Origin of the sequence: Rhodohalobacter sp. SW132 (genome assembly GCF_003390325.1) — a bacterium.
In the GTDB taxonomy this organism is placed as follows: Bacteria; Bacteroidota; Rhodothermia; order Balneolales; family Balneolaceae; genus SW132.
Genome location: NZ_QUOK01000015.1, coordinates 1 through 57,671 on the forward strand (window position 1 = coordinate 1; position 57,671 = coordinate 57,671).

The 57,671-nt window shown below is 44.3% G+C and carries 48 protein-coding genes (1 of these 48 running past the window's edge); 21 read left to right on the forward strand and 27 right to left on the reverse strand.

Translation table 11 applies throughout. The features are described from left to right. Positions 1–929: 929 nt before the first annotated feature. Complete coding sequence (locus tag DYD21_RS19725) at positions 930–1,889, forward strand: integron integrase (protein WP_116038744.1); 960 nt, start codon at positions 930–932, stop codon at positions 1,887–1,889. Positions 1,890–1,947: 58 nt separating this feature from the next. Here the strand turns inward: DYD21_RS19725 and udk are convergent, their stop codons facing one another. Together udk and DYD21_RS19735 are read right to left on the reverse strand one after the other, a co-directional pair. Then, positions 1,948–2,601 carry a uridine kinase gene (udk, locus tag DYD21_RS19730; protein WP_348636201.1) on the reverse strand — a complete coding sequence of 218 codons (654 nt, stop codon included), beginning with the start codon at positions 2,599–2,601 and terminating at the stop codon, positions 1,948–1,950. A gap of 7 nt (positions 2,602–2,608) precedes the next feature. Next, on the reverse strand, positions 2,609–3,880 hold the full coding sequence (locus DYD21_RS19735) for an N-acetylmuramoyl-L-alanine amidase (RefSeq protein ID WP_116038746.1): 1,272 nt from the start codon (positions 3,878–3,880) through the stop codon (positions 2,609–2,611). A 481-nt stretch (positions 3,881–4,361) separates the two neighbouring features. Here DYD21_RS19735 and DYD21_RS19740 point away from each other — a divergent pair, with 481 nt between their 5' ends. Both DYD21_RS19740 and DYD21_RS19745 read left to right on the forward strand, forming a co-directional pair. Continuing rightward, complete coding sequence (locus DYD21_RS19740) at positions 4,362–7,331, forward strand: ATP-binding protein (RefSeq protein ID WP_116038747.1); 2,970 nt, start codon at positions 4,362–4,364, stop codon at positions 7,329–7,331. Positions 7,332–7,344: 13 nt separating this feature from the next. Beyond that, positions 7,345–8,418, forward strand: coding sequence for a mechanosensitive ion channel family protein (locus DYD21_RS19745; RefSeq protein ID WP_233505594.1), 1,074 nt, complete (start codon positions 7,345–7,347; stop codon positions 8,416–8,418). Between the two features lie 90 nt (positions 8,419–8,508). Here DYD21_RS19745 and DYD21_RS19750 read toward each other — a convergent pair whose 3' ends face one another. After that, positions 8,509–9,573: an iron-containing alcohol dehydrogenase gene (locus tag DYD21_RS19750; protein ID WP_116038748.1), complete on the reverse strand. Its 1,065-nt coding sequence runs from the start codon at positions 9,571–9,573 to the stop codon at positions 8,509–8,511. A gap of 304 nt (positions 9,574–9,877) precedes the next feature. Then, positions 9,878–10,087, reverse strand: coding sequence for a cold-shock protein (locus DYD21_RS19755; RefSeq protein WP_116038749.1), 210 nt, complete (start codon positions 10,085–10,087; stop codon positions 9,878–9,880). 772 nt (positions 10,088–10,859) lie between these two features. Here DYD21_RS19755 and DYD21_RS19765 point away from each other — a divergent pair. Then, positions 10,860–12,713 (forward strand): hypothetical protein, encoded by a 1,854-nt coding sequence (locus DYD21_RS19765; RefSeq protein ID WP_147303657.1) that lies wholly within the window; start codon positions 10,860–10,862, stop codon positions 12,711–12,713. After that, positions 12,710–13,189: an SgcJ/EcaC family oxidoreductase gene (locus tag DYD21_RS19770; RefSeq protein ID WP_233505595.1), complete on the forward strand. Its 480-nt coding sequence runs from the start codon at positions 12,710–12,712 to the stop codon at positions 13,187–13,189. The genes DYD21_RS19765 and DYD21_RS19770 overlap by 4 nt, the downstream gene beginning before the upstream one ends. A gap of 102 nt (positions 13,190–13,291) precedes the next feature. On the opposite strand, the gene DYD21_RS19775 is transcribed toward DYD21_RS19770, so the two are convergent. The 8 genes from DYD21_RS19775 to DYD21_RS19810 all read right to left on the reverse strand — a co-directional run bounded on the left by DYD21_RS19775 (position 13,292) and on the right by DYD21_RS19810 (position 23,113). Beyond that, positions 13,292–14,533 carry a PLP-dependent aspartate aminotransferase family protein gene (locus DYD21_RS19775; protein ID WP_116038752.1) on the reverse strand — a complete coding sequence of 414 codons (1,242 nt, stop codon included), beginning with the start codon at positions 14,531–14,533 and terminating at the stop codon, positions 13,292–13,294. After that, the gene (locus tag DYD21_RS19780; protein WP_116038753.1) at positions 14,526–15,011 is read right to left on the reverse strand and encodes an Lrp/AsnC family transcriptional regulator; all 486 of its coding nucleotides are present in this window, start codon (positions 15,009–15,011) and stop codon (positions 14,526–14,528) included. The genes DYD21_RS19775 and DYD21_RS19780 overlap by 8 nt, the downstream gene beginning before the upstream one ends. Positions 15,012–15,140: 129 nt before the next feature. Then, a complete protein-coding gene (locus DYD21_RS19785) occupies positions 15,141–15,974 on the reverse strand; it encodes a universal stress protein (RefSeq protein WP_116038754.1) in 834 nt (277 codons plus the stop codon). Then, entirely contained in the window at positions 15,958–16,983 is a 1,026-nt protein-coding gene (locus tag DYD21_RS19790) for a universal stress protein (protein WP_116038755.1), read from the reverse strand. The genes DYD21_RS19785 and DYD21_RS19790 overlap by 17 nt, the downstream gene beginning before the upstream one ends. Before the next feature lie 223 nt (positions 16,984–17,206). Continuing rightward, positions 17,207–17,449, reverse strand: a complete 243-nt coding sequence (locus DYD21_RS19795) for a hypothetical protein (protein WP_116038756.1) — start codon at positions 17,447–17,449, stop codon at positions 17,207–17,209. Positions 17,450–17,784: 335 nt separating this feature from the next. Further along, on the reverse strand, positions 17,785–18,954 hold the full coding sequence (locus DYD21_RS19800) for a hypothetical protein (RefSeq protein ID WP_147303658.1): 1,170 nt from the start codon (positions 18,952–18,954) through the stop codon (positions 17,785–17,787). A 198-nt stretch (positions 18,955–19,152) separates the two neighbouring features. Beyond that, positions 19,153–20,310 carry a ribonuclease D gene (locus DYD21_RS19805; RefSeq protein WP_116038758.1) on the reverse strand — a complete coding sequence of 386 codons (1,158 nt, stop codon included), beginning with the start codon at positions 20,308–20,310 and terminating at the stop codon, positions 19,153–19,155. Between the two features lie 82 nt (positions 20,311–20,392). Continuing rightward, positions 20,393–23,113, reverse strand: coding sequence for a cation-transporting P-type ATPase (locus DYD21_RS19810; protein ID WP_116038759.1), 2,721 nt, complete (start codon positions 23,111–23,113; stop codon positions 20,393–20,395). A gap of 211 nt (positions 23,114–23,324) precedes the next feature. Between DYD21_RS19810 and DYD21_RS19815 the strand changes: the two genes are divergently transcribed. From DYD21_RS19815 to DYD21_RS19825, 3 genes are all read left to right on the forward strand, one after another. Beyond that, complete coding sequence (locus DYD21_RS19815) at positions 23,325–24,368, forward strand: serine protease (RefSeq protein ID WP_116038760.1); 1,044 nt, start codon at positions 23,325–23,327, stop codon at positions 24,366–24,368. 128 nt (positions 24,369–24,496) lie between these two features. Continuing rightward, the gene (locus DYD21_RS21560) at positions 24,497–24,712 is read left to right on the forward strand and encodes a DUF433 domain-containing protein (RefSeq protein ID WP_116038761.1); all 216 of its coding nucleotides are present in this window, start codon (positions 24,497–24,499) and stop codon (positions 24,710–24,712) included. Between the two features lie 112 nt (positions 24,713–24,824). Further along, positions 24,825–25,061, forward strand: coding sequence for a hypothetical protein (locus DYD21_RS19825; protein ID WP_116038762.1), 237 nt, complete (start codon positions 24,825–24,827; stop codon positions 25,059–25,061). 154 nt (positions 25,062–25,215) lie between these two features. Here DYD21_RS19825 and DYD21_RS19830 read toward each other — a convergent pair whose 3' ends face one another. Further along, positions 25,216–25,629 (reverse strand): gamma-glutamylcyclotransferase, encoded by a 414-nt coding sequence (locus DYD21_RS19830; RefSeq protein ID WP_116038763.1) that lies wholly within the window; start codon positions 25,627–25,629, stop codon positions 25,216–25,218. A gap of 314 nt (positions 25,630–25,943) precedes the next feature. Between DYD21_RS19830 and DYD21_RS19835 the strand changes: the two genes are divergently transcribed. After that, entirely contained in the window at positions 25,944–27,152 is a 1,209-nt protein-coding gene (locus tag DYD21_RS19835; protein ID WP_147303659.1) for a hypothetical protein, read from the forward strand. Here the strand turns inward: DYD21_RS19835 and DYD21_RS19840 are convergent. From DYD21_RS19840 to DYD21_RS19850, 3 genes are all read right to left on the reverse strand, one after another. Next, positions 27,149–27,856, reverse strand: coding sequence for an SIMPL domain-containing protein (locus DYD21_RS19840; protein ID WP_116038827.1), 708 nt, complete (start codon positions 27,854–27,856; stop codon positions 27,149–27,151). The two genes, DYD21_RS19835 and DYD21_RS19840, sit on opposite strands and share 4 nt — an antisense overlap. A 182-nt stretch (positions 27,857–28,038) precedes the next feature. After that, entirely contained in the window at positions 28,039–29,241 is a 1,203-nt protein-coding gene (locus DYD21_RS19845; protein ID WP_116038765.1) for an acyl-CoA dehydrogenase, read from the reverse strand. A gap of 159 nt (positions 29,242–29,400) precedes the next feature. Then, a complete protein-coding gene (locus DYD21_RS19850) occupies positions 29,401–30,216 on the reverse strand; it encodes a DUF1206 domain-containing protein (protein ID WP_116038766.1) in 816 nt (271 codons plus the stop codon). Between the two features lie 451 nt (positions 30,217–30,667). Between DYD21_RS19850 and DYD21_RS19855 the strand changes: the two genes are divergently transcribed. Continuing rightward, a complete protein-coding gene (locus tag DYD21_RS19855) occupies positions 30,668–31,294 on the forward strand; it encodes a hypothetical protein (protein WP_116038767.1) in 627 nt (208 codons plus the stop codon). 2 nt (positions 31,295–31,296) lie between these two features. Continuing rightward, positions 31,297–32,409 carry a hypothetical protein gene (locus DYD21_RS19860; protein ID WP_116038768.1) on the forward strand — a complete coding sequence of 371 codons (1,113 nt, stop codon included), beginning with the start codon at positions 31,297–31,299 and terminating at the stop codon, positions 32,407–32,409. Positions 32,410–32,470: 61 nt separating this feature from the next. Here DYD21_RS19860 and DYD21_RS19865 read toward each other — a convergent pair whose 3' ends face one another. Then, a complete protein-coding gene (locus DYD21_RS19865) occupies positions 32,471–33,661 on the reverse strand; it encodes an acyl-CoA dehydrogenase family protein (RefSeq protein WP_116038769.1) in 1,191 nt (396 codons plus the stop codon). A 367-nt stretch (positions 33,662–34,028) separates the two neighbouring features. Between DYD21_RS19865 and DYD21_RS19870 the strand changes: the two genes are divergently transcribed. From DYD21_RS19870 to DYD21_RS19880, 3 genes are all read left to right on the forward strand, one after another. Further along, entirely contained in the window at positions 34,029–34,448 is a 420-nt protein-coding gene (locus DYD21_RS19870; RefSeq protein WP_116038770.1) for a beta-sandwich domain-containing protein, read from the forward strand. Between the two features lie 250 nt (positions 34,449–34,698). After that, the gene (locus DYD21_RS19875; RefSeq protein ID WP_116038771.1) at positions 34,699–35,028 is read left to right on the forward strand and encodes a carboxypeptidase regulatory-like domain-containing protein; all 330 of its coding nucleotides are present in this window, start codon (positions 34,699–34,701) and stop codon (positions 35,026–35,028) included. A gap of 780 nt (positions 35,029–35,808) precedes the next feature. Continuing rightward, complete coding sequence (locus tag DYD21_RS19880; protein WP_116038772.1) at positions 35,809–36,165, forward strand: beta-sandwich domain-containing protein; 357 nt, start codon at positions 35,809–35,811, stop codon at positions 36,163–36,165. Between the two features lie 56 nt (positions 36,166–36,221). Here the strand turns inward: DYD21_RS19880 and DYD21_RS19885 are convergent, their stop codons facing one another. The 4 genes from DYD21_RS19885 to DYD21_RS19900 form a co-directional block, all read right to left on the reverse strand. After that, a complete protein-coding gene (locus DYD21_RS19885; protein ID WP_199535617.1) occupies positions 36,222–36,524 on the reverse strand; it encodes a ferredoxin family protein in 303 nt (100 codons plus the stop codon). 252 nt (positions 36,525–36,776) lie between these two features. Further along, the gene (locus DYD21_RS19890; RefSeq protein WP_116038773.1) at positions 36,777–38,099 is read right to left on the reverse strand and encodes an FAD-dependent oxidoreductase; all 1,323 of its coding nucleotides are present in this window, start codon (positions 38,097–38,099) and stop codon (positions 36,777–36,779) included. Between the two features lie 139 nt (positions 38,100–38,238). Then, on the reverse strand, positions 38,239–39,216 hold the full coding sequence (locus DYD21_RS19895; RefSeq protein ID WP_116038774.1) for an electron transfer flavoprotein subunit alpha/FixB family protein: 978 nt from the start codon (positions 39,214–39,216) through the stop codon (positions 38,239–38,241). Between the two features lie 42 nt (positions 39,217–39,258). After that, on the reverse strand, positions 39,259–40,026 hold the full coding sequence (locus DYD21_RS19900; protein WP_116038775.1) for an electron transfer flavoprotein subunit beta/FixA family protein: 768 nt from the start codon (positions 40,024–40,026) through the stop codon (positions 39,259–39,261). 360 nt (positions 40,027–40,386) lie between these two features. Here DYD21_RS19900 and DYD21_RS19905 point away from each other — a divergent pair, with 360 nt between their 5' ends. The 3 genes from DYD21_RS19905 to DYD21_RS19915 all read left to right on the forward strand — a co-directional run bounded on the left by DYD21_RS19905 (position 40,387) and on the right by DYD21_RS19915 (position 43,357). Then, a complete protein-coding gene (locus DYD21_RS19905; protein ID WP_147303660.1) occupies positions 40,387–41,607 on the forward strand; it encodes a hypothetical protein in 1,221 nt (406 codons plus the stop codon). 8 nt (positions 41,608–41,615) lie between these two features. Further along, positions 41,616–42,251, forward strand: a complete 636-nt coding sequence (locus tag DYD21_RS19910; RefSeq protein WP_116038777.1) for an ABC transporter ATP-binding protein — start codon at positions 41,616–41,618, stop codon at positions 42,249–42,251. A 185-nt stretch (positions 42,252–42,436) separates the two neighbouring features. Then, positions 42,437–43,357 carry an FAD-binding oxidoreductase gene (locus DYD21_RS19915; RefSeq protein ID WP_116038778.1) on the forward strand — a complete coding sequence of 307 codons (921 nt, stop codon included), beginning with the start codon at positions 42,437–42,439 and terminating at the stop codon, positions 43,355–43,357. Positions 43,358–43,527: 170 nt separating this feature from the next. Here the strand turns inward: DYD21_RS19915 and DYD21_RS19920 are convergent, their stop codons facing one another. Genes DYD21_RS19920 through DYD21_RS19930 form a run of 3 tightly spaced genes read right to left on the reverse strand, consistent with a single transcriptional unit; the run spans position 43,528 to position 46,234 of the window. Then, positions 43,528–44,475, reverse strand: a complete 948-nt coding sequence (locus DYD21_RS19920) for a YihY/virulence factor BrkB family protein (RefSeq protein WP_116038779.1) — start codon at positions 44,473–44,475, stop codon at positions 43,528–43,530. After that, entirely contained in the window at positions 44,472–45,644 is a 1,173-nt protein-coding gene (locus tag DYD21_RS19925; RefSeq protein ID WP_116038780.1) for an aminotransferase class V-fold PLP-dependent enzyme, read from the reverse strand. The genes DYD21_RS19920 and DYD21_RS19925 overlap by 4 nt, the downstream gene beginning before the upstream one ends. Further along, positions 45,641–46,234, reverse strand: a complete 594-nt coding sequence (locus DYD21_RS19930; protein ID WP_116038781.1) for a DUF502 domain-containing protein — start codon at positions 46,232–46,234, stop codon at positions 45,641–45,643. Before DYD21_RS19930 ends, DYD21_RS19925 begins: the two co-directional genes overlap by 4 nt. Before the next feature lie 160 nt (positions 46,235–46,394). On the opposite strand from DYD21_RS19930, the gene alaS reads away from it, so the two are divergent. From alaS to DYD21_RS19950, 4 genes are all read left to right on the forward strand, one after another. After that, complete coding sequence (gene alaS / locus DYD21_RS19935; protein WP_116038782.1) at positions 46,395–49,049, forward strand: alanine--tRNA ligase; 2,655 nt, start codon at positions 46,395–46,397, stop codon at positions 49,047–49,049. Between the two features lie 75 nt (positions 49,050–49,124). Next, a complete protein-coding gene (gene pdhA, locus DYD21_RS19940) occupies positions 49,125–50,219 on the forward strand; it encodes a pyruvate dehydrogenase (acetyl-transferring) E1 component subunit alpha (RefSeq protein WP_233505596.1) in 1,095 nt (364 codons plus the stop codon). Positions 50,220–50,270: 51 nt separating this feature from the next. Next, a complete protein-coding gene (locus tag DYD21_RS19945; protein ID WP_116038784.1) occupies positions 50,271–51,254 on the forward strand; it encodes a pyruvate dehydrogenase complex E1 component subunit beta in 984 nt (327 codons plus the stop codon). Positions 51,255–51,395: 141 nt separating this feature from the next. Continuing rightward, complete coding sequence (locus DYD21_RS19950) at positions 51,396–52,697, forward strand: pyruvate dehydrogenase complex dihydrolipoamide acetyltransferase (RefSeq protein WP_116038785.1); 1,302 nt, start codon at positions 51,396–51,398, stop codon at positions 52,695–52,697. Positions 52,698–52,941: 244 nt separating this feature from the next. Here DYD21_RS19950 and DYD21_RS19955 read toward each other — a convergent pair whose 3' ends face one another. The 3 genes in view from DYD21_RS19955 to DYD21_RS19965 are tightly spaced (at most 58 nt apart) and all read right to left on the reverse strand, a layout consistent with a single transcriptional unit that may run on beyond the window. Further along, complete coding sequence (locus tag DYD21_RS19955; protein ID WP_116038786.1) at positions 52,942–56,334, reverse strand: hypothetical protein; 3,393 nt, start codon at positions 56,332–56,334, stop codon at positions 52,942–52,944. A gap of 41 nt (positions 56,335–56,375) precedes the next feature. After that, on the reverse strand, positions 56,376–57,203 hold the full coding sequence (locus DYD21_RS19960) for a hypothetical protein (RefSeq protein ID WP_116038787.1): 828 nt from the start codon (positions 57,201–57,203) through the stop codon (positions 56,376–56,378). Positions 57,204–57,261: 58 nt separating this feature from the next. Beyond that, positions 57,262–57,671, reverse strand: the 3' portion of a protein-coding gene (locus DYD21_RS19965) for a hypothetical protein (RefSeq protein ID WP_116038788.1). The gene runs 145 nt beyond the window's last position; 410 of the gene's 555 nt are visible here — the last part of the coding sequence; the start codon falls outside the window, past its right edge — the gene reads right to left on this strand; the stop codon is at positions 57,262–57,264.

The following is a 57,671-nucleotide window of genomic DNA, read 5'->3' on the forward strand; positions in this document are numbered from 1 at the left end:
CTCAGCAAATAACCGGCACCGGGATTTGATTTGTTGATAAATGTTGATTCCACAATCTACCAGAAACTCCCGAAAAAGCAAGTCGATGTCCGGTTAATTTGCCTTGTTAAGGCTGGGATGGACTTGCGACCTCTTCACCTAAACCAAATCGAAACCAATTATTTGCACCGTCCCTCGCCATGACCCCGGCAGGTGTTGGAAAGATTCTGCCCAGGCGACCCGGGGCCAACGTTTCCCGGCTGATTTACTGAAACGATTTATCGGGATGTATTAACCAACCACGCCCAAGGCGCCGCAGGAAAACCCTGGAGAAGGCAAAGCAGGTCCAATGAATCCAGCCCGATTTTACAAGTGTCCGCTCTTGGGAAAAGTGACGATTGCCGCGCTGAATGGAGTTTGAACAACGAGCTGGCGGCCTTTTTTTACCAGAAAAATTTTCGTAGCGACGAGCCGCCCCCGGAATCTGTCACAGGGCCAACAAACGCCCATTTTCCCTAAAAAAATCTCGTGCTTCGCACTACCTGCCAAACTAACCCAACGCGAGGCCTGCCAAACGTACTTGGACATTATTTTTTGAAGCCGTTGGCGCCCGTTTTTCTTGGGAAAATTTTTAAAGAAGCAGCCCACAAAACAAGCTGGACATGACGGGCGAATTGGGAACCAGGCAAAACCTAAAACCCCGCACCCCCACTTCCACATTTTTGCGAGCCTGCCGGGCCTTAACATGTATTTCTCTTTTGGGCTTTCAGCACCAAGTTATGCCGAATAGTAATCCAATTATCTTAATCGTGCAAGGGTGGACCAAATAATGTCCGATGAATGTTTATCGGCAGTTTTTTTATGTCCGAATAAAACGCCGATAAAAAATTTGAAAATATTTGTAAGTAAATCTCATTTTTTGGCTCATACAATATAAATGGTATGATGACATGAAAGAGAAAAAAATACTCACTCAGTTAAAAGAAGAGATTCGTCGACGCAATTATAGCTTTAGTACCGAGAAAACGTACTCGCAATGGATTGTTAGATTTGTTCGGTATCACAATTTAACACATCCAAAGTTCCTGAAAGAAGAAGATGTGGTAAAGTACCTGAATTACCTTGCCAATGACCTCAATGTAGCAGCTTCAACACAAAATCAGGCGTTATCGGCTATTGTTTTTCTCTATACACACATACTGAAACAACCGCTTCACCATCTCGATAAACTTAAAAGAGCAAAGAAACCAAAGCATTTACCTGTTGTATTGACCGAAAAAGAAGCCATGGCTGTTATCAAATCCATTCATGGTATTCCGCGCTTGGTTGTTGGATTATTGTATGGTTCAGGTTTGCGCATTTCTGAAGCACTAAGACTTCGAATTCATGATCTTGATCTCGACTATAAACAAATTATCGTACGAAATGGTAAAGGATTGCGGGACAGAGTGACCATGATACCCGAATCCTTAATTGATGGAATTGAACTGCAAATCCAAAAAGTGAAAAACCTCCACAAATTAGACCTTGAGAAAGGATTTGGTGAAACGATTCTCCCAATGGCTCTTGCCAGAAAATACCCGGCAGCTTCTAAGAATGTTCGGTGGCAATATCTTTTTCCGTCAAAAAAACGGGCAGTAGATCCCCGATCAGGTGTCCGGCACCGGTATCATATTTCACAACGAGATATCAGGAGGGCTGTACGCAAGAGCGCTGAGAATCAGAATATCCAAAAACACGTGACCCCTCATACATTCCGGCACTCATTTGCGACACATTTATTGAGCAGCGGATATGATATTCGAACTGTTCAGGAATTACTGGGTCATAAAAGTGTAAAAACTACAATGATATATACGCACGTTCTGAACAGGGGAGGCCGCGGCGTCAAAAGCCCGATCGATTTTTAACGGATCTCGAAAATAACAGCCCAAAACCATTCCGTTTACAAAACTAAAAACTCACAACTCAACCTTCACTGGCCAAATTATTTTTCTTAATCTGGGCCAGTTTTTCACGGATCATAGCAATTACCATCTCAAGAGCTACATGGTTTTCACCACCCCTGGGAATGATGATATCCGCGTATCGCTTGCTCGGTTCCACAAATTCCAGGTGCATCGGACGCACAAAATTTTCATATTGCCTCATTACACCTTCCAGGTCCCGGCCGCGTTCCATGATGTCCCGCTTGATGCGCCGAAGCAGCCGTACATCATCGTCGGTATCCACAAACAGTTTAATATCCATCTGTTCCCGAAGAGCCGGTTCCGTAAAGATCAGGATTCCATCGAGCAGAATAATCTCCTTCGGCGTTACTTTTTCGGTTTTTTCATCACGCGTATGAGCTGCAAAATCATATACAGGAACATCCACCTGGTAGCCGTTTTTTAGCGCCTCCACGTGGCGGATCATCAGTTCAGTTTCAAGAGAGGAGGGGTGATCGAAATTTTGTTTTTTTCGTTCTGAAAGAGGCAGGTGCCCCAGGTCGCGGTAGTACGAATCGTGCTGGATCAGCTGGATATTATTTCTGCCGATACCGGATAAAATATGTTTAACTACTGTTGTTTTTCCGGAGCCTGATCCGCCTCCAACACCAATAATGAGCGGTTTTTTCGACACGATACTTCTATCTGGCTGAGGTTTGGCGGTTGTAACTGCGGTCATATTCGATCTTAAAATCACGAATAGACCTGAATATTGCAGATGCAACGATTGCCTGGCCGTATTCACTATTTAAATAATTTGCTTCTGCAGGGTTTGAGATGAACCCGAGTTCAATGAGAACCCCGGGCATCGATGCTTCATATAAAACCTGGAAACCGGCCTGCTTTACGCCGCGGGATCGGCGCTGTGCCCGCTCCCTGAACTGGTACTCCATCTTTTCCGCAATCCGCTGACTGGTAGACATGTTTCCTGCATTCATCAGCTCATAAATCAGCAGATCTTCCTCAGTAAGCTCCTCAATTTCCCCGGTTTCATATTGTACAACACTGTTTTCCCGCTTCATGACCTCAAGCGCTGATTGACTGCGAGCCATCCCCAGAAAGTAAACTTCTGCTCCATGCACGCTTCTCTGGCGTGCTTTATTTGCATGTGAAAAAGAGTTTGCGTGAATGGATACAAACAGATCGCCATTGTTTTCATTCGCAATTTTGCCCCGGTCCACAAGGCTCACATACTCATCTTCTGTGCGGGTATATACAACTTTTAAATCAGGAATATTCTGTTCGATGTATTCACCTACTTTAAGTGCAACGGCAAGAGTTACATCCTTTTCATGAACTCCGTTTACTCCCCCGGCTCCGGGTTCCCAGCCGCCATGCCCGGCATCTATCACCACAACTTCAAAGCGGGATCCATTCCTGCGTTCATCAGCAGGTTCATCAAATAAAAACTCTTCGGATGTCTCAGTTTGTGCATCATGCGTGAATAAATTCCAGTCGATCGGGGATTGATCATCAGAAAGCGCAGTTAGATCTTCAGGGGCGGATTGTGCGAGTGCGAGCAGCAGATCACGACCGTTTTGATCGTTATAGGCTGAAAAATTGAAGTAATGACCTTCGTGCAGTTTTATGTCAAATGCGATGCCAGAGGGGAGTTCATACAGTATAAAATCTTTAAATACATTGCCGGTTACAGGCGGATTAAAGTTTACCGTATCAAGATTTTCGGAGTAGAGTTTTACCTGCAAAAGATCAGTAGACGGCTGCAGAACTTTAGAAGAATCAATAGTTTCGCTCAGGTGAAAACGAACTACGTAGCCCAGGCCGTCACTGCGTTCAACAGCTGAAACACGTTGTAATTCGGTCTGAGCCGATGCCTGGGGCAGTGCCAGAAATCCGGAAAAAAGTATCAATATGCAAAACAGTTTGAAAACGTAACTGTATAGGTGTTGCATTACTGGTTGAATATAAAGTACGAAAGTTAGTTCTAATCAGAATTTAACGAATAATTGATCTATACATAAACAGATTTTTTCAATTTATCGTATGACTGACATGCCAATTTTTTTAAAAAGATTCGATGTACAAATAGAATACTATTATTACTGTTTTTCTGATAGCTACTTCGGCTGAATTCAGATCCGGCATTTAAATTTATACTGTAGTGGTGCCGGGGTAATTGGGGATAATCAGTACCAAGTTCTCGATGAATCATCAGGGAATTTCAAACTGGACTTACAACAGCTGTTTTCTTTTTAATAGTCATCATTCAAGACACTCCTCCTGCGATGTCTCATGAAAATAGAGGATTCTGAATTTTCCGGTAGAACCTTAATGTTTTATACTGTATTTATATGGAATTGAATACTGTCTGATCGGTGCGGAACCCCAGGCGGTTGAAAACAGATCAGGTTAATTTGGCGGCGACAGAACAGTATGCATAAAAAGGAACAGCCCGGCAGCCCCGGTTCGGCAGAAAAAAAGATACAGGCGTTTATATCTGATGAACTCTGTGATCAGATTTGTAGGCTGCGATCCTCATTTCGAAAACCGCTTCAGGAATGGTTTGCAGGTACAAGAGATGAAATTCAGCGGATTCGTAAAGATGATGAGTTTCGATACCGGCAGATTATTGATCTGATCAGCCGGAAAATTCCCGATCTGCAGTCAGCACTCCTGCAACTTAAAAATCCCGGATGGCACTCGCTTTATCGGGAGGCGATTAACACCGCGGCATCATCAATTCCTGAAACGGTTGCAGAAATTCAGCACGAGAATCGTTTTCAGGTTCTTGAAGGGGATTCACTTCGAATTAAAACCGGCAAACATGTGAAGCGGGTCGCCAGATCGGTTTTTCGAAAAAAATTTGAGCGCAGGATTTATCTTCGCCAGCTTTTTTTGAACCGATTTCTGCACAATACGGATGCAGTGATGGATTTCGCTGCACGCGAGTATGATGAATGCGCTATGCTGCTCGATCTTCTGCTGGAAAAACGCACAGAAATTGAGAAACAAAAAAAGAAAACCGGACCTGAATCGCATTCCACTTTCCAGGTGAAAATTCTGGATGAGATTGAAGAGCAGCTGCAGGTTGCGGTTCAGCACCTGAAACAGTTTGAAGAGAACAACAAACCCCAGGTTATTCAGTGGCTGGATAATATTACGCCCGATTTGCTTGAGAAAACATCCAAAGCGGGTACAATTGAGCATCGGCAAAAGGTAGTGACCGAAAGTGAATTTGGAAATTTTAAACCATCCGCATCGGAAAAACTGATTAAACAGTGTGATGCGTGGGCTGATTATCTGCACTCCCAGCTGAATGACCTCCGGGTTCAAACCGAAATTGCACGCTATGGCTCTATTGCATCTGAAATTAAAGAGGAACTTCTAAACCGGTCGCATATTTTCTTTCGGGATACATTCTATCTGCCGATCGAAGAAGGTGTGGAATCGGTGAAAACTGCTATCGAAAAAATTCGAAGTCTGAATTCATCTGAAAATAAAAAAGAAACCGGTGAACTCGACCGGATCCGGCTGGATTTACTGAAGAAACTGGAACATTCGCTGCTTGAGCCGATGAGGGAACAGGACCGCTTGCTTGAACCGGTGGATATGATTCGGAATAAAATCAGTGATTTGCAGGTTGAATCCCGGCGATTTACGGATGAATTAACACTTGCACAGAAACGGGTGGTGAAATACCCCATCCCGGATCTCACGCCGGATACCATTCGATGGCAATCACTTGCGGCCAGGTATTTGAAAGAGCAGGCCCTGAAAAAACTGGATCCAACGGACCAGAACCTCGATCTGCTGATACGTGAAATCCTTACGGAAGTTGAAGAAGCGGTGCAGGTAACCGACGTTAATATTCTGGCAGCTATTGAATCGAATGAAGAAGGCGGCGAAGAGAAACCGTTACAAATTGCACTTGATGGTCTTGAACGGGCTGTAATAACACTTGAAAAATCGATTAAGCAAGTGCGTGAAAAACAGAACACGTACGATACCATCTTGCGGGAAACACTGCCAACCGCCCTGCATGAACTCGCCCGCACCATGCTCAATAAAGAGTTCGACCGTTTTGAAATGCGTGATAAAGCCCTGATGGTTAAAGAACAGGCCATTAACTGGCAGCAGAAATTAACGGCCTGGTGGGCTGCAACAAGTGAAAGGGCTGAAATCAGCTGGAGGTTTATCGGGCTGAAAATCCGGACTGGCTTTAAGATTCTGGCACCGTACCTGGGGTTCAGGGCCGAAAGTATCATCACGATCAAGGAAAAACGAAACCTGGCGGAATACCTGGCCAGGCCGGGAGTGGAAAGTGATTTGCCTTTCATCTATAAACGTCTGTTTAATCGCGATTTTCCAATAGACGAGCGGTTTTATGTTCCGCCCAAAAAGAGTCAGCAAACGATTAATGGGGCATTCGGGCAGTGGAACCGGGGTTTAAGCGCAAATGTGGCAATTATTGGTGAAAAGGGGAGTGGTAAAAGCACCATGCTAAGGTTTGCACAGAAGGATATATTAGAGGGTGCAGATACGGTAACTGTGCATTTTGAAAAGACGTTTACGGACGAAAAAGAACTTCTGAAGCAGCTTTGCAGCGCACTTGGTTTTAAGCAAACCGAAAGCCGTGACGAGTTTCTCGAAAAAGTGGATAGGAAGCGATCGTCGTCGGTTGTAGTGGTTGAAAATCTGCAGAATATTTTTATTCGGAATATAAACGGCTATGAGGCACTCGAAGCATTTTGGGTGATTATGTCTTCTACCATGGAAAAACTCTTCTGGGTTGTAACCACATCGCGTTACTCGTGGAATTTCTTTATGAAAATGTCGGATGCTGACCAGTATTTTTCTCATGTAGTATTTGCCGATCAGCTCAATGAAACAGAGATCCGTGAGGTGATTTTGGCCCGGCACCGGTCAACCGGCTACGAACTCTATTTTGAACCGGGTGAATCACTGAAAAAAAGCCGGGCATATAAAAAACTGGCTGGCAACCCAAAAGAGGCACAAAAGCTGGTGAGAGATCACTATTTTTCAAAATTATCAAGGGTCAGTGAGGGAAACCCCTCCATTGCTATGATTTTTTGGGTGCAGTCTGTAAAAGAGTTTGATACCCAGCGTTTTGTTTTCAAACCGCTTGAAATTACCGAAGTTGATAAACTTGAAGTTCCTTCCCGCGATGTATTATTTACGCTGGCCGCACTCGTGATTCATGATACACTGACCAAAGAGGAGGTAGCCCTTGCGCTTCATCAGGATACGTCTCAAAGTAGTCTCATGCTGGCGAGATTAAAAACCAAAGGAATTGTATATACAAGTAAGAGCGGTTATAATCTCAATCACCTGGTATACAGGCAGGTGGTTCGGCTGCTGAAACGCAGAAATTTTATCCATTAACGGCAGGAGAATCATGAAAGGAATTAAAATTTTTGCAGCTCTAATTCTACTCTTTTTCATGGCAGGACATTTCGGCCTGGTCTCGGCCCAGGTTCCGGCTACTTCACCGGATACGGTAATTACAGACACTTTAGAGGTGGATACTCTGCAAATTGAAGATACAGAGCAGGCAGAAGAGGAGGAGCCTGCTGCTGAGGATGAACAAGAGACGGAAGAAGCCGATTCAGCAGCAGAATTTGAAGGTGAAATGGAACAGGAGCTGGTACAGCTGAGGGAGCTCATATCATTCACAAAGCTGTTTAACGCAATTATTTTGCTGATTATCACCTATTTTATCAATAAATACTTCACGCTGATTCTGGACAATCTTGCGGAAAAAGCTACCAATTACAGGCTTTTCATAAAACGGTTGTCACCTATCAGCCGGATCGCCATCTGGTCTGTTGCCATTTATATTGTCATTGCCGGGGTTCTGGCTCCGCCATTTGAAACGATCATCACTATTGCAGCATCCGTGGGAATCGCTGTTGGATTTGCATCACAGGATATTTTGCGGAATATATTTGGCGGTATTATGATTATTCTCGACCGGCCGTTCCAGGTTGGGGATAAGATCCAGGTTGGGGAACATTACGGGGAAGTACTCGGCATTGGACTACGCTCCAGCCGCGTGGTAACGCCCGATGATTCGGTGGTTTCCATTCCAAACGGTGAATTAATGAACCGGGCGGTATCCAATTCTAACAGCAGTGCACTTGACTGCCAGGTCGTTGCCGAAATATTTTTACCCGCTACAACGGATGTGCAAAAAGTGAAAGAAATCGCCTACAAAGCCGTCTGGTCATCCTCGTTTACCTATTTGAATAAACCCGTTGTTGTAATTGTTTTGAATGAAATGTTCAACAACCGCTACGTGATAAAATTGCGGGTTAAAGCGTACGTTGTTGATATCCGGTATGAATTTATGTTTAAAAGTGACATGACCGAAATGATCTTACAAGAGTGCAACCGTCAGGGTTTGATTCCTGATGGGACCGTTCCGTCTGGCCCGAAAATCTCGCCGGACGAGTTTGTTCAAAAAAAATGAGTCGTTCTGAAGATGGGTAGGAATTGCGTGGAGATTTGTCCGACGAGTAATCATGCCCTGTCGCCCAATCGCCCGACGAAATACCCAATCTTACCCCACAACAAGCTTACCGGAATAGGCTTGGTGAAGCAACGCTGATATACGTTTCTGATCCATCGGAGCAGGATTATCAAAAGAGAGTTGCATAATTTGTTCTGCAGCCGATTCCGCCTGGTTTGAATTGAATCCTATCTCTTTTAAGGAAACGGGATTTTTGAGTCTTTCAGAGGTTTTAAAAAGCTCAAGCGGGGGATGGTCAGCACCAAAAGCAATTCTAAAGTCGGAGCGAATCTCCTCATCCAGTGAATTCCACTGATAATTGAAAACAAAAGGCAGCAGCACGGTGTGAACGGATGCGTGATCTAAACCAAAGTTGCCTCCCAAAACGTGTGCAGCTTTATGGTGCAGCCCCATATCTACTTCATTCAGTACTTTTCCAGCCAAACATCCTCCCATCAGAAACCTTTCATGGATCGGGTTGGCGAGTGTTCCGGCTTCTGCAAATTCATTCATTGCGGCATACATCAGTTCAATGCCCTGAAGCGCCGAGCGATAGGTGAATGGATTATTTTCTGTGCTGTATACGGCTTCCACAAGATGGGCCATGGCGTTCATTGAGCTCTTTGCTACGAATGAGGCTGGCAAAGCGCGGGATAGCCCGGGATCGTAAATCACCAGCTGGGGCAGCACATCAGGGTGACGTCCCACATCTTTTTTCCCGTTTGATGAAATCCCGTAAACGTTGGTCATTTCAGAACCTGAGAAGGTAGTTGGAACAGCCCATATCGGCAGCGGATGTTTTAGAGCTGCAGCTTTGGCCAGTCCGATGGCAGAACCACCGCCGATGGCCAGCATGAGGTCTGGCTGCAGTTTGGCGACAGAATGCCGAACTTTTTGAACCTGATCTTCCGGCACATGCTGAATTACCCGGCTGAAATGTTCAACTACGTTCACACCTTTTATCTGTGAAATTTGACCAACCAGTGTGTTAAACCTTGAAGAGGCTACAATCCATATCGATTTCAGCTCATGACGCCTAAGCTCGTCCTCTAATGTCTGAATAAATGGTTTTCCAAATTGTATCACTGCCGGCTGCTGCTGATATCTGAACTGCATGAATAAAATCTGTATTGTCGTTAGCGAATGGAAATGTATAATATACTGGATTTTCCTGATTCAGCTGAATCTGATCATCAGCAAGAGATGGCATGCTTTAAAAAATTTAGATTTTCAGGATCAGCAAAAAAAACCGAGAATGTAATAAAGGTTCATAAAGTGAGGGAAATGGGGTAAACTTTCAGCCGAAAAGAGAATGTAGAGAGCGCTTGGTAAACGACGGCCAACTAAATCAAAACAAAAAAAGCCGCACTTGTGGGTGCGGCTTTGATGATTTACTAGTAATAATTATTAAAGTGATTGATTACGACATGCGCCGTACTTCAATTGCACTAAGTCCCTTAGGGGTATCTTCAACGTCGAATTCTACTTCTTCGCCGTCATTCAATCCTTCCTGGAATCCCAGATTCTCTATATTATTGCGGTGAACAAAGATATCTTTTCCGCCATCCTCAGGCTCGATGAATCCAAATCCTTTTTCAGAATCAAACCATTTTACTTTTCCGTATTGCATAGTATTGTGTAGTAGTTGAACCTGTCATACCATTGACAGGAGTATTATAATTGATATTTCATTATACAATTATTTACCTGAAAAGCCTACTAATGCGTGTAAAGAGTGATAATTTTTTTTATTGTATATCTATTCTTACATATGTAATAAAATTTATTACAAGATTCGGGTTTTTTTTCACTTACAAATATGGGTTTAGAAACGAACAGGTTGATCGTTTCACAGGGTTTTAAAGATACAGATCCGGACATGTCACCAACCAGGGATATGAAAAGAGTTGCACATCAGATGCACTATTTCATATCAATACTGTCCAAAACATTTAGAAAATTCATCAAATATCTTCGTTTCTGTTCATTCGGAATAGATATTTTTATAGATCGAAAATCGATTCCCTGCTTTTTTACGCAGAGTTACGAGGATGAATTCGCTGATTCCCGAAGATTTTCTGTGCATATCTGCGCATTTCTGCGATACACTCAGCTGTAATCTGTGAAAAGAAGAACAGATTGCATTCAGGATTTCAAATTTCTCTCAAATTCATTCATTGTTTTGGATAGTTGTGATATAGGTATAGATACCTCCGGCTTGTATCGGATTATTTTCACCACTTGAGTTTTTTATTAGGGATAAATCAATCGTCTTCTGCCGAAAGTGATCAGAATTATAAAAAAGGGAGATTTTCAGCTGTTGATGCAAATGGTTATCATCATTTAGAAATCGGCAGTATTGTTAAGGCCGAAGATTTCCAGTTATTAAATATTCAGCACACTTGGCCAGTTCAGACGAAAAACAAGTTACCTTAAACAGGGAGCGTAACGAGCACACGAACCGATTGAGGAGAAGTCTCAACAAAGTTAAGTGGTCGCATGCGCTGATGCAGATTTTCTGGACTGCCGGTCCGGTTACTTCACTTGGCCTCATCGGAGGATACTACATTGGTTACGGCACCATGCCTTCTATGCAGCTGCTGATCTATTTTGTCAGCTTCACTGTATTTTCGGGTATCATCGGCCTGGTAGCTAAAGTTGTATACGATGGAACACGCGGTCACCTCGAGGAGCAATCTGAAAAGGATATTCTCGATGTAACCGACAAGCTGGGAGACCTGATTCTTGTTGCCCGGGATAAGGTTGTTCAGGCGTATGAGGGTGAGGCACGCCAGCGAGAAGCGGCACTTCAACTCCTTCGCCGGGTGGATCTGACTCCGTACGGTGTTACGATTGCATTCAGAGATCTGACCGACGATCGGGAAGTGGGAGAGATTATGGGGCAGATTTTTGCCTATCGCAGAATCGGACTTCAGACAAAAGTGCGGGAGCTGTACGCAGAACATAAGGATAAAATTGATTTGATCACTAAAGATCTGAATGAAAAATCTCCTCAAGCGGCACGTGAATTAAAAACCTGGTTTACCGGAAATACATCGGGGCATTTAAAGTACGGTGTTCAACGGGAAAAATATTTTCTCCAGCGAGTGATGTCAGCCATCGAAAATAATAATCCGTATATCATGACTTTTCGTGATGTGGAAGAGATGATGATCCTGGCATTTGAACTGATCAGCGGCCGGGAAATCCCTACTTTGATATTTTCCTACTCTGGGAACTGGAAATACGCGACTACAATTGATGATCTGGAAAGAAAACGAAGCCGGTACAGGGTAGCACAGGCAAAAGGGGGGAACCGAATACGGGCACTGGCCGCCTACATGGTGGAATCGGGATTTGAATCTCCGGATGCGCTGCCTGAAGGTGTGGAGATGAATCGTCTGCTCACAAACGTAGTTCGCAGTATCGATCGTCTTTCAGTTAAAGCGCTGCGTGCAAGCCGGGATCCGCACATCCCCCAAAAAGAGCTGAAAAGAATTTCAGCAGCGATGAATACCGTTTTGGAACTGTACCAAATGGCAAGGGAAGGATATAAAGAATCGGGGAAACATTTCATGGAATTGCAAACAGCTCAGGAAAAATGGCTGAAATCTTCTTCAAAAAGTGAAGGATCTCCCGGAACTCTGCAGCTGGGCAAAGGGCGCAGGGGTATTCGAATACGCGAAAGTGTAATCGGGCTGGATGAAGAAGCCCGGCTCGAAGTGTGCCGGCACCTGGCATGGTATTTCGAGAAAGAGGATATCAAGAAAAACAGTTTTTCATTGTTCTCATCATTCGACAACAGGGGGGCGATGTCTGCCCGGCGGCTGGCAGTTGAAATTGCAGTGGCTCTTGAACCCCATATAAATCTCTCAAAACCGGAAATTCAGCGGAATATCAACGCTACGAAAGCGATCTATCTTGGCGGGCTATCCCCCGATATGAGTGCTGCACAAAAAGAGGAACTTGGCCGAAGAATGGCCGCTGAGGCTGACAACGGTCTGGGGCTTTCTGCAATTCGCCTGGCTGAAACACTAGTTTACCAATATAATGTTGAACTTACGGATGAGGCGATCGACTTTCTGAACTATAATTATAATGCAGGCAGGAAATCGCTCCATCGCGTGGCCAGCAAGAAAAAAGAGGTCCAGATGGCGGTCCGTTCACTGCAGGATATTCCGCCGGTTCTGTCAGATACTAAAAATTTGTGGCGAAAAGCACTCCAGGAAATTAATAAAGCATCATCTAAATTATGAACCCAAAAAAGTATCCGCCCATGCATTCACCCGATATGATTCCGGCGAGGTTTACAGAAGCCTGGAACGAACGGGATGCAGATAAAATAGCCGCAATTTTTGATGAAAACGCAGAATTTGTGAATGTTGTTGGGATCTGGTGGCATTCACGTGAAGAGATCCGGAAAGCCCATGATTACGGACTTCGTGTGATTTTTAACGAATCAACTCTAATAACAGGCAAAGTAACGGTAAAAAAATTAAGCAGTACTGTTGCGGTTGTTCATGCCAGGATGATCCTGAAAAATCAATCCAATCTGGAAGGAAAAACTCCGGGCGGGCGGCAAACCATCTTCAGTTTTGTGGTCCACAAAAAAGGGGAGGAGTGGAGCTGTGCTTCCGCCCAGAATACGGATATCGTTCCCGGTAAAGAGACCCACTTTATGGATCCGGACGGGAACTTGAAAGCGGTGGATTACCGAGAGTCTGAGGAATAAATTAACCGTTAAGAGAAGCTCAGAACTCTATTGAACATTGATGCAATTCAACAGATTATTTGTCGAACTGTCGAACTGTCGAACTGTCTTGCTTAATCAGCTTTACTTCACCAACATCGGTTGGGCTGCTTTTTCCAATGCCTGCTCCAGGTCGGCAATCAGGTCGATTGGGGATTCGATTCCCACCGATAAGCGAATCAATCCGTCTGTTATTCCCGTTCTTTTACGAACATCAGGTTTAACAACAGAGTGTGTCATCGATGCGGGGTGCTGGATCAATGAATCTACATTCCCGAGGCTTACAGCCAGCGTACAAAGTTCAACGCTGTCCATCATTGCAACACCGGCTTCGTAACCTCCCTTCAATTCAAACGCGATCATTCCGCCAACCCCATTCTCTAAAAGATCCGTTGCCAGCAGATGGTCTGGGTGGTGCTGCAAACCAGGGTACCAAACCTGTCCAACAGCCGGATGAGTATCGAGGAATTCCGCTACTTTTAATGCGTTTTCATTGTGTTTTTTCATACGCAGCGGAAATGTTTTAATCCCCATCATCGTAAGCCAGGCGTCGAACGGACTGCAGATCCCGCCAAAGTTTTTGCGGTAGACGGGTATTTCATACCTCTCAAAGAACCCTTTCCGCGCTGTAAGTGATCCGCCGACGATATTGCCGTGTCCGCATATGTATTTGGTGGTAGAATAGGCAACAATATCTGCGCCGTGAGCAAGCGGTCGCAGATGGTAGGGCGTAGCGAATGTATTATCAACCATTACCGGCACATTATGCTGTTTTGCCAGGTGGCAAATTGCCGGAAGGTCACACACTCTCATCGTTGGGTTAGCGATGCTTTCGAGGTAGATCAGCCCGGTATCGGGATGATCGTTCAGCGTACGCTCAAGTTCATTCAGGTTATAGGGATCAATATGGGTAACGGCAATGTTAAATTCTCCGGCCTCCTCCTGCAGAAACTGGGATGTGCACCCGTAAAGAACTTCCTGGGCCAGAATTCGTTTGCCTTTCCCGATTGCCATCAGTGCTGTGGTGATGGCCGCCATGCCGGATCCAAAGGCCATCGATTCAGCGGAGATCTCAGAGTCAAACGTTTCGATTTCCGATAGTACCGATTCGAGCTGTTGAACCGTTGGATTCCCCAATCGAGAGTAGCTGTGTGAAGCTCCTCCCGGTTCATGAGCAAAGAATTTTCTGCCGGCATCGGCATTTTCAAACCGGAAGGTCGACGTTTGATAGAGTGGCATCACATGTGAGCCGTACGGATCGTGTTTCGGGTGATCTGCCCGCGAACAGATCGTTTCCAGCGTGCGTGAATGGTTTGCTTTATCCATGATTCTCACCTTCTTCTACTTCAGTTAATCGGATGTTTGATCCCTCTTTTATCACCGACAAAACGATGCCGGTATAAATTTGTTCAACCCCGGGAATTCGAGTCAGCTTTGACCGGAGCAGCTGTTCATATTCACTGGTATCAGCTACCACAATCTGCAGCAGGTAATCGTACTCACCGGTAATATTATAACACGCCAGGATTTCCGGTATTTTCCCGATATGCTCACTAAAATCATTTATGCTCTGCATCTGGTGAACGGCCAGTTTTATGGAGCAAAAAAGTGTAAGCCCCTTTCCAACTTTATCCCTGTTGATTCGGGCCGTGTATCCCGTAATAACCCCGCTTCTTTCCAGGCGTTTTACCCGTTCTGCTGTGGGGGTTGTCGTGAGCCCAATCTTTTTGGCCAGGTCATTGGTAGTGATACGGCCATCCTCTTGAAGGATCTCTAAAATTTTTTTGTCTGTCTGATCCGTCATTTTATGAAATCCCAGTGTTTATCACTTTATATATTTGATATAATAGTGATAAACACTGAAAAAGTCACATCTAAAAGTTAAAAGTACTTTTGGTCTGAAGTTGACAGAGTACAGTTACTTTGGCTGATCTTACGGCAAAATTAGTATCGGAAGGTCGGAATATCTGCGGAATTTTTCGGTGTGATGGACACCCAGCAATTTCTGGACGATCGAATGCTTGTAACGGTTCATTACCAGCAGCGCCCTGGAATGTTTGCTGATATATTCTGCGAGGCCAACTAAACTATTTTCATGTTCCAGCACCGTAAACTCTGGCGGAGGATCGAGATTCAACTCCCGGATGACCTGCCTGAACCCTTTGACACGAAGTATGGTATCGAAATCTTTATGATCAGTTACGTGAATCACATCCAGTTTTGCAGCGAAAAATTTAGCGAATGAATGCACGTAACGAAGGTTTTCGGGATCTTTTTCACGAAGATTGGTTGTGAAGATAATCCGTTTAAAGTCGGGGGTGCGGCTGCTTTTTTCTGCCGGTAAAACAAACAGGGGAACATTAGTTTCTGCAACCATTGCAGAAGAGACACTCCCCAGCACGATCCTTTCAATTCCGCTTTGCCCCTTACTGCCCATTACGATCAGGTCAGCTGAACATTCATCAGCCTGCTTCATAATTTCCCTCACAGTGCGACCGTGCTTCACTACCGGCACGATATCAACTTCGGTGTCACCGCTTTCACTGTACTTCTTTATTAGTTGATTGATCTTCGATTTTGCATTGTCTTCCATTATGCTGAGCATTCCCTCAATAGCAGTTGCTGTGTTATAGGGTGGCTCTACCACATGCAGAAGTATAATTGTCGCACCTGTTTTCGATGCAATTTGGCGGGAGACTGTAAAGGCTTCAGCCGAGTAGCCTGAAAAATCTACCGGAAGCAGAATGGTTTTAATTTTCGTTTTCATCTGCAGTTGTCTCCACTTTATTTTTTTTAAATAGTTTACTATCAGGCCGGATGGTAAGAATTGGTTTTTCTACATTCATGGCCACTTTTTCAGCATGTGAACCCATAATCAAATGTGCCAGTCCGCTGCGCCCATGAGTTGTCATCACCACCATATCGGCTTTAGAATTGGCATACTCCGTGATTTCATGATGTGCCGAGAAACCTGTTTTGATTTCAATCTGAACGGGTATGGTTCGTTTGGTCCCGTTTTCGCGGAGTGTAACTTCTATTCGCGAACCCGACTTCGACACAGACAGCTTTTGCTCAGAGGTTTCAGTTTCACTGGTAAATTCCTCAAGCCGGCTGATCAAATGCTCCCTGATCTCGGAATTTCGGGTCTGGCTTGATCGGGTTGAAAAATGATTTGAAATCAAACCGTACATTTCATTGATGTAAAGTATGGTGATGGAAGCTCCAAGAGTGTGGGCCATTTTGACCGCGGCCGGAAGTGCTGCCATTGAAAGTAGTGAACCGTCACTCGGTAGCAGAATCCGTTTGATATGATCCGTATTGGCATTCTCTGTTACTGTAAGGACCGCTACTTCTGATCGGCGGAGAACCTGTTCCGAAGTTGTTCCGCGAAACATACCGGATTGATCTTTTCCTTTTGCACTCATGATGATCATGGAGTAATTCCCATTGAGAGCGTGACCAGTGATCACCTCCGACGGTTTGCGATCTACCTTTACATACACATTACCACGGTTTTCATAAGGAAACTGCTCCTTCATAATTTTTTCGATCTGCAGCTCCGCTTCATTAAAGAGGTGAGGGTAGAGATCCTCTTCCAGGTCCGGCAGGTTTTTTTCATTCCGAACCTGTTCATCCAGTAAAATGATATTGGGAATGATGTGGAGAAGATCAACAACTCCGCCGTGAGCCTTCGCAATTATTCTCGCAAAATCGTATGCTTTTTCTGCTGATGCTGAAAAATCTGTGGGGACTAATATTCTGTCGATGGTAGCCATAGATGTTCGGTTTATATGGGATGTTATATTTTAAATAAGCTCAACACATGATAAAAATAAACAACCAATCTTGATCCCTTTAATGTTAATGAGCATTAAGCGTTGGTCTTATAGTTAAAAAAATCATGCTGAACACTACAACTACAAACATACAAATCCTCTTCTAAAATAAAATTTAACATGTATGCACTTTCAAAAATCAAATACTGAAAGAACAAACGCCTCAATAATCATCGACGGTGACATCAATCAGGTCGATCATTTTTTTGCAGGCTTCTTCTTTTGTAAGGCCTTTGGTTGTAAGTATAATTCGGTTATCATTTTTTGCTTCAACGACAAATTGGCCGCTTTCTGAATCACCCTTAATGTCCGTGATTCTGAATCCGCAATATCCCTGATCATTCAAAATGTTGATCCGTTCATGTATCAGATAGTCGTAATCTGGAGAATTATTACTGAAAAACATATCGCACCCTCCGTGGTTTTATGATCGGTTCTCTGTTCAGAAAGGAGAAAAGTGGCTGAACCCGGGAAATCCTGTACGGGTGAAACTCACTTCACCCCGATCTCTATCTGTAATTAAAACAGAAATTTTCAATTTATAAATAGGAGCAACCCTGAATTTTATGTAGGGCAGAGTATTACGATAGAAGAGGAGAGTAGATATTTGTAAAACAAAAAAGGGAGCCGAAGCTCCCTTGTCAGAATAACTTCTAACCCGATTGTAATCAATCGGGCAGAAGTCATAATTTTACTGTCTGAATATTATCTCAAAACGATAAATTCATTCCCGAATTAAAATTAAAACTGCACCGGGCAGCCGAAAACGATCTCAGCTTTTCCTCTTTCACCGCTGGTGAATGTTCCGCTGAGGGTGATTTCTCCGTTCAGGTAAAATCCATTGGATAGATCCAGATTCTGCAGGCTGTAAAACACCTGGGATTGATTATCATAATCTGCTGTAACTGAAATGCTCTCACCGGCATATTCTCCAGAAAGCGTTACAGTTGTGCCGGGATCTCTCGCAGTAACCCAAATTTGGGCTCTGTCAACATCCTGAATTGAACATGAAGCCGGCATTTTAGCAGACAGATCTTCATAAATTGTATAGCTATTACCAACACTAGCACTCAGCTGATCCAGCTCAGGAGAATATACAAAATCGATCTCAGTTGTGCCGTTTTGAGTAAATGTAGCGTGCTCTTGTGAGCGATTGGCACCTACGCCAAGGTCACCCGTTCCAAGATAAATTTCCTGCTGATCTGCGGATGAAAGGAAGTTACGATATCGAACGCCAAATCCTTTTTCCTGCGGACATTCACCTGGTACGATGATAATCTGATCCTGCGCACCGGGTACTTCAGCATAAAGGATTTGCAAACAACCGTTTCCCGGTAAAATCAGATCCTTGTTGTCAGATACATCTTCCAGGATATTATTGATAATATCCATGTTATATGAGCCATCTCTTACATAACTCGGCAGTTCATTATCAGGGATGGTGTTCAGGTCAAACTTTTTGTGATCCATAATCGACCAGAGTGCAATTTGAATTTCCAACCAGCTCAGATCTTCGTACTGTTCCTCGTAGGATTCAATATTATTCACAAGGTAGCTTATCCCGTTCCAAAACGGTTCGTCATCTATTGAATGCAGTTTAACGTTGCCGTATGATTTGTTGTCTGAATCGATTGCCACGTCCCAAAGTGCACAGAAAGCGGGGTATTCACCGGAACTGATGCCCGATGTTTCTGCCATGCCGTCAAGACGAATGGTGAAGTTGGATTTTTTGCGATCGCGGTTTACGGTTGCCACGACACTTTCCGCACCTTCGATTAGATTAAGGTTTGGTATATCAACAAGTGATTCTTCGATCCCGTCAACGTTATTTGTGGAGTCACAAGCTGTAAGACCGGCTGCAATCAGCAGAAGCAGTGGCAAAGCAAGACGTAGTAGTTTATTGTTTAACATAATGTTCCCTTTGGTAGTTAATTAGCAAATGTAGTTTATCCTAAAGCCGTATAGGACTTTTGCACAAAAATAGTAGAAGGGAACTCAAACGGTAATTAAAAATTTCAAATGAAATTGAAAATACCGTTTAATGAGTATATGGTACGGCTGGTTAAAAGATTATAACAGCCAGAGATAGAAAAAATGTCTCTTGCAGGATTACCTGTTCTTCAGGTATTCATTTATATCAAGATTCAATTTGTCTGCATAATGCCTGAGAAGTTCCATCTTATAGTGCAGCAGCTGCTGATCTTCTGAGATGGTTTCAGATATGATTCGGTTGCTGAACAGAAAAGTGGATACTTCTTTGCCGTAATCATCCTCAATCTGTTCTTTGATCGGGGTGAAAAATTCTCGTTTTGCCCGGTTTACTTTCTCTCTTTGTTCTCTATAATATTTTTTTTGATCAGCTGAAGGCGGTTTATTAGCAGGATCCGTATCAGAAAGTCCTTTCTCGGCAGCTTCTTCTCTGGCATCCCGAACCACGGTGAGAAGTTTCTTTTTCATTCGGTCTGTTTTAATCCGTTTAAATATTCCGCGCGTGTTTTTCCATTTTTCAAGCCGTCCCGGATCTTTTGCCGCTTTTTGAATGATCTCTTTTTGAATCACCTGGAATGAGGGTTTATTTAGTTTCTCAGCAATCTCCTCGCGCGTTTCCATCAGGCGGACATAAATATGCCACTCCGTTTCTGTAAAATCGTTTTTATCTTTCTCTTTGATTACGTCGTTGTTATCAATATTTGAGTGATCGGCAAGGTCCATTACACGATTTTCTTCCTCAATCCAGCCGGAAAGCTCTTTTTCTTTAGCTTCGGTTTGCAGGTGATCTTTTAATATCAACAGATGTCTGACATCTTCAGCAGCGTAGTGAAGCTGATCATCAGACAGCGGCCGGTGGTACCAGTTACTCATTTGTGATGATTTCCCTGTATCGATTTCAAGAATGTTTTGAAGGTGATTTGTCAGGGAGGCAGGGGAATAGTTCAGCAGGCTGATTGCGTTATCGAGGTCGTATATGTTTTTCGGGAAACAGCCGATGGAGTGGAGGAGACGCAGATCTTCGCCAAATGCGAAGGCTACTTTCTCGATCTCCGGATTCTCCAGGACAGGAAAGATCGTATTTATCTGCAGCGAAGAACTGAGCGGGTCGATCAGGTAGATGTTGTCGCCATCAGAAAGCTGCATCAGGCAGAGATTAAATCCGTATCTGTAGTAGTTTTTATCAAATTCGAGGTCAATCGCAATCTGACCGGCGTTGTTGAGTTCGGGAAGAACAGTATTGAGCGTTTTTTGCTCATCAATAAATTGAACAGACATACATATGTTTTATGAAGATTTAATAAGAGACTAAAATAGAGAGTTACAGTATCAGAAAAAAACGAATCAAAGATCCTGAATCTTAGGAATTCATTTTCTGTTTCGCTTTTTGTCTCCTTCCAAATATCAGTTTCTCCAGTTCAACGGTCAGGAATACAATCACACCGGCCGCTAACGGAAAGATCCAGTAGCTTAATTCATGCGGGTCGGTACCGAACAGCGTATTCATGAACGGGGCATAGGTAAACAGAAACTGGAAAAAAATCAGCAAACCGGTGGTATAAAAGACGGCACGGTTATCGAAAAATCCGGAATCGATGGCCGGACCATGCATCCTTCGGCAATTAAACAGGTAAAACAGCTGCCCCGCAACGAGTGTGTTTACAGCGATGGTCCGGGCCGTTTCAACGTCGTACCCATTCTGTTTCAGCCAGTAGTACATTCCGAGGGTAAGTCCGCCGATCAGCACGGATACAAACGCGATTCGCCAAATTAGGTAGCCGCTCAGAATTGCATCGCCGGAATCCCGCGGGGGACGTTTCATCACCCCCGGTTCCGTAGGTTCAAAAGAGAGTGCGAGGGCCAGCGTGACTGCCGTAACCATGTTTACCCATAATATTTGTACCGGCGTTATCGGGAGAACGAGCCCCATCAGCACAGCGGCCATAATTACAAGCGATTCAGCACCGTTTGTTGGAATAATAAACAGGATTGCTTTTTTAAGGTTGTCGTAGATCGTACGTCCTTCTTCAACGGCATTGGCAATGGAGGCAAAATTGTCATCTGCCAGCACCATTTCGGCGGAATCTTTGGTTACTTCCGTTCCCTTGATGCCCATCGCAATGCCTACATCGGCGCGCTTCAGGGCGGGAGCATCGTTTACGCCGTCACCGGTCATGGCACAAATTAAATTCTCTTCCTGCAGGGCTTTCACCAGACGAAGTTTGTGTTCGGGACTGGTTCGTGCAAATACATCATATTCAAGTGCAGCCTTGCGGATTTCCTGGTCGTTCATCGCTTCAAGTTCTGCGCCGCTGATCGCTTTTGTTCCATCACTCAGCCCCAGTTCAAGTCCGATCGCGCTGGCTGTAACCAGGTGGTCGCCCGTAATCATCTTAACACGGATACCTGCCGATTTACACGCTTTAATCGCCTCGATCGCTTCGGGGCGCGGCGGATCTACAATTCCGGCAATCCCAAGAAAAGTTAGCCCTTGTATGTCATCGTGGTCGATTCCATCCACATCTTGATCCGTTTCTGCATAAGCGGCAGCAATCAGCCTGCGTCCCTGTCCGGCCTGCTTCTCACTCATTTCCCGCCAGAATTCAGTATCAAGATCTTCCCGGCCGTCGGCTGTCAGCTGAGCATCGCACCGCTCCAGCAGACGTTCCGGCGCACCTTTCACGTATACGATCCGTTTGCCATTATTCTCATTCAGTGTCGCCATAAATTGATGTTCCGATTCAAACGGAATATGATCCACGCGATCTGGATTAAATTTACCAAAGCCGGTTTTATGTGCAAGAGTTACAAGTGCTCCCTCTGTGGGATCACCCTCCAGTTTCCACTGGTCGTCTTCCTTGTGGATCTGTGAATCGCTGCAGGCAATGACGGTCTCGATCAGTTTTTGAAGAACCGGTTCTTGTGAGGCTTCAATTTTTTCCCCATTTTTGATGAGATCTCCTTCGGGTTCATACCCGGCGCCTTCCACTTCGTATTCGGCGTCGGCAGTGATGACACTTCTCGTCGTCATCTCGTTACGGGTGAGGGTTCCTGTTTTATCAGAACAGATCACGCTGACCGAACCGAGCGTTTCAACTGACGGCAGTTTTCGGATAATTGCATTTCTGCGCGCCATCGCCTGAACCCCGATCGCAAGGGTGATGGTCATGATGGCCGGTAAACCTTCCGGAATCGCGGCAACAGCGAGGCTGATCACAGCCATGAACAGTTCGCTAATCTCGTAGTCCCGGAAAAAATAACCTATCGCAAAAAAGATCGCAGTGAGACCAAGTATCCCTACAGACAGAACTTTACCAAACTGATCGATCTGCCTCAGCAGGGGAGTGGTGATTTTCTCCACATCGGTCATCATCCGGTTGATTTGGCCGAGCTGGGTGTGAGAACCGGTTTCAACAACCACACCGGTTGCGCGGCCATAGACCACCGAAGTGCCTGAAAACGCCATATTTTTACGATCGCCGGGTACAGCGTCTTCTTCAACTTCCTCAGTGTGTTTTTCCACTGCAACGGATTCGCCGGTCAATGCCGACTCTTCAATTCGGAGATTTCGCACATCAATCAGGCGTAAATCTGCCGGTATTTTGTCACCGGATTCCAGCAGGACGATATCACCGGGAACGAGCAGTTCGGCATCAATTTTTCTGCGCTGGCCGTTTCGAAGAACAGTGGCATCGAGCGAGAGCATGTTGCGAATCCCTTCAAGTGCTTTTTCCGCTTTGCCTTCCTGAACGTACCCGATGATGGCATTGATCAGAACAACACCCAGAATTACGCCGGTATCGAGCCAGTGATCAAGCAGCGCGGTAATTCCGGCAGCAGCGATCAAAACGTAGATCAGGACGTTGTGAAACTGCATCAGAAATCGTTTCAGGGCAGATGGGGGCTCGGACTCGGGTAGTTTATTCTCCCCATGTTCATTTAGCCGCTGCTCGGCTTCATCCGGTGAGAGTCCTTCTTTGGAGGTGTGCAAGTTGTAGAATACTTCATCAATCTGCTGTTGGTGCCAGGATGTAGATTTTTTTGATGATGTATTTTCTGCTTTTTTTTTCTCTTGCTGCATAATTAACTGAGTAAATGAATGTTCGCTATTTCAGAATTGTTAAAATTACTGCATAGTTAGATTGCCAGCGGATCGGGCAAGCATATCTGACTTAAGCAGGATATCAAATGGAGATAAAATACATTCAGGGTATAAAATTTTTTATGATTTTTGAAGTTAATAATTTAATCTGTTCTAATCTGTCTGCCATTAAGTGATTTTACTTCGAGTAATGAAAAAATTACTAAAGTATAGTTTCGGTCTATTATTATTCGCTTTTCTCTCAACCGGATGTTCCGGCACCGAAAAAGTAAGTTCGGAACGTACTCTTCATGATTCGCAAACCCGTTACATGAGTGCTGCAGGGTCAGATTTTTTGCGAAATCAGTTAAACAGGGGAATGGAGTCCGTAATTCGTATTCAGATCACAGCAGGGTATCGTACGTTTCAGTTTGATCTTGATGATCTGCCGACCCGTGCAGAACTTGAGGGCACAGATTTTAGTGAACGGGCGCTGGATACAATGCTGGATCATAATTCAAGAGCGGGTTCTGCGCTTGTACTTTCAAATCGTCGCGGAAATAGTGTACTGCTCACTCCTTCACATGTAGTATCGTACCCTGACACAGTGTGGCATTTTACAGAAGGATCCGTGCGAACCCCGCAGGGCAGAGTTGAAGCAGTTTCAGTACGTGAATCGATCTCTCGGTTTATCATCGGTTCTCATGGAATTTATGAATTTGAAGTTGGAGTGAATGATCCTGACCAGGATCTTGCATTAATGATAAAAAGGTGGGGAAGCAATGACAGGCCTGAATTGACACCGCTGCAGATTGAGGCAGGAAACTATGAAGCTCTTGAATGGTCGGACCAGGTTTATGCGATTGGTTACCCGTTGGGAGTGGGCATGATTACCCGGGGAATGGTGAGTAAGTCGATTCACTCACCCCGAAGAAGTTTTGTTTTTGATGCATCAATAAACAGGGGTTTCAGCGGCGGAGCGATATTTGCGGAACGCAGTGATGGGTCCGGCCTTGAATGGGTTGGGATGGTATTATCTGCATCTGCATCACACGAAGAATACCTGGTACCAGAACGGGATTCCGATATGGAATTTCATCCGGATCTTGAGTACAGGGGAGCCGTTTTTGTTGAACGGAAACAGCGTATCAACTATGGAATTACCTACGCCGTGGGAATTGATCAGATCAGAGAGTTCATCAACAATCACCGGGATATTCTGAGTGAACAGGAGATCCGGCTGCCAGAGTTATAGAGCTCAGGTTATAACTCTCCGGTTATAGCAACTTCGTAAAAGCTTACCTATCGAGTTTTCAAAAATTTCCAAGTCGCCTGTTCGTTGACTATATTACTTGATAAACATTAAGTTTTTCTTCCATAAAAATGGCTACTCCAAATAATCTTATAGAAAGGCGGAAAGACATACTCGGTGGTACACCTGTCTTCAAAGGTACCCGTGTCCCGGTTAGCACCTTTTTTGAATATCTGGAGGCTGACCATTCCCTTAACGAATTTCTGGAAGATTTCCCCACAGTAACCAAACAACAAGCAATTCAGGTGCTTGAGAGATTTAAAGATCAACTACTTCAGCCGCAATGATCAAGATTTTGATGGATGAATGCCTTCCAAAAAAATTGAAGTACAGAATTGAAGAATTAGATTCGAATTTATTTGTTAAAACGACTCCTGATACGAAGTACCGCGAAGCGCTATGGGATGGGCAAGTCTTTCGAATGGGAAGTTATTGTCAGTTGCCGAGAAAGAATTTGATGTTTTTATTACAAGTGACAAAAATTTGAGTTTCCAACAATCCATCCCCTCTTCTTCAATCCAGGTTGTACTTCTGAAAGCCAGAACCAATACTTATGAAGATTTAGTACAACTGGTCGAGAAATTACCATCAGTCATAAAAACTCATGAGCCTGGTAAATTTTTAGAAATCGATTAGAGGTTGCTATAACCAGCGTAGCGCTTCGCGGTTCTTCGAATCAACCGGATTTTGCCGCTCAAAGTTGTTAAAAAAAATTTTTTAGATTTGCGGTATATCCTTTTTTTACCACTTTAGGAGCAGCAAATGGCAAAATCGTTTAAACGCCAAACCGTTATGGGCTCTCTTTGATATATTCAACATAATCACCCCCGGTAATCCGTTTTTTATCAGCTGTTGGATGATTGTAGATGTAAGCCCATACATTCTCTGATTTACCATCTTGCCGTTTCGCGCTGATTTCCTTCCGGCGGTACTCATGCGGCTCCGGATAGCGTGTTGAACACCCCTCATATTCATCCAGACCGGCCAGGACTACAGCGGGTTCCGTCATCCTGTAAATTTCACCGCAGACCTGTTCCTCCGGATTATCAGACAAAACCAGCCCGGGATACCAGCCGAGATCGTACAACCGCCCCTGAACAAATCCCCTGCCGATAAAAACTGAATTTCCGCCAAGCAAGTCAGCCCGGTTGACGCTGGAATCACTCCTGAGAGTGCCGTAAACAAAAAGAAGATGAGTATTCATGAAGCAAAAGGGGGCTACGTTTAAATCATAACATATAAAATCAGAAAAGCATCACAAAAAGCCATATCAAATATTAACGCAGATTTCTATTTGATCAAAACCGGCCCCCGATCCGGCGTCTTCTTTATGTATAAATATTTAATATGTGGCTTCACACACGGGATCCAATCCTTCTCACTTTTCACTTCTCACTTTTGCCCATCCAACCACTTTCATTTTAAAAAGCCTGCAAATATGCTTAATTTACTATAATTATAATATCATGTTACCATTTTACGTATCAGATTTCAAGCAAATCAATTATTCTTAGACTATTGACATCACATCTAAAACACGGACTTTATCTTGTTTTGTGCACGCTGTTATTTTGGGGATGCACTACGGAATCGCAAGACGGTTTGCCGGCTCACGTGGCCGCTATCGATTCGCTCATTATACTTTCAAACGAGGAGAGGGCGGTCCCTGCCGCCGATCTGCAGCCGGTGGCAACGTTTCAGGACTCCTTGTTTTTAAATGAGATTTCATCCGTTATTGCTGATCCCACCGGTGCGGTCTATATAGCCGGTGAATCGTGGAAACGAACCAAAATTTTCAAGTTCCAGCCTGACGGAACTCTCACTGACAGTCTGGGTGAATACGGAACCGGGTTTGGAGAATTTCAGCAAATCAGCCGCCTGCAGTTTCGAAGGGATGACCTCTATATTTTTGATGGAGAATTGAACAGGGTAACCATTTATGATACTATAAATAATGAATTTACCGATACACTTGGCATTTGGCACCAGCCGGATTTGATACCTGTTGACTGGACGGGTGCTGATTCAAAGCCAGTAGCGCTGCTGGGAGAATCTTCCTTCCTCATCTCCCTGCACAAGCAAAGAGATCCCGCATATGATCCGATAGGAGCAGTACGATATTTTCGTGCAGATTCGATGGGTAATTCAGATTGGAAGCCGCTCTATGAAATGCCGGACTTCAGGTATATCGTTGGTGATTACGCCGGCAGGCCCGCCCCCTTCACAATTCCGTTTCCTGAACGTCCGATCGCAGAAGTTTCTGCCGGCGACAGGATCTATTCCGCTTATTCTGAAGAATTTTTGATCCGTGTACGTGATGCAGACGGCCGTGAACTGCACTCTTACTACTATCCGAAAGCGAGAGAGCCGCTCGATCCCGATGAAGAAATTCATCCCTTGTACAGCCATAACGATCAGCTTCTGAGAGTACGCGAAAGTGCACAATTTCCCGATGAGTGGCCGGCGATTTACTCCATAATTGCGGATGATGATAATCGCATCTGGATTTCTGTGATCACGGGTGACCGAAATCAACTCGAATGGTGGGTGGTTGATGACCGGAATGGAGAGCTGATCGCAACATTTACCTGGCCGTTTGATAAACCGGTGGTTCATGTTCAGAACGGCCTGATCTACACGGTTGAGCAGGACGATATGGGATTCAAAATTGTAAACGCCTACAGATTGGATTTAGCTGACGAGCACCGCGTTCAATCCGCTTACTAATCATCCAGGTAATAAACGATTGTAGATACCACACGTACATTTTTGATGTGCGGATTGTTGTTATCACGCGGTGAGATGCTAAACTGACCCTGGGATGCAGTTTTGATTTTCCCCAGCCGGCTGTTGGAATCTTCCGCAAATTTCTCAGCCACTTTCCGGGCCTCTTTCGTCGCTTCTTCAATCATCTCCGGTTTGATGTCGTTCAAACGGGTGAACAGGTATTCGGCACGGTCGTAGTACTCATCACCGGTAATGGTTACGCCCTGCTTTCCGAGTTCCACCATTTGGTTCATAATATTGCGGGTTCCCTGAACATCATCCGTGTAAACAGTTATCGTCTGTACGGCTACATACCGAAACTGGAAATTACTGTCTCCATAAAATTGGGCTGAACGGTCGGTTACCACCGGTGTGGCTGAAGAAATGGCCTCAGGCGATATTCCATTGTCCTGCAAAAACTGCCTCACTTTTTCACTGCTTTCATCCAGCTTTTGATAGATTTCTTCAAGATTATTGCCGGTCTCGGTATAACGAATTGGCCAGATTACAATATCGGCAAGATGCTCCTGTTCGGAAAGCCCGCGGACCGTAACCGTGCGGTCGTACTGCTTAAAGGTATTAACGGAGGATTTCAGGAAGAGCCCGATTACCAGGCATCCGGCAAGAAATGCGATGCCCCCAATGATAGATGAATATTTTTTCATGATCTGTTTTGTGAAGAAATAAGGTGAGAATTCGAAGCCATTCAACGAACCATAAATTACGGAGTTGTGGAATGATGATACATAGCTTCTAAAAATAGAATAGAGGAAATATCGGTTTTGTTCCCGAACTAAAAAAAGATGAAGCATCTGACTTCACCTTTTTTGAAATAGTTTCACCGGAATTATCCCTTCGGTACAAATGACTGAATTCCAGTAATTTCGCGCCCCAGGATCAATCCGTGGATGTCATACGTGCCTTCGTAGGTATTCACCGATTCGAGGTTTACCATATGATGGATCACGCGATATTCCCCTGAGATTCCGTTTCCGCCGTGCATATCCCGCGCAACACGGGCGATTTCGAGCGCTTTGCCTACATTATTTCTCTTGGCGAGCGACACCATAGAAGGGTGGAGACGCCCTTCGTCTTTCAGTTTGCCCAGCCTCCAGGCGAGCATCTGCATGGAAGTGATGTCGGTAAGCATATCGGCCAGTTTGGTTTGAGGAAGCTGGTTAGCCGCTATCGGTTTGCCAAACTGCTTACGGTCGAGCACATATTGCCGCGATTTTTCATAGCAGAATTCGGCAGCTCCAACGGCGCCCCACGCAATCCCGTATCGGGCACTGTTCAGGCACATAAACGGTCCTTTAAGTCCGCGGATATCGGGAAACACATTTTCATCGGGTACAAACACATCTTCAAAAACCAGCTCACCGGTGGAGGAGGCTCGCAGACTCATTTTATGTTTCGTAGCCGGAGCGGAAAATCCATCCATCCCTTTTTCAACCAGGAAGCCGCGAATAACCGGCTCATCATCTTTCTTCTCTTTTGCTTTGGCCCAAACTACAGCCACATCGGCAATAGGGGAGTTAGTGATCCACATCTTTGCACCATTCAGTTTCCATCCGCCGTCTGTTTTAATCGCGGTGGTGGTCATTGAACCGGGATCAGATCCGTGATCAGGCTCCGTCAATCCAAAGCATCCGATAATTTCACCGGATGCCAGGCGCGGTAAAAACTTCTGTTTCTGATCTTCGGTGCCAAAAATGGAAATGGGATACATCACCAAAGAGGATTGAACCGACATAAATGACCGGTAACCGGAATCTACCCGTTCCACCTCGCGGGCAATGAGTCCGTACGCGGTCTGGCTGGCACCCACGCCACCATACTCCGGGTCAATTGTAGCACCCAGCAGTCCGAGATCCCCCATCTCTTTCGCCATCTCGATATCAAAAACCTCATCCTGGTTTCCCTTGAGCGCGCGGGGTTCAAGTTTCGACTGTGCATACTCCCTTGCTGATTCCATGATCATCTTATCATCTTCGGAGAGTTCAGATTCAAACAGGTAGGCGTCGTTGATGTTAAAAGAGTTATTTGACATGGCAGAAATCGTTTAAAATCGGTGTGATATTTTTGCTTATACAATGTACAGAAATCACCCAGGTAAATCACCCGGATTCTTCATTATCCTGAGTGTGGAATGATTGATGAAATGTTGTGATTTGTTGAGGTTACGCACGCCAATTATTCAGTTAAAAGTTTAAGATGAAGCATCGAAACCTTCATCAAATACTTTGTGATAATAAGACAGAACAAATAGATAAATACCATATACCATCAGTCCTCCCGCAGTAATTCCGAGGACCCAGATGCCGTACGGCTGATCGCGCAAAGAGCTAAGTGCCTCGGAAAGGCCGCCGGCTTCTTCGGCATCAAACGTTACTGATGCCCGGTAAAAGAGGAATGCCATCATGCAGTAAACCAAACCCCAGGCTGCAACTCCAATACGTCCAAGCCATCTCAAGATTCCCATTTCTTTCTCGTTCATCGATTTTTCACTGAAACTCGATTCAAATGTAGCATACCAGGAAGAGTAGAATTGATACAGTCCGCCGATCAGAAGTAAACCGGCAGCTATCATGATCAGCCAACTACCGAAAGGCAGCTCAAGGATCCGTTCCACCCACACTTCCGTAGTTTCATCACCATCCGGAGTATTCAGTCCCTGCAGAATTTGCCAGGCAGCATATGACATGGAGATGTAAATACATCCGACAATGAAATCGATCGCCCGCATAAATTTTACTTTCCCGGAACTGCCCCGGTTTTCAGGATCTTTGATGGCCTGAACCATTCTCCAAATGGCATGTGCGATCAGGCCGGCAATAATACCGATCAGCAGAACCGACCCGAATGGCTGATTGATAAACTCACGAAACGCATCGGTTGCGTCAGAGGTTTCTCCTCCCATCCCGATGGCTGTTTGCATCGTCAGCAGACCCACCATAAAATAGACCAGACCTTTGGCGATATATCCGATGCGGGCGATTACAAAGATGGGGGTTTGCTTATTCATTTAACATTCTCCTTGTTTGGACACAAACTACGGCATATACAATCTATAACTAATCAATCAAACTTCCATCAAGAATATCGTGTGGTGCAGGGCTAAAAAAAAAGCCACACACCGGTTTCGATGTGTGGCTTTTTCTGGGACTACTGGGAACTATTCGTTGTAACCCATTTCGTTTTTGAGGATGCGCGTAAGAATCAGCCGCTGAATTAAATGTGAGATTTAACATATTGTGTTGACAACATAATATTGCCAAAATTTCAAGTGGTATGAAAATTAGAAACTTGAGAGTTGGTTAAAACACTTATTAAGTAATAAACATTTTTGGTTAAGAAGAATTTTAGTATACTACTTAAGGCGTAATAAGTACAGGCTCAGTGACCGAAAAAAAACGGGAAATGACAGTTGCAGAATTCACTCTCCATTTCTTATTAAATTTAGCATTTTAAAAATTATGAGTAAAAAAGTTGGTTTAATAGCCTATTTGGTGCTGCTAACATTTGCGTGTGAATCTGAAAATGGAAAGAATTTTTCCACTACTGATAGGAGTACTTCAGAACATAATGAGCCGCCCAGAAATCCTCTTGAACCAATTGAGAGTCTTCAGGTTGTTTATATTGGAGCCTCTAATTGTAATCACTGTTCAAGTGATGAGGCAATTGAAAAGATCACATTCATCAAGAATAGATTAAATGAAGTTGCTGACCATTTGGGATATCAAACGTGGTTCACTGGAATTGCTGCCGACGAAGATCCTGTTTCCGGGTATGAACATTTAAAAGAAACGTGGCCATATCATGAAATCAACACTGGCGCATATTACTACAACTGGGGACATATGGAATACATTTGGGGTGAGGGTGATTTTGCAGGTCAGGGCAGTGTACCACAAATATTAATTAATCGATCAACGTACAGAATTGAACCGGCTGGAATGGGGATCGGAAATGCGTTTAGGGAAGAACAATTAGTTAAAAGATATTCAGGCTCTCAGGATCTGGCACTTTTATATGAGAAGCTTATGGAAGATGATTTTGAAAAAATAGCCACTCAGTTAGGGATAAATAGCTTAGCGGATTGATCATGAGGCAGCTTCTTTGGGGATTTCTGTCCTTGTTATTTTTCTGTACTGCATGTGATAAGTCAGATGAAACAAGAATTGTAGAGCATCCTGATTATAATCTGATACCATATGCAGAGTATGATTATACATTAATGTCCAAAAATCAGGACTTGTCTGAATTTGGATCTGATTTGCCTCGTCAGGTTGAGATACTGGCCCGATTTTTGGAATCTCCCAATCAGATTGAAGCTACACCAGTCGTCTTGAGAAATTCATGGGGAGCAAAAGCAGTTAGCGTCGACGAAAGGCTCATTCTATTACATATCGCAAGCGATCAACTTTTAGAGTATGATCTTTCAGATAGTAGTATTACTGAAACCGCCCCGTTTGGAAGGGGACCCGGGGATATTGCTTATGCTAACGACCTCATAAAGCATAATAATAAAATCCTATTGCCACGCGATGATCATAAAATTACAGTTTTTGACTGTGATAATGAGCCGTGTGAATATAAAATTTCAATTCCTACGGATGTATCGGCTAAATCTTTAGCAGTTATGAACAACGATTTTGCTGTAATGGGAACCCGTTATGATGGTCAAATTGAAAAAAATATTACTATATATACAGCGGAAGGTGAAAGCGTGCATTCATTTGGGGAGTATTATCAAACGAATGACTTTTATTTGAAAAATTTATTAATGCAAGGTACTATCCGATCAAGCGATTTATTGAATTATTATCTTATTGCCTATAACCGATTACCTTTTTTATTCATATTCAATGATGATGGCGATTTGATTCATAAGATGAGACTGGAAACATATAATCAGACAATCCATGAATACGACACAATATCAAGGCGTGTTACTACGACCCCAAAAGGAGGGATATCTGATTTGTTTCAAGTCGATGATACAAATTTTGTAATATCCGTGACTTCATATGGCAATTCATCGTATGATTATGATAGGGAGGTTTCCTTTTATCTAATTAATCTTACAGAACAGACATCTTACTACATTGGAACGCATCACCATCAAGGGGATGGTAACATATCTATACAACTGACGGATTTGGGTGTTGTAGTTATTGTTGGAGGAGAGGTGAACCTGTTTAGAAACAGAAACTAATAATAATAAAAAAAGCCACACACCGGTTTCGATATGTGGCTTTTTCTGGGACTATTGGGAACTATTCGTTGTAACCCATTTCGTTTTTGAGGATGCGCGCAAGAATCAGCCGCTGAATTTCGGAGGTTCCTTCCCCAATGGTCATCAATTTGGAGTCGCGCAGAAATCGTTCTACATGGTACTCCTTGGTATAACCATACCCGCCGTGAATCTGGATGGCATCCAGCGCGGCGCGTTCTGATAGTTCCGAGGCAAAAAGCTTGGCCATAGACGCTTCTTTTGTATATGATTTTCCGCGGTCTTTTCGCCAGGCGGCTCGATGGACCAGCAGACGTGCCGCATCAATTTCAACCGCCATGTTCACCATTTTATGCTCGATAGCCTGGAAATCTCCAATCGATTTACCAAACTGTTTGCGCTCCTTCGCATATTTCATCGACTCTTCCAGGGCTCCGCGCGCAATTCCTATCGACAATGCACCGATCCCGATCCGCCCGCCGTCCAGAACTTTCATGGTGTCGATAAATCCTTTTCCAAGTTCTCCAAGCAGGTTATCCAGGGGAATTTTTACATTTTCGAAAACTACTTCTGTGGTGTCGGATGAATTCATCCCGAGCTTATGCATCGGGGGCCCCGGTTTCACTCCGTCCATGGTGCGTTCAACGATAAAGGCACTAATCCCTTTGGTGCCCAGGGTTGGGTCCGTTTTAGCAAGAACTACGTAAACATCTCCGACTGAACCCTGTGTGATGAAAATTTTACTGCCGTTGATGATCCAGTGATCTCCTTGCTTAACGGCTGTGGTCTTCATACCTGACGCGTCGCTTCCTGATCCGGGCTCTGTCAGGCACCATGCACCGAGTTTCTCGCCTCTTGCAAGCGGAGTGAGATATTTCTGTTTCTGTTCGTGAGATCCCGCAAGGGCGATGTGTCCGCTCCCAAGCGAGGTGTGCGAAGCAACAGTGAGGGCAAGTGAAGCATCCCAGCGGGCAATCTCTTCAATGGCGAGGCAGAAACTGACGGTATCGAAACCGGCACCGCCATATTTTTCATCATGATAAATTCCAAGAAGGCCCTGATCGGCCAGCATCTTTACAATTTCGTGGGGGAAAGATTTGTTGTGATCCCGATCCATCACATCCGGTGCGATGTGGCGTTCTGCGAAATCACGAACACTGTCGCGGATCATCTGCTGATCTTCGGACAGCTCAAAAGATAAATTTTCTGTTCGTTCAAGTACTTCTAAACTCATGGTTGTGAATATGTTTAAGTTGATTGGAAACGCTTCCACAAGATAACGATTTAAAAGCAGATTTCATTTGGCTAATCCTGTTAAAAAGAAGTAACGAATCATTCTGGAACAAATGATCAAAATAACAAACCCCTCAGCAGAAATAATTGCAGCTTACATACATGAAAAGCCCTGATATTTAAAATTTTTATAACTAAAAAATCGGTTTAAAGTGTTTCAGGGGCGTTTATAAGGTTCTGATGATCGTTTAAGTTTTCATTTAAAAAACTTGGAACAATCAGTACTGGTTCTACTACGAGTCATCAGTAGCATCGATGGTGCTGCACAATTAATTAAATGAATAATAAATCAATCAGAGGTAATAGACATGTTAAATAAAACATTCATGACAGCAGGAACACTCATACTTAGTATGATGGTTTTGATGGCTGCAACGCAAGTTGAGACACTCAACTCTAATTCTGAGCACGATCTGGATCGCGTGGAAACCCTGGAAGGTGAGGTAGTCGATGCCAACACTGAAGAGGGTATACCCGATGCAACTGTGTATCTTATTAAAGGAAACGATCGTGCCAATGCCGATTCAACCACAACTGACTTTTCCGGAGAGTTCTCCTTTGAAGGGTTGGAAGAAGATTCCTATACTCTTGAAGTAGAAGCAAGAGGATATGAAACAAAGGAAAAAGATGTTGAGGTGAAAGGCGACCGTGATCAAGACCGTGATCGCGATGAGTATGGAGATAAAGATAAAGATAAAGTGAAAATTGAACTTGAGCCTGAATATTAAATTTTAAGTTCAGATTAAGTAAGGGTGCAAATCTGTTAAAAGGTTTGCACCTTTTTTTTGTCCATAATATTACAATTTCAATCGATTCTGAGGGTTAAAAGCCTTCAATCTCAATAAAATCAGATGCGGTTAAATTCGATGATTTCAGCCAAAAAGAACGATTTCAAATTTAATTTCATTTTTTATGAAACAAATTAGTACCATTATAATAATTAAAAGTGATACTCTAACTTAAACCAGACCAATAGTTATGCTTAACAAAACGATTCTACCACTCGCTACAATATTCTTAATGTTCTTTGCCGTTGCCTGTGGATCATCAGGAATGGTTGGATCTGATGATCAAACTGCAGTTGCAGGGGTAGTACTTGACTCTGAGTCATACGACCGAATTGCAAATGCTACTGTAACTCTTACAGGTGAAGATAAATCTACGGTAACGAATGAAAATGGAGTGTTTACATTTGTTGATGTAGGAGTTGGTACTCATGATGTAACTGTTGAGTCAGACTCTCACGGAACCGTTGAAACTACCATTGATGTTGAACAGGGTGGCTCACGGGTCGAAATTAAACTCTGAAAAAGCTGAAAATTTTCCGGATGTGTTAAATGTATTACATTTTTCATCATCTGAACTGCTTATAAAGCTCTCTTCATTTGGTTGAAGAGAGCTTTTTTTTTCATACATGGTAAGTCATATTCAAATTTGCCAAAAATTTCGATTGGCAGACCTATTGCAATCCCGTTCGCTCTCTACTCCAATACTATCTTTTTTTAATCATAAGTGGTTTAATTCCCCGACCCTCTGGGTCGGAAAGAAATAAAAGTCCCCCTTTTGCCGAGGGCATCCCTTTGGGGGAAGGGGGAAGCGATCCCGACAGCTGTCGGGAGAGCTGGGGGATGATCCTGTAGGCGTTGATCCTAGCAAATTAACAATTTTTATGGTCTCAAAACTCTACAAATCATCCCCCATTGCCTCCTTCCCCCGTAGGGATCCCTTCGGGAGAAGGGGGACACTCCAAAAGTAAGCTTTGTATTGACCAAAAAGTTAAGGGTTCTTAGTTGATACCTCGCGGGTTCTGCCCCGAGGTAGTTCAATCTACAGAGATAGTAGTCTTTATATCTTATCCTCCCAAGTTTAAGTCTACCAATGCGTTATAGATTATATTAGATGATGTTTTATTGTTACTTATAATCATGTTTTGGCCCCGCTAATTTTGCGAAATCGATTAATTTGTAAAAAATCAGAATTTGTGAAAAGAATCAGGAACTTTCTTTCTGATTAGTGATAGGAAGGGATGAAGCGAAAAGATAATTCGCTACCAAATGTACTCAACCATAATAAAAAATAAGAGAAAACATGAAGATCCAAAAATTAGCTTTAGTAATAGCCACCCTCGTACTAAGTTCTGTACTGTTCATGGCAGCTACAACTGCAGATCAAACCACTCCTCAGAATGCCGAGTATACAATTGCTGGTACAGTGATTGATGCCGACACTCATGAAGGTGTTGCAGGTGCAGAGATTACTATCAATGAAACCGAACAGTCAGCTACAACTGATGAATACGGTACTTTCTCATTCATGGACCTTGAAGAAGGAACATATACTCTTTCTGTAAGTGCAGATGAGTATGAGGATACCGAAACAGAAGTTGAGGTAAGTGAAGAAGGTGCTACCGTCGAGATCGAATTAGTACCTGAAACACGTATGTAAACTCACAAACGTATTTCATAAAGGAGCATTCTTCAGATGAAGGTGCTCCTTTTTTTTTATCCGTAATTCCAGGTAACTCCGCGGCCAATTTCAGGATCTGGAAACTCCCATGTTACCGCCCCCTGATCACATGCATACATACAGGTACCGCATTCAATGCAATCTTCTACCTGGAAATGCACTTTCCCTTTCTCATCCATTGTATAGCAATTCGCCGGACAAACATAAGTTGTACATTTGTGCGGACACGTAGAGTTGCAAATCTCCGTATCCACGCGGATGTGTGGCTTGATATCCGATTTTGCCTGGTTCCGGTAGCTTACCAATCCGAGTTGTTCTTGCAGGGTCAGGAGTTTCATAGTTGTGATAGATAAATTTTAGTAATGAAAAAATGGTTTGAGACTTTTCTTAAAAGTGAAAAGTGAAAAGTGAAAAGTGAAAAGTGAAAAGCTGAATCTGATTTATAAATCTTGCACACAAGATTCTCTCTTTTCAAAAGGGGAGATTTCATTTAGTATGTGCAAGAAATTTGTGATTTGATCAAATACATGGTTTAAAAAACTTCTGTGATATATCATCTGCCTTTTCACTTTTCACCTTTGCCTTTTCCTTTATAAAGCTTTCGCTCCTTTAGCACCCACTTTAATCAGATCCCAGTAAGAAGCATGCTTTTTAACGGAATCTTTTAGCATTTCGCGTGCTTTCTTTGTGGGTTCATTTTTGATGCTGAAGAAATTTCGTCCAAAATCACAGATTAAATTTGGCATTTTTTGGGTCATCACAGGATCATGAAGCAAATGAACGGCGTCCTGGAAGTTGTTGATGTCCTGCATCACATAGCTGTTCCGCAAGTTGTTTTCATACGCTTTCATCGATGATTCACCAAAATCCTGGTTCTTTTTCGCTTCGGTGATCGCCTCACCGGCCAGAATTCCCGATCGCATGGCGTAATCCATTCCCTGGATCGCCTTTCCTGCGTTCATCAGCAGATTTGCCGCTTCACCGCAAACCACGAGGCCCGGTTTATAAAGTTTTTCAGGCATCACCCGCTTATCCCCGGATGAGACAACATGCGCGGAATACTCCACAACTTCGCCGCCGCGAATGGTGTCCGCAATGACCGGGTGTTTTTTGAAGGTGTTCAGAATGTCATACGGCTTTTTCCCTTTTTCACGCAGATCTTTCAATCCAAGAACAAGCCCGAGGGAGAGGGTATCTTTATTGGTGTACAGAAATCCTCCGCCTTCAACTCCGTCTGTTGCAAATCCAACAAATTCGTTGCTCATCCCGCTTTTTCCATTCAGCTGAAATCGGTTTTCGAGCACATCCTGATCAAACCGGATGATCTCTTTGATTCCCGTCAGCATATGATCAGCCGGTACATATTTATCCTGCAGGCCAACCTGACGTGTCAGCAGGTTGTTGACTCCTTCGGCCAGGATCACGGAGTCGGAATAAAATTTCTCATCTCCGGTGCGGATTCCCTTCACTTTTCCATCTTCTTCAAGAACTTCCTCCACAAGAATGTTAGGGGCGATGAACGAATCCATCGCGTAATCGCTCTCATCAATCGCCTGCTGAACTTTATCCGCCAGCCAGCGGTCGAATTTGGAACGAAGTACAACGACCCCGGTGTAGGGAGGTTCATTGAAGTGTGAGGATTTAAAATCAATCGAAAAAGAAGATTGGTTATCCATAAATGTGAGACGCCGCTGGTTAATGAATCGATCCCATCCGGCATCTTCTTCCCAGTAATTGGGCACCAGTTTTGCAAGATCGTTTCCCCACAATACGCCACCGGATACATTTTTTGATCCGGGAAACTCGCCTTTTTCAATCAACAGAAATTTCATGTTGTTGCGGGCAAGAGTCATGGCCGCAGCAAGGCCGGCTACACCGGCACCAACGATTATACAATCAAATTTTTCATCCATAAGGGCAGGAATTAATAGTCTTGAGTCTTGAACGGAACGTACCGCACTCTTTTCAATGAGTGATGAGTTGTAAGTTCTAAGTGTTTAGTGAATGTTTAATCATTCACATCTAAACACTCACAACTCACTACTTAATACTCTAATTTTGTTTCAGTTTTTTGATTTCTTCGATGAACGGAGGCAGCACTTTGTAGAGATCGCCCACGATACCGTAATCAGCAATATCAAAGATGGGGGCATCGGGGTCTTTATTGATGGCTACAATCACTTTTGAATTTGCCATTCCCGCTACGTGCTGGATTGCCCCGGAAATTGCCACTGCAATGTAGAGCTGTGGGGCAACTACTTTACCGGTCTGACCGATCTGCAGGCTTGGGTCGTAATCGCCCGCTTCCGTTAAGGCGCGTGATGCCCCGATCCCGGCATTTAAAAGAGATGCAAGTTCAGAGATCATATTGCGGGCTTCTTCATCTTTCACGCCGCGGCCTGCTGCAACAACAGCTTCCGCTTCGGAGAGATCAATCTTATCCCCGGAGGCTCCGAGAATCTCCTTCAGCGTGATTTTCAACTCATCATCACTGAATGAAAAATCAATGGTTTCCACTTCAGGCTCAGCTGCCTTTTCGGCTACATCATACGAGCCGGACCGAACCGTGAGAAGTACCGGACTGCCTTCAGCCTTAACAGAGGCTACAATTTTGGCCGCCATCACGGGGCGTTTTCCTTTTACACCATTGTCTGTCAGTTCAAATTCAGACATATCGGCGAGGGATGCGGTTTTTTGGTTCGCCGCGAGCGCCCCAAGGACATCTTTTGATCCTTCAGTAGAAGCAAATGCCACAACCGACGGGCTGGCTTTCTCAATTGCCAGCGAAAGAGCCCGGATCAGCGGTGTGTTCAGATGATTTTTGAAAATCGGGTTTTCGACCAGGTAGATTTTATCCGGGCCATATTTTTTAAGCTGATCCACATAGCCGGATGCATCTGCATCCACAACAAGAGCTGCACTCTGCTGTCCGCTATCGGCTGCAAGCTGGTTGCACCTGGAGAGAACTTCAAGGGATGAGCGTTTTATTTTTCCGTCGTTAACACTGATATAAGTTAAGAGTGTACTCATTGAGTTCAGATATTCTTTTAAGGAGTAAGTTGATAAATGGGTTTAGATAAGGTTCTCTTGGCTGTCGAGCAGCTGAGCAACTTCTCTGGCGATTTCTTCCGGTTCGCCTTCGAACTTTTTACCGGGCTCACGGCCGGGCTTCTCTTCAAAACCGGTAATTTTTGTTTTTGCAGACAAACCTTCCGATAGGCTAAGATCGTCGGCTGCTATCGTTTCCACCGGCTTTCTTTTGGATTGCATGATTCCTTTCAAACTCGGAATTCGCGGGTCGTTCATATCATTGGAGCAGGTTACCAATCCCGGAGAGGGGAGAGAGATGATCTCTTGGCCGGTATCCCCTTGTCGTTTCACCGTTAGAGCACCATTTTCGTAGGTTAGTCCAACTGCATTTGTGACATAAGGAAGATCAAGAAGTTCGGCGAGCATACTGCCTGTGAGACCGGAATCAGTATCCTGTGACTGCTTTCCGCAGGAGATATAATCAAACTCTTTATCTTTGAAAAAGGCGGCCAGCATGTTAGCATAGGTGAACGAGTCGTTATCGGAATCGTCGTTTGTTATGATATGGGTTCCTTTGTCTGCTCCCATGGCGAGTGCCTTTCGAATCGTCTCTTTCGCTTTTTCCGGGCCGGCAAGAACTACTTCAACTTCTGCGTCATGCTTTTCTTTAAGCACGAGAGCCTCTTCCACTGCTGATGCATCGTATGCGTTTAAAATACTTCGGTCTGCATCCTGAATCAGTTTGCCGTCTTTAATCTGAAGGGGCGCATTAACATCGGGTACCTGTTTTATACAAACGTAGAATTTCATTCTGTTACGTATTTTCTTTTATTGTTCTGGAACCGCTTTTTTGTGATCCTGAAATATAAAAAAATCATACCACAAAAGTTGAATCGGATATGAAGCGTTTTCATCATAACGGTTTTGCTGTTTGGATCACATCACACCATTAACAAACCTCAGAGCTATAGAATTTATCTCTGATTAGTTTATTTGTCAGAATCGCATATTAAGTTTTGGATCTGTGTTTAAAGGTATTCAGAAGTTCATATTTGGAAGCCGGTTTAACAATCAATCAAAATGGATTTGTGGTAACAGCGAATTTGGTCAGGATTTGTGCGTGATCTCCCTTATTTTGTGCGCTTCCGATCACCCAAAATCGAACCCTTTTTGAAATCACCTGTTCGCCCATTACCGTTTTGGAGTAAACTTGTTCTGCTGGTTGTCATAACCGCAGCGGGTTTATTATGGACCGGAATGGCGGGAATGCAGGAGCGTGTGGTTGTTTTAAGGATGTTTCTCTTTTTCGGATCTGCGCTGATTGCCTTCATCACACCCTACCTTCTGTTTCCTGATCCTGCGGCACCCCTGATGCAGCTTGGGAATGCCGGCCCGTCCGGGTTGATCCGGCACCTGGTTCGAAGAGTATCGGTACTGTTGGTCAGTACGCTGCTGTTCATAGCGGTGATCTGTTTTGGTGATATTCATGCCCCGATCAATGAGCTGGCGGCGAAAGCAATCTATTTTCTTCACGGCTCCCTCTTCTTTTCCGGCCTGCTTTTTTATTCAGTAATTCGCTACACTCGTTCGGGCAAAAGTTCTCAGTTCTGGAAAGAGTCAGATAAGGGAAAAAAACTCCGTTCTGACCTCGGCGAGTATTTCAAATACCCGATCGATCCCGGAGCCATCCCCAGTTTTATCAACACGGTCGTAGTGGGCGCACTTGGTATGATCGCAGTTTCGGCAGGAGCGGCGCTTTATGGAAGTTTTGGTTTGATATTTGAATTGATACCCGCGCTGATTTTAGTGGCTATGGCTGCGGTTTCATTCTCGAAGCTAAGCCGAGATCTGCCATCTAATTATTACGCATCTACCGCCTTTTTTAATGAATTTTTTGGCGAAACAGTTGCCGGCAAAGAGCAGGAGGGGAAAGTTGAGGTGTTTCAGCTCTGGTGGGTGCCCAGACCAATTAAAAGCCACGTTTGGGCGATGCTGCTGCAGCTCGATCGGAAATTTCCGGCAGGTCGTGTGCTGCTGGCCGGCCATCTGCTGATCTGGATCTTGTCGTACCAAAGGCCCGGTGATGAGCTGATGATAACAGCCTGGCTGCTGTTTTCGCTGTTTCACCATATTATTATTGTGATATCGCTCTCTGATCAGTTTTCACCGGCATGGTTTCAGCGGTGGATCGGTTCTGCTGCCGAATGGATTTTCGCGCGGATATGGATCCAGTTTCGCTGGATTCTGATCCTGGCCGTGAGCATGCTGTTTAACTCCTGGATTTTTGGTCACGTTTCGTACAGCGCTCAAGCTGCTGTTCTGCTCTTTTATATCGGATCAGCCACCGTTATCTCCCTGGTATCTCACTTTTATAAAAACGTATACTCCTGATAACTCTCATGATTGAACTTCGGAATGTTACCAAGCAGTTTAAGGCGGGTAAAACGATTTTTGAATCGATAAACGACACGTTTTCAGCGGGCGAATTTATCGGTTTGCGGGGCCCGAACGGATCGGGTAAAACCACATTTCTGCGCCTGCTGTCGGTGAACTCATTTCCATCTGCAGGATCTGTTTTTTATGGGGAAATCAACATCCACAAATCTCCCCGTGAGTACCTAAAAGATGTTGGACTGGTTCACGATCAGGAAAGTCTTCCCGTTCATATGAGCGCGGTTGAACTGCTGGAGTGGGTGCTTCGCAGTCGTGGAATGTGGCGGGATGATCAGTCACCCAAACAAATTAATGATCTTTATGGAAGGCTTAATTTGGGCGATGACAGGTATGAGCAGATCGGTACCTATTCCACCGGTATGAAAAAGAAAACACAAATTGCAGCCGCCTGTATCGTAGCACCCCGCATCCTCATTCTGGATGAACCGTTACGCGGTCTCGATACCTCCACGCGCACCGTTGTGGAGGCGATCCTTAAAGAGATGAAGGGGGAAGGCGCTCTTATTCTGATGGCTTCTCACACCGCGGATATCGAATCGGATTACGTGGACCGAATTCTTGAATTTCCACTTAAAAACTGAAGCATACCCACGAATAAACGAATAAGTTCTGAGAAAAAGCGATTCCAACCGTATAGTTCGTTTGATTTATTGCTTGTGTGATTTATATACTGCAAGTCTGCCATACACTCACGGCATAGTGCCGTCAGATTTTTTAAATAGCTTCCTAATGTGATCCATTTTTAAACATCCACGATTAAATTAATATGTCTGAGCTAACTCTCCCCGAAGTTGAACTGAACATCTATTCGCCGAAAGATCCTGTTGAAGTAGTTGTAGTAGAAAATTATATCGTAACGAAAGAATCGAGTCCGAATATTGTTCGTCATGTTACTTTTGATGTATCCGGAACAGAGCTCGAAAACCGAATCATTGCCGGGCAGTCCGTAGGAATTTTACCACCGGGTGAAGATCGGAACGGCCGTCCGCATAAATTAAGACTCTACTCTATATCATCCCCGACAAAAGGTGAGCACGGAAAAAAACATCTCGTTTCTACTACGGTAAAGCGCACAATTGAGGAGTGGGACAATAAACTTTACCTGGGAGTAGCTTCAAACTACCTTTCAGATTTGCAGCCTGGCGATAAGGTGAAGATGACCGGGCCAAGCGGCAAGCGGTTTCTGCTCCCCGAAAATGCCCGCGATTTTAACTACCTGTTTTTCGCAACCGGCACGGGAATCGCACCCTATCGCGGAATGATCAAAGAACTTTTTGAGGAGGAGTACACCAACGACTGTGTGCTCGTTTTCGGATGCTCCTACCGAACTGACCTTCTGTACGCTGATTTTTTTGAAGGATTGGACAAAAAACATGAAAACTTTCACTATCTGAAATCGATCTCCAGGGAAAAACGTCGTAAAGACGGATCCAAGTTTTATGTGCAGACCCAGCTAGAAGATGAGGAAGAACTCCTTCAGCCAATTCTCCGGAAAGATAACACACTTATCTATATCTGCGGGATGAAGGGGATGGAGATCGGGATTTATAAACAGCTCGTTCGATTGAACCTGATCGATTACGTACAGATCAAAAAAGAACTGCCGGAGTCGCTTGATGAGATCCCAACGGATAAATTCAAGCGGTTTATCAAACCATCAGACCGCACATTTGAAGAGGTGTATTAGTGAAGTACTATCGATAAAATGCCGGGGAATCATCGGATGAGTTTTACGAAAAATCGAGTCGAATTGGATCAGGATATAATTCTCAGATGACTTATCTGATGAGTTGCCATGTATAGCTCACTATTCACATTTTAATTGAAGTACTTCTATCTCTTGAAAGTGTTTTGAGCTTAATTCGACTCCGCCGACTCAGGTTCACGTCGTTTGTAGGGCGATTCTCTCATCTTCACAAACTTGTAAGGGATAATCTTCCCTCCAAATTTTTCGGTATAAACCTGCGTGAAAACAGCCCCAAGAAGAATGGTTTGAATATTGTAGTAGACCCACACGATAAAAATAATGAGTGAGCCTGCTGCGCGATACGTAGCACTGATAGCGGAGCTGGTCATGTAAATACCAATCAAATATTTTCCGAGCAGAAAGAGAATAGTAGTAGCAATTGCTCCAACTAAAATATCGGACCAGTTGGCGTTAACATCGGGAAGGATTTTAAAGATCAGTGTGAAGAATGCCACGGCAAAAGCGATCGTCATCAATTCGCTGATGATGCGGTAGAAATCGAGATTTATGTCGGGAACGGCCTGGGTAAAAAATCCGGTAACAACACCGATTATCGCTTCGGTGAGAAGCGAAGCAATTAATAAAAAACTGATCAGAATAATCACACCAAATGAGAGGAGCCTGTTGAGTAAAAAATTCCAGATTGAATTGATTTCAACATCAACAACATTCCAGATTCTGTTGAGTGTTTGCTTGAGCTGAGTGATTACCGTGGTTGCTCCGAACGCTACAATAAAGGCAGCCATAATAGTTGCAAAAAATCCGGTTGCCGAGTAGGAAACTTCTTCAAGAAACTGGTTTAGATTTTCTGCAATATCATCTCCTGCAAGCTCGGCAATATACTCCTCAACCTGAATGGCGATAAACTCTTCACTCAAGAATATTCCCGACACAGAGACGATCAGAATAAAGAGCGGGGCGATGGAGAAAACGGTATAAAAAGCGATCGCAGCACCCTGGGTGAGAATGTCATCATCAACAGCTTTTTTGAAGGTGTTTGCGAGCAGTTCTTTTACGTCGTTATAAACGGTTTTAAAATCGGGTAATTCAATTTTCATAGGTGTGAAAAAAGGTGGTCGAGTACGTTATCGATTTCATCTTCTGTATTGTAAAAATGCGGGGAAACCCTGAAATAATTTTCCCTGGCGGAAATCATAATCTTGTTCTCTTTCAGTACCGAAATCATGCGTTCAGAATCAACTATTCCGGGAATCCGGAACGAAACAATACCGGCTCTCTCTTCAGGATTAACACTGGTAATTATTGATATTTCAGATCTGTTTTTGGCCTGGAGACGGTTTATCAGGTAGGACGTTAAATGGAGTATGTGTTTCTCAATTAATTCTATATTAACATCATTAAATAACTGCAGTGCAGTCGATAGACATGAAATACCTATAATATTTGGAGTTCCGGTTTCGAGGTGCTGACTTATTGGCAGCCATGTTTTTTCGAACTCCGTTAGTGCCCACGGATCTTCCACGGACAACCAGCCGGTTTTCACCGGGTTCATTTGTTTTTGCATCTCTTCAGCCAGGAAGAGAAACCCGACACCCATTGGGGCCATCAGCCATTTATGTCCGCCCGTGCCGAGTGCATGGATATGGCAGGCAGTCACATCAATCGGAACGGCACCGAGCGCCTGAATTCCATCCACAACGAAGAGGATTTCATTCTCCTTACACAGCTCACCTATCGCCCGGAGATCCGCCCTGAATCCACTCAAATATTGAACGGCACTTATCGAAACGAGCCGCGTTTTTGGGGTGATATATTTTCGAATTTGATCAACACTAATTTTATGATCCGAGTGAGGTATGTAGTGTAATTTTACACCCTGCGATTCAAGCCGGCGGTAGGGTTGAATGTTGGCAGGAAATTCCATCGTATTCAGAATTATTTCATCTCCTTTATTCCACTCAAGTCCGTTGGCCACCGCCGAAATTGTATCCGATGTATTTCCCATAAACGTAACCTGCCCGGGCGATGGGGAATGGATGTAATCCGAAACTCTTTTTCTGGCCAGTTCAATCGTATCTCCGAGCTCTTCGAAATTTTCAACAGGTCCGAAATGCCGGGTGTCAATCCACTTCATTGCAGTCTCCCGTACCGGGGTCGGTAATGGATTTATAGAGGCGTGGTTCAGGTACGTGAATCCCGCAGAAGTGTGCGGAAACATTTTACGAATTTCGTTCAATTCAGCTGCAGAAAATGGAGACTGACTCATTTCACAGTATTACTGTTATTGTTGTAGCTGTTGATATTCGTGACACCTGCGGAAACGGTAAATTTCAGTGCGTCCGACGGATCGATATCGAGCGGCGTGACAAACGAGGGATCCACAAGAAAAAGGTTCCCTGAAAAATTATAGGAGTGGGGGAAATAAACCGCCACCCGGTTATGAATGTCATACTCTTCCAAATTCTCTTCGGTGATAAATCCTATCCTGTCAACACCATCTGTCAGCCGAACGATCGCCGGACGGTTAAATCGTTTTTTTTCGCCAACCAATGCTTCAGTGAGATCCTTAAACGCAGTGTAGATAATTTTCACAAATGGGGTGCGCTCCAGCATCTGTTCAAAATAGGAGAGAAGTGAACGGGAGAATGCCTGGGTGACGAGATAACCAAGAATTGCAATCAGAAAAAATGCGGTTATAATTCCAAGGCCGGGGATATCAAACGGCAGCCAGCCAAAAAGTATGCTGTATAGCGTATTGTCAATCCAGTTGACCAGCATGGTAATAATGAAAAATGTGGCGAACAGGGGAAAGGCAAATAGAAGACCCCTTAAAAAGTAATTCAGTAATTTTTTCATGGATCGGGTTCGATTAGCGGCTGATTAAGATAGATCCTGCAATATACGTAACCGTATGTTAAGAATTTAGATCCGGCAGCAGAACATGGGGTGAGGTTTACTCCTTTTTTTTCTATTTTGATAAGCTGTAAAAAAATACTGTTCTAACCAATTTTTCTCTATGCCTGTGAAGACCTCTGACGAGATCAGAAAAGACTTTTTTAATTTTTTTGAAGAAAAACAACATCTGATCGTAGATAGTGCTCCAGTAGTTCCTAAAAATGATCCTACGTTGCTTTTTACGAATGCCGGCATGAACCAGTTCAAAGCTATTTTCCTCGGGGATGAGCCGGGATACAAAGCCGGTGATAAAATCTGGAGCCGCACAGCCAATACACAGCGCTGTATTCGTGTAAGTGGAAAGCACAACGACTTAGACGAGGTGGGGCACGACACCTATCACCACACGCTTTTCGAGATGCTCGGCAACTGGTCGTTCGGCGACTATTTTAAAGAGGAAGCGATCGAATGGGCGTGGGAACTTCTTGTGGATCGATGGGGACTCGAACCGGACCGTTTATATGCAACCGTATTTGGCGGGGATAAGGAAGACGGCCTCCCGGTGGATGAAGAAGCGATTGAACTCTGGAAAAAGAAAACGGATATCAACCCGGATCACATCCTCAGATTTGGTAAAAAAGATAATTTCTGGGAGATGGGGCAAACCGGTCCATGCGGGCCTTGTTCAGAAGTTCATGTTGATTTACGGCCGGACAAAGAGAGGAAAAAACAGCCCGGCGCCGAATTGGTGAACATGGACGATCCCTGGGTGATGGAGATCTGGAACCTGGTGTTTATCCAATTTTTTCGGGATGAAGAAGGAAAACTCAGTAACCTGCCCGATCAGCACGTGGATACTGGAATGGGATTTGAGCGAATTTGCGCCGTTCTGCAGGGAAAAACTTCAAATTACGATACCGATGTGTTTGAACCGCTTCTGGAATTCATTTCCGGAATCTGCGGCAAACCGTATGGACACGACCTGGAAACGGATATCGCTATGCGTGTGATTGCTGATCATATCCGTGCGGTAAGCTTTTCCATCGCGGATGGGGCATCACCCTCGAATGACGGCCGCGGATATGTGATTCGCAGAATTTTACGCCGGGCTGTCCGGTATGGATGGGACCGCCTTGCACTGAAAAAACCGTTCATGTATCAAATTGTGCCTGTGCTGGCCGAGCAGTTCAAAGGTGTATTTCCGGAGCTGGCATCGCAGGTTGAATACGTGCAAAATGTGATCAAAGCTGAGGAGAAGAGCTTTTTAAGAACGCTGGGACAGGGAATTGAGCTTTTTGAGGAGATGACCGAAGGTGAGGATAAAATATCAGGTGAAAATGCATTCAAACTGCATGATACCTATGGATTTCCAATCGACCTCACCCAGCTGATGGCTCGTGAAAAAGGGATCGATGTAGATTTAGACGGGTTTGAAACCCTGATGAAGCAGCAAAAAGAGCGGGCCCGTGCGGATGGAAAGTTTGCAGCGGGTGAAAGCGGCAAGAATGTTGAACTGCTGATCGAAGACTACACATTTGAATTCACCGGATATGATCACCTGATATCTGAAGCAGCCATTGCAGCTGTGAATCGCGATGAAAAGCGGCCGTCGCTCTGGCTGACACGCTCTCCATTCTATGCAGAATCGGGCGGACAAATTGCCGATACCGGTACCATTGAAAACAACGGTGAAGTGATTCGGGTGAAAGATGTTCAGAAAACTCCGCAGGGATTTGAACATATTGTTGATCGTATTCCTGATGACCTTTCCGGAACCTGGACCGCAGAAGTACATCGTGAAAGGCGGCTGGAGATCCAAAAACATCACACCGCAACCCACCTGATGCACGCCGCTCTGCGCGAAACAATCGGGGATCATGTGGTACAGAAAGGATCGCTGGTAGAGCCGGGAAGGCTTCGGTTTGATTTTTCACATTTTGAGGCGGTAACCCCGGAACAGCTCGATGAAATGGAAGCCCGGGTTAACGAGAAAATCCAGGAAAATATCGAACAGGATGTCCAGGTAATGGATATTGAACAGGCCCGGGAGCGCGGTGCCATGATGCTATTTGGCGAAAAGTATGGAGATCGCGTACGCGTGGTCACGTTCGATCCCAAATTTTCAATGGAACTTTGCGGCGGAACGCACGTCGGTGCGACCGGTGAAATCGGGTACTTCCGGTTTCTGCACGAATCCTCAGCGGCAGCCGGAATCCGAAGAGTGGAGGCTGTGGCAGGAAAAGCAGCAGACAAGCTGATCAGAAATGAGAAGAGCGCTCTCAAACAAATTCAGGCTATGCTTGGAAATAGTGAAAATCCCGCTGCAGAAATTGAAAAACTGATCGCTCAAAATCGTGATCTTGGAAAAGAGATTGAAAAACTGAAAAAGAAAGATGCTTCCGGCGCGCTGGACCAGATTCTGGAAGAGGGCACCGAAACAGCCGGAGTTTCGCTCTATACCGGCGAAGTTCCCGGTGCGGATATGGATCTTCTCAAGCAGATGGGTTACAGGGCATTGCAGTTGAAAGACTCCGGGTCTGTGTTTGTGCTTGCATCTCAGAACAGCGAAGGAAAAGTATTTCTGATGGCTGCAATCACCCCTGATCTAAACGAAAAAGGGCTGCAGGCTGGTAAACTGGTATCACAGCTGGGCAGGATTGTCGGCGGCGGCGGCGGCGGTCAGCCTGAACTCGCAACGGCTGGCGGACGGTTCCCTGATAAGATTGGCGAAGCGTTCGGCACAGCCGAAAAGTGGATTAAGGAACAGTTAACATGAAAGGCTGAAAATATCTGAAATTTTGGGTATACTCTAAGTCTTTAAAAAATTTGAATTGAACGTAATCATTGAATGATGGCCAAGAAAAAGGACGAAGCAATTTTTGCACCTATCGGCATTAATAAAAGTCAGGATGGTAAAATCGACAAGGCAGTTGATCTGCCCGATCCCACCAAAAAAACTCACAAACAGCTTGGTTTAAAAAACGATCAGCTGCTCGAAATGTTTGAGCAGATGTTCCTGCAGCGCCGGTTTGAAGAGCGCGCCATGCAGATGTATCAAAAAGGGAAATTTGGTGGTTTCCTGCATCTCTATATCGGTCAGGAAGCTGTTTCTACCGGTACCGTGTTTGCCCTTAATGATGATGATGACATCATCACCGCATATCGCGATCACGGCTGGGGATTGGTGCGCGGGGTAACTCCAAATGAAGGAATGGCTGAGCTTTATGGAAAAGCTACCGGATGCTCAAAAGGCAAAGGCGGCTCCATGCACTTTGCCAAAGTTGAAAATCATTTCTGGGGCGGATACGGAATTGTTGGCGGACACATTCCGCTTGGAGGCGGAATCGCATTTGCCAATAAATACCATGGAAATGACCGCGTGATGGCGTGCTTTCTTGGTGATGGTGCCGTAGACCAGGGTGCATTACACGAAACTTTGAATATGAGTCAGCTCTGGAAACTGCCGGCCATCTACGTTGTGGAAAATAATGGCTACTCGATGGGTACCGCAGCTCGCCGCCACACCGTAAACGAGATTCATGAACGCGCCAACGGGTACGGAATGAAAAATACCGTACTCAACGGAATGGATGTTTTCACGGTCTACGAGCAGATGAAGAAAATTGCCAAAGAAGTTCGTAAAGACAGCATGCCCTGGTTTGTAGAAATCCGAACCTACAGATACCGCGGTCACTCCATGTCTGATCCGCAGAAATACCGATCCAAAGAGGAACTCGAGGAGTATCAGAAAATCGATCCGATCGAACGGCTGAAAGCGTATATCCTGGATAAGGATATTGCTGACGAGAAAAAGATCGAAGAGATACAGGACAAGGTCGAAGACCAGGTGCTCGAAGCGGTAGATTTTGCCGAAGAATCAGATTTCCCTGAAGATGATGCGCTCTACGAAGATATGTTCGCCGGAGAGCCACACTTCCACAAATAATCTGCATTTGCACGAATAATCAAAAAATTTAACTAACCAAGAAGCTGAAAAATGGCTGAATTAAAATTTAGAGAAGCGATCCGGGATGCTATCGACGAAGAAATGGCAACGGATGAGTCCATATTTGTTATGGGCGAAGAGGTCGCGGAATATAACGGAGCTTACAAAGTAACCGAAGGACTTCTGGATAAATATGGATTCAAAAGGGTGATCGATACACCTATTTCAGAACTCGGATTTGCCGGAATTGGCGTCGGAGCCGCAATGAACGGCCTTCGGCCAATCATAGAGTTCATGACGTTTAACTTTGCCGTTCTGGCAGCAGACCAAATTATTAACCACGCCTCAAAAGCCCGGTATATGCTTGGCGGCCAGGTTTCGATCCCCATTGTGTTCAGAGGCCCGAATGCGTCAGCCGGTCAGCTTGGTGCCACCCACTCGGTAGCATACGACTCGATGTACGCCATGTTTCCCGGGTTAAAAGTGATCTATCCATCCGAACCCGGTGATGCGAAAGGACTATTGAAATCTGCAATTCGTGATGAAGATCCGGTACTGTTTATGGAATCGGAGCAGATGTACGGCTTGAAGGGTGAGGTGTCTGATGAGGAAGATTTCACGATTCCGATCGGCAAGGGAAAAATCAAACGCGAAGGTGATGATGTCACAATCGTTGCGACTGGAAAAATGTATCACATCGCACAAAATGCGGCAAAAGAGCTTGCCAAGGATGGGGTTGAAGCAGAAATCATAGATCCGAGAACCATCAAACCGCTGGATATCGAGATGATTATTGAATCCATCAAAAAGACAAACCGCTGTGTGATTGTGGATGAAGCTCACCCGTTTGGCGGGCTGGCTTCTGAAGTCGGATTTTTGATTCAGCGTGAAGCGTTCGATTACCTGGATGCTCCCGTTCAGCGCGTAACTCTGCCGGATGTGAATGCTCCATTTTCGAAACCGCTGTTTGATCTGTGGCTGCCGGATGCGAAAAATATTGTGGAAGCTGTAAACACCGTAACCTACCGGAAGTAATTGTGCGGCAAAAGCAGAAGTGAATGAGAAAATATCATTCTTTTCACATTCACTTTTGCGTTTTGCCAATCCGCTTCCTAATGTTTGGTGCAAAACCGAATTGAAACTGTATCCTTATTAATTTTGACAATTTAACTGACTATGGCCGAAAAAATTGAAATGCCGAAGCTGAGTGACACCATGGAAGAGGGTGTAATCGCCTCCTGGAATGTGAAGGAGGGAGATAAAGTTGAATCGGGCGACGTAATTGCTGAAGTCGAAACCGATAAAGCTACAATGGAAGTTGAAGTGTTTGATGCAGGCACGATTTTGAAAATTATGGTAGAAGAGGGCGACGCTGTTCCTCTTGGCGGCACTATGGCAATTATCGGTGAAGAAGGCGAAGATATCAGTGATCTTCTTGGCGATAGCGAGGATTCATCAGGCGATTCAAAAGATTCTGAAGATGAGAAGAAAAAATCTGATTCAAAGGAAGATGAAGATGATGATACTGATGAGAAGAAAAAAGATTCAAAAGATTCTTTCGATCCGATTCTTGAAGGCGTCGACGGCAAGAAAAAGGAGAAAAAGAAGGAGAGTTCTTCTGATGATGGGCGTGTAAAAGCCTCGCCTCTTGCTAAAAAGATGGCCGAAGATAAAGGCATAGAACTTTCGGCTGTTGATGGTTCAGGACCCGAAGGACGAATCATTAAACGGGATATTGAAAATTATAAGCCTTCCAAAAAGAAAGAGACCGGCGTTGAAGTTCCGTCATTTGAAGATGCAGAATCTGAGGATGTGAAAATTTCTCAGATGCGAAAAACAATTGCCAGACGACTTTCAGAAAGTAAATTTACCAATCCGCACTTCTATGAAACGATTGATGTGGATATGGAAGCAGCGATCGAAGCACGCGCAAAACTTAATGAAGTGAGCGAAGTAAAGATCAGCTTTAATGATATTGTAGTGAAAGCATGCGCTGCTGCACTCCGTCGCAATCCTTCTATTAACTCTTCCTGGCTGGATGATGTCATCAGAAAACACGGTGACGTTAATGTTGCCGTAGCTGTGGCCATCGATGAAGGTTTGATGACCCCGGTACTGCGTCACGCCGATAAGAAAAATCTGCGTCAGATTTCTGTTGAAACTAAAGAACTGGCAGGTCTGGCTCGTGATCGCAAGCTTCAGCCGGAACAGATGGAAGGAAGCACATTCACCATCTCCAATCTTGGAATGTTCGGAATTGAGGAATTTACCGCGATTATCAACCCACCAAATGCCTGTATTCTCGCAGTAGGTGCCATTCGCGACGTTCCTGTAGTGAAAAATGGCGAAGTTGTGCCGGGCAAACGGATGAAGATGACGCTCAGCAGCGATCACAGGGTAGTGGACGGTGCAAAAGCCGCGGCCTTCCTGAACACGCTGCAGCAGATGCTCGAAAATCCGCTTGCGATGATGCTGTAATTCGTTTTAACTAATCATATGACATAACAAAAAAAGCCTCAGCACTTGTTGAGGCTTTTTTTTGTTCGTAGTTAAACACTTGAATCGTTTGTTTATAAGAGCCGACAACCCAGGTTTGTCAAATTGTGTAGAACAGATAAAAGAGTGTACATATCGCATCCTGACACATTACAAATAAACCATGAGTATTGTATGTGCAAAACTATAATACCTCTAAGATGATTTCGATACGTTAATCGTCATGCTATTCTCTTGTGATAATCACGATATGAGAATTGGTATGACCGTAATTCTCTATAAGTATATTCTGAAGCTTCAGGGCACTTTCAAGATTTGCCTCATTGGGATTCAGGTAGAGCACAAAATCTTCTCCTGGTAACTCTACAATCTCCGGGGAGGTTCTGCTGAGTGCAGAGAATTGGTTAGCGGCAGCTTTTGCTGAGTCCCGATCCCCATATATTCCGGTATATACCTTGTATTCTGTTTTCATGTACCCGTTTGTGAAATAAGGTATACTGCTTATCATATAACTATGAAGCGGTATCACAGGATTTAAAATTTGCCGTGCGCTGCTTAGATCAAGTTCATTATATGTAAGATTTGCATACACAAAATGGAATCCTCTGCTGCTATTATATTCCAGGTAACTTTTAATACCGGTTCGACTTTCTAACGTGTGGATGAATTGTTCTGCATACTGAGGTGAATTATATGCTCCAAGCTGTATACGTACGGCATCTTCCGTTTGTCGGGGTACATTGCGGCCTCCTGGTTGTCCCATAAAGTGAATACGCAAACTTTGCAGATGCTCAATTTCATCAATTACGTCTGAAAGTTCCTGTATCTCTAATGGCGTGATAAATTCCTTACTCTGGAGTCTGAAAAGTTGACTATTAGTATCAAAAAGATCAATAAACTCTATCCCAGCGATCCGAATCAATTCATCCCGGACACGTATCGACTCACTTTGATTAGTGAATTCACCGGTTTCGACAATAAACCCGTCGATTTCACTGCGAGATAATATTGGAACCATATGTTCAGAAGCATTTTCAGGTTGCAAAATGATTTCGAGTCCTTCGATAAAATCACCCTCAGGTTTTGCGTATAGCGTGAACCCAGGTGTTTTCTGGGGCATTTGTAACCCTATATATTCAAGCTGTGAAGAATCAACCGCAATGCTATAATCTCCCGGTGGAATTTCATAGGCGTAGAAACTTCCGTCGGAAAAGGTTCGGATCTCCTGCCGGTGAGGCTCCCTGCCATCTGGCGCATCGATCTGTTCAATCAAAAGTTTTAAACCGGGAATCCCAGTGCGTTCATAGTTTAGATATCTCAGTACCGATCCATCCACTACGCCGGTCATATATACCGGTATATCGATCGTTTTGAATTGATTGGGATCTGAAACAAATGAAAACTGCTCGATACCGGGGATCAGCAACGGATTGTGGATGGATGATTTATTTACCGATACATTGTACTGTCGGTATGGCTGGAGCTGGCTGATATAATTTATACCGTTTCTTGAAGATATTCTGCCTGTAGCTTGCTCTATCTGGACTGTTCTGTTTTCGGTATATAGCAGTTCATCGCCATTCTCAAATTGTCCTGAATTGTTGTGATCAAGGAACATTCGTACGGCAACACCTGAGCGCCCAACTTGCTGGCGGTTATCCATAAAGGCATTTCTGTTCCCCGGGTCCAAACCAATCGAGCCTCGAAAACTCTGCGTGGCAGAATAGTTGCCGCGGGTTGTCCGAGCGGATGAATTCGACCGGAATGCATTAAAATCGATTGTAATACTGACCCGTCCATATGTGAAATCCCCAATAAAATTTTTGCCGCCTGTCAGATGAAAACGTCCACTGTTCATCATATTTCGCGAAATCTGCAGCTCACTATTTTCGATTTCCTGAAGGTAGGGGATATAGTTAGTCTGGGCTCTCACAAAAACTCCTCTTAGAATCGAAGGCCAGGTGGGTGATCTGCCCATGGTGTAGGTGATTGCAGCATTTAAACGGGCCGATGGGGTGGTCTCAAAAGCGGGTTGGCCGATTTGGGTATCCCTGTAGCCAAATCGCAGGTTGGTGCGTCCAAGCCGGCTATTTAAGTCCACTCGGTAGCGGGTAATGGATGTAAGCTCCCGTCTTTCATTCGTATATGCAATACGAATAAACATAGGGAGAGGGCCGGCAGAAATCGGGGTAAAGAAATTTGTGCGGATATCTGATCGGTTTCGAGAAGGATTGTAGAGGCCACCCATCCGGGTATAGTGTGTATACTCCGCGGTCAAACTTGCAGATGAAGGATAGAGCACGCTGAATGATCCCCGGTAGAATGCATCAGATGCAACTTCTGCCGAAAGCAGGTAGTTTGAAAACCAACGGGTAGAGAGCTGACCGGAAAATGTGGGCACTGAATCGTGAAAATCTTCAAAATATTCGGCACTGCCCGAAACGGTTATTCGACTTGATAAACCTGCAGATATGGAAGATTGCCCCATTAGCCCGCGATCAATCGATCCTGAAACAGGGTTGTCGAGTCTGCCCGCCTGCAGTGTGTAATTGACTACTCCGGGAGGAGTGAATGTGAACGGTATTCTGATTCTGCGATTCTGTTCAATTAACTCGCCGGATGGGGCGTATGAGCGGATACTGTAGCTGGACTTTCCGTACGTTAGCGGCAGCTCAAAATTGTATCTTCCGGATTGGTCAGCGTTCTGAAAGCCAACCAAAGATTGATTCCGATATAACTCTACTTCAGCATCTGCTTCGGTTGTACCTGATAAGTAGGTGTGACCATAAATATGGCGTGGCTCGAGTGGTTCATTACTCAACGAAATTCCGGTGAAGGCAACCGGGTTCAGTCCTCTTGAGTTCGTCTGCCCGATGGTAATAGTGGTCAGGTACGGGCTTTTACGAATTCCATATCTCCAGCGTAGATTTGAAGAGCGCAGCACACTGGCGGTTTCTGAGTGGAATCCATGGATATTTCCCTGGATATCACCTCCAATTACTTCGGCTCCAAACGCCGTATTATAAAGAAAACTGGTGCGTTGAGCTGAGTAATTACCAGAGAGGTTATAATCTAAAAATCCGGCATGAAACAGACGTCTGTTCCTGTCGAACTGCAGAGGGTAGTAGGTTCTGTAGAGTTGATTTTGAGACTGTTCAAGCTGACGTCTCCGCTGTTCACGATCTCGGCGCGCAATAACCGGAAGATCCATATCAGTATTCAGTGTAAGTGAAAGGGATGAAAAATCCGCACTGAAATGAAGATTAAATATTTGACTGAAAATATCTGGGTGAAAATAGATTCCGTCTGGCCGTATGAGTAAATAATTTTTGGGGAAAGTTGAGGATGAATGCTGAAACTCAGCAGTCAAATCATCAATTAAAATCCTGTATTCTCCATAATCTGAAAACCGGCCTGAAATCTCATTTTGAGAAGAGTTGTAGTGGTTTTGAATTTCAAGAAGATCAAAAAGCTGACTGGCAGGAAGATAAAATTCGTTTTGGTGATAAAGTGCGGGGATATAGGTATTAATTACCTGCTGGTGACGAAACTGCAACAGAACTTCACTATTGGTTTCGAATTTTGCAGATGCAGTTTCTGTAGTAACTAAAAGTACCAATATGGTCAATAGAAGCAAATTCCTATTGAGATAAAAGTACCTCACTTTATAGTGAAGTGCGTTTTCTCTGAAACTGGAATAGATTGAACCAGATTGCGTGACGGGATATCACTGCGTTCGGAAATAAATTTTGTTTCGATCAAATACTCACCTGCAGGCCAATTTTCCGTATTAAAAATCGCACGATGATGGTTGTTGAAGTAGACAGACGTAGAACTTTTTCGCTGTTCAACAATTTCACCATCTTCATTACGGATTACGTTTTGTACGGATCCGATAAATGGTGCGTTCCCGGTTCGGTTGACGTTAGTTAATACCGTTATTTTATCATCACTATTAAGAATTTCTGTACCGTTTATTTGAAGTCCGGTTGAAGTCGCCCCCTTTCTTGCAAATACAGCCGTCACCTGGTCGATTTGAAATGCAATTTGTGCAGATACCAATGTGTCATCCGTTTCACCAACAGAAGGAGAGAGCTGGCTTGATGAGACACGCATGCGGGTCCAGTGTACACCGTCCGGTTTATTAATTGGAATCTGACCAATCAGACGAACGGTTTGTCGCTGGCCGGAATCGAGCATAAACGTAGTTGGAAATGCTCGTATGTAAGGCTTTAAAGAATATCGATCCTCCGAATCTTCATCTATATAATTAAGGGTAACGTTGCCAAGTGAATCGGTTTGAGGATATGCAAATTCAAATGAAAGCTGAACCTCAACCGGTGTTTCTGAAGGATTTGATACATAAAAAGATCCTACATTGCTTCCCGGATCCAGAAAAACCGCGGTTGGTGAAATTGTAACCTGCGCAGGTGCCTCTCCGGACTGAAAGAAAAAGAAAATGAGCAGTAAGAAAATGTATTGTTTCATTTGATTCGAAAGCTAAAATCAAGCCGTAGATTCATCTACCTGAATTCACGTGATTGGTTTAAAGAGTTGTCAGAGTAAACTCTATTGTCACACTCTGCCCGCCTGCCTCTGTTGTAGAGTAAGATCCTGAATGTATGGCATCCACGGCTTCAAGCGAACCACCAATGCTCAGAATAATATTTTCGCCGGTGCCGTCTGCTTCTATTGTATTTCCGGATGTTAAGGTTTCATCATTTGAAGTACTACCGTTTACTGATGTGCCGGAAACAACATATATGGAGGGCACAAATGAGATCGTATGACTGTTTGATACCGAAGCCAGAATTCCGTTGCCAAAGGTAACACTAAACGCTTCATTTAAGGCATTTTGAATGGAAATCTGAGCTCTTTGCGGAGTTGTTGCGTTGATATCAGCAGATCCGAGTGGGTTAGAATCCACTACAGCTTGCTGACCGGATTGAATATTTC

Coding starts and splice junctions, on each gene's coding strand:
- DYD21_RS19950 (WP_116038785.1), top strand. CDS start 51,396: ATGGCCGAAAAAATTGAAATGCCGAAGCTGAGTGACACCATGGAAGAG.
- DYD21_RS19870 (WP_116038770.1), top strand. CDS start 34,029: ATGTTAAATAAAACATTCATGACAGCAGGAACACTCATACTTAGTATG.
- pdhA (WP_233505596.1), top strand. CDS start 49,125: ATGGCCAAGAAAAAGGACGAAGCAATTTTTGCACCTATCGGCATTAAT.
- DYD21_RS19750 (WP_116038748.1), bottom strand. CDS start 9,573: ATGCAGTTCAGATATCAGCAGCAGCCGGCAGTGATACAATTTGGAAAA.
- alaS (WP_116038782.1), top strand. CDS start 46,395: ATGCCTGTGAAGACCTCTGACGAGATCAGAAAAGACTTTTTTAATTTT.
- DYD21_RS19865 (WP_116038769.1), bottom strand. CDS start 33,661: ATGAGTTTAGAAGTACTTGAACGAACAGAAAATTTATCTTTTGAGCTG.
- DYD21_RS21560 (WP_116038761.1), top strand. CDS start 24,497: ATGGCTACTCCAAATAATCTTATAGAAAGGCGGAAAGACATACTCGGT.
- DYD21_RS19815 (WP_116038760.1), top strand. CDS start 23,325: ATGAAAAAATTACTAAAGTATAGTTTCGGTCTATTATTATTCGCTTTT.
- DYD21_RS19900 (WP_116038775.1), bottom strand. CDS start 40,026: ATGAAATTCTACGTTTGTATAAAACAGGTACCCGATGTTAATGCGCCC.
- DYD21_RS19840 (WP_116038827.1), bottom strand. CDS start 27,856: ATGAAAAAATATTCATCTATCATTGGGGGCATCGCATTTCTTGCCGGA.
- DYD21_RS19805 (WP_116038758.1), bottom strand. CDS start 20,310: ATGTCTGTTCAATTTATTGATGAGCAAAAAACGCTCAATACTGTTCTT.
- DYD21_RS19785 (WP_116038754.1), bottom strand. CDS start 15,974: ATGAAAACGAAAATTAAAACCATTCTGCTTCCGGTAGATTTTTCAGGC.
- DYD21_RS19960 (WP_116038787.1), bottom strand. CDS start 57,203: ATGAAACAATACATTTTCTTACTGCTCATTTTCTTTTTCTTTCAGTCC.
- DYD21_RS19855 (WP_116038767.1), top strand. CDS start 30,668: ATGAGTAAAAAAGTTGGTTTAATAGCCTATTTGGTGCTGCTAACATTT.
- DYD21_RS19920 (WP_116038779.1), bottom strand. CDS start 44,475: ATGAAAATTGAATTACCCGATTTTAAAACCGTTTATAACGACGTAAAA.
- DYD21_RS19825 (WP_116038762.1), top strand. CDS start 24,825: ATGGGATGGGCAAGTCTTTCGAATGGGAAGTTATTGTCAGTTGCCGAG.
- DYD21_RS19755 (WP_116038749.1), bottom strand. CDS start 10,087: ATGCAATACGGAAAAGTAAAATGGTTTGATTCTGAAAAAGGATTTGGA.
- DYD21_RS19790 (WP_116038755.1), bottom strand. CDS start 16,983: ATGGCTACCATCGACAGAATATTAGTCCCCACAGATTTTTCAGCATCA.
- DYD21_RS19945 (WP_116038784.1), top strand. CDS start 50,271: ATGGCTGAATTAAAATTTAGAGAAGCGATCCGGGATGCTATCGACGAA.
- DYD21_RS19795 (WP_116038756.1), bottom strand. CDS start 17,449: ATGTTTTTCAGTAATAATTCTCCAGATTACGACTATCTGATACATGAA.
- DYD21_RS19925 (WP_116038780.1), bottom strand. CDS start 45,644: ATGAGTCAGTCTCCATTTTCTGCAGCTGAATTGAACGAAATTCGTAAA.
- DYD21_RS19810 (WP_116038759.1), bottom strand. CDS start 23,113: ATGCAGCAAGAGAAAAAAAAAGCAGAAAATACATCATCAAAAAAATCT.
- DYD21_RS19890 (WP_116038773.1), bottom strand. CDS start 38,099: ATGGATGAAAAATTTGATTGTATAATCGTTGGTGCCGGTGTAGCCGGC.
- DYD21_RS19735 (WP_116038746.1), bottom strand. CDS start 3,880: ATGCAACACCTATACAGTTACGTTTTCAAACTGTTTTGCATATTGATA.
- DYD21_RS19860 (WP_116038768.1), top strand. CDS start 31,297: ATGAGGCAGCTTCTTTGGGGATTTCTGTCCTTGTTATTTTTCTGTACT.
- DYD21_RS19740 (WP_116038747.1), top strand. CDS start 4,362: ATGCATAAAAAGGAACAGCCCGGCAGCCCCGGTTCGGCAGAAAAAAAG.
- DYD21_RS19910 (WP_116038777.1), top strand. CDS start 41,616: ATGATTGAACTTCGGAATGTTACCAAGCAGTTTAAGGCGGGTAAAACG.
- DYD21_RS19775 (WP_116038752.1), bottom strand. CDS start 14,533: ATGGATAAAGCAAACCATTCACGCACGCTGGAAACGATCTGTTCGCGG.
- DYD21_RS19895 (WP_116038774.1), bottom strand. CDS start 39,216: ATGAGTACACTCTTAACTTATATCAGTGTTAACGACGGAAAAATAAAA.
- DYD21_RS19880 (WP_116038772.1), top strand. CDS start 35,809: ATGAAGATCCAAAAATTAGCTTTAGTAATAGCCACCCTCGTACTAAGT.
- DYD21_RS19930 (WP_116038781.1), bottom strand. CDS start 46,234: ATGAAAAAATTACTGAATTACTTTTTAAGGGGTCTTCTATTTGCCTTT.
- DYD21_RS19780 (WP_116038753.1), bottom strand. CDS start 15,011: ATGACGGATCAGACAGACAAAAAAATTTTAGAGATCCTTCAAGAGGAT.
- DYD21_RS19770 (WP_233505595.1), top strand. CDS start 12,710: ATGAACCCAAAAAAGTATCCGCCCATGCATTCACCCGATATGATTCCG.
- DYD21_RS19850 (WP_116038766.1), bottom strand. CDS start 30,216: ATGAATAAGCAAACCCCCATCTTTGTAATCGCCCGCATCGGATATATC.
- DYD21_RS19875 (WP_116038771.1), top strand. CDS start 34,699: ATGCTTAACAAAACGATTCTACCACTCGCTACAATATTCTTAATGTTC.
- DYD21_RS19745 (WP_233505594.1), top strand. CDS start 7,345: ATGAAAGGAATTAAAATTTTTGCAGCTCTAATTCTACTCTTTTTCATG.
- DYD21_RS19885 (WP_199535617.1), bottom strand. CDS start 36,524: ATGAAACTCCTGACCCTGCAAGAACAACTCGGATTGGTAAGCTACCGG.
- DYD21_RS19725 (WP_116038744.1), top strand. CDS start 930: ATGAAAGAGAAAAAAATACTCACTCAGTTAAAAGAAGAGATTCGTCGA.
- DYD21_RS19830 (WP_116038763.1), bottom strand. CDS start 25,629: ATGAATACTCATCTTCTTTTTGTTTACGGCACTCTCAGGAGTGATTCC.
- DYD21_RS19915 (WP_116038778.1), top strand. CDS start 42,437: ATGTCTGAGCTAACTCTCCCCGAAGTTGAACTGAACATCTATTCGCCG.
- DYD21_RS19800 (WP_147303658.1), bottom strand. CDS start 18,954: ATGTTAAACAATAAACTACTACGTCTTGCTTTGCCACTGCTTCTGCTG.
- DYD21_RS19845 (WP_116038765.1), bottom strand. CDS start 29,241: ATGTCAAATAACTCTTTTAACATCAACGACGCCTACCTGTTTGAATCT.